The 57,671-nt window shown below is 33.3% G+C and carries 60 protein-coding genes, 5 pseudogenes and 1 other annotated feature; of the genes and pseudogenes, 41 read left to right on the top strand and 24 right to left on the bottom strand.

What is annotated here, in order from left to right:
• From AC0C45_RS17815 to AC0C45_RS17825, 3 genes are all read right to left on the bottom strand, one after another.
• Positions 1–112: cold-shock protein (locus AC0C45_RS17815; protein WP_335525278.1), on the bottom strand; the 112-nt coding region annotated here is incomplete at its 3' end.
• Between the two features lie 738 nt (positions 113–850).
• Entirely contained in the window at positions 851–1,006 is a 156-nt protein-coding gene (locus AC0C45_RS17820) for a hypothetical protein (RefSeq protein WP_160309940.1), read from the bottom strand.
• A gap of 217 nt (positions 1,007–1,223) precedes the next feature.
• Complete coding sequence (locus AC0C45_RS17825; protein WP_047934059.1) at positions 1,224–1,496, bottom strand: HU family DNA-binding protein; 273 nt, start codon at positions 1,494–1,496, stop codon at positions 1,224–1,226.
• Positions 1,497–2,418: 922 nt separating this feature from the next.
• Here AC0C45_RS17825 and AC0C45_RS17830 point away from each other — a divergent pair.
• Positions 2,419–2,643 (top strand): hypothetical protein, encoded by a 225-nt coding sequence (locus AC0C45_RS17830; protein WP_034652952.1) that lies wholly within the window; start codon positions 2,419–2,421, stop codon positions 2,641–2,643.
• 1,682 nt (positions 2,644–4,325) lie between these two features.
• Here AC0C45_RS17830 and AC0C45_RS17835 read toward each other — a convergent pair.
• Positions 4,326–4,766, bottom strand: a complete 441-nt coding sequence (locus AC0C45_RS17835; RefSeq protein ID WP_034652950.1) for a YaiI/YqxD family protein — start codon at positions 4,764–4,766, stop codon at positions 4,326–4,328.
• Between the two features lie 564 nt (positions 4,767–5,330).
• Here AC0C45_RS17835 and AC0C45_RS17840 point away from each other — a divergent pair.
• The 3 genes from AC0C45_RS17840 (at position 5,331) to AC0C45_RS17850 (ending at position 7,484) form a co-directional block, all read left to right on the top strand.
• The gene (locus tag AC0C45_RS17840) at positions 5,331–5,951 is read left to right on the top strand and encodes a DUF3231 family protein (protein ID WP_237893829.1); all 621 of its coding nucleotides are present in this window, start codon (positions 5,331–5,333) and stop codon (positions 5,949–5,951) included.
• 26 nt (positions 5,952–5,977) lie between these two features.
• Positions 5,978–6,331, top strand: a complete 354-nt coding sequence (locus tag AC0C45_RS17845; RefSeq protein WP_237893830.1) for a DUF3231 family protein — start codon at positions 5,978–5,980, stop codon at positions 6,329–6,331.
• Between the two features lie 166 nt (positions 6,332–6,497).
• The gene (locus tag AC0C45_RS17850; protein WP_233335164.1) at positions 6,498–7,484 is read left to right on the top strand and encodes a DUF3231 family protein; all 987 of its coding nucleotides are present in this window, start codon (positions 6,498–6,500) and stop codon (positions 7,482–7,484) included.
• 475 nt (positions 7,485–7,959) lie between these two features.
• Here AC0C45_RS17850 and AC0C45_RS17855 read toward each other — a convergent pair.
• Positions 7,960–8,190: pseudogene (locus AC0C45_RS17855) on the bottom strand (STAS domain-containing protein); the annotation flags it as partial.
• 116 nt (positions 8,191–8,306) lie between these two features.
• Here AC0C45_RS17855 and AC0C45_RS17860 point away from each other — a divergent pair.
• Positions 8,307–8,546, top strand: a complete 240-nt coding sequence (locus tag AC0C45_RS17860) for a hypothetical protein (protein ID WP_237893831.1) — start codon at positions 8,307–8,309, stop codon at positions 8,544–8,546.
• Between the two features lie 102 nt (positions 8,547–8,648).
• Here AC0C45_RS17860 and AC0C45_RS17865 read toward each other — a convergent pair whose 3' ends face one another.
• Together AC0C45_RS17865 and AC0C45_RS17870 are read right to left on the bottom strand one after the other, a co-directional pair.
• On the bottom strand, positions 8,649–9,170 hold the full coding sequence (locus AC0C45_RS17865) for a hypothetical protein (protein ID WP_472928432.1): 522 nt from the start codon (positions 9,168–9,170) through the stop codon (positions 8,649–8,651).
• A 353-nt stretch (positions 9,171–9,523) separates the two neighbouring features.
• Positions 9,524–9,964 (bottom strand): Spo0E family sporulation regulatory protein-aspartic acid phosphatase, encoded by a 441-nt coding sequence (locus AC0C45_RS17870; RefSeq protein ID WP_472928434.1) that lies wholly within the window; start codon positions 9,962–9,964, stop codon positions 9,524–9,526.
• A gap of 759 nt (positions 9,965–10,723) precedes the next feature.
• On the opposite strand from AC0C45_RS17870, the gene AC0C45_RS17875 reads away from it, so the two are divergent.
• The gene (locus AC0C45_RS17875) at positions 10,724–10,864 is read left to right on the top strand and encodes a hypothetical protein (protein WP_155276308.1); all 141 of its coding nucleotides are present in this window, start codon (positions 10,724–10,726) and stop codon (positions 10,862–10,864) included.
• 831 nt (positions 10,865–11,695) lie between these two features.
• Here the strand turns inward: AC0C45_RS17875 and AC0C45_RS17880 are convergent.
• A complete protein-coding gene (locus AC0C45_RS17880) occupies positions 11,696–11,878 on the bottom strand; it encodes a hypothetical protein (RefSeq protein WP_034652942.1) in 183 nt (60 codons plus the stop codon).
• A gap of 138 nt (positions 11,879–12,016) precedes the next feature.
• The gene (locus tag AC0C45_RS17885) at positions 12,017–12,157 is read right to left on the bottom strand and encodes an FbpB family small basic protein (protein WP_080743162.1); all 141 of its coding nucleotides are present in this window, start codon (positions 12,155–12,157) and stop codon (positions 12,017–12,019) included.
• Positions 12,158–12,400: 243 nt separating this feature from the next.
• On the opposite strand from AC0C45_RS17885, the gene AC0C45_RS17890 reads away from it, so the two are divergent.
• Complete coding sequence (locus tag AC0C45_RS17890) at positions 12,401–12,601, top strand: cold-shock protein (protein WP_013056497.1); 201 nt, start codon at positions 12,401–12,403, stop codon at positions 12,599–12,601.
• Between the two features lie 265 nt (positions 12,602–12,866).
• Here AC0C45_RS17890 and AC0C45_RS17895 read toward each other — a convergent pair whose 3' ends face one another.
• The gene (locus tag AC0C45_RS17895; protein ID WP_016763693.1) at positions 12,867–13,070 is read right to left on the bottom strand and encodes a cold-shock protein; all 204 of its coding nucleotides are present in this window, start codon (positions 13,068–13,070) and stop codon (positions 12,867–12,869) included.
• A 628-nt stretch (positions 13,071–13,698) separates the two neighbouring features.
• Between AC0C45_RS17895 and AC0C45_RS17900 the strand changes: the two genes are divergently transcribed.
• The 4 genes from AC0C45_RS17900 to AC0C45_RS17915 all read left to right on the top strand — a co-directional run bounded on the left by AC0C45_RS17900 (position 13,699) and on the right by AC0C45_RS17915 (position 16,928).
• Entirely contained in the window at positions 13,699–14,553 is an 855-nt protein-coding gene (locus tag AC0C45_RS17900) for a malate synthase (RefSeq protein ID WP_472928438.1), read from the top strand.
• A 506-nt stretch (positions 14,554–15,059) separates the two neighbouring features.
• Positions 15,060–15,248, top strand: coding sequence for a hypothetical protein (locus AC0C45_RS17905; protein WP_013082641.1), 189 nt, complete (start codon positions 15,060–15,062; stop codon positions 15,246–15,248).
• A gap of 500 nt (positions 15,249–15,748) precedes the next feature.
• On the top strand, positions 15,749–16,417 hold the full coding sequence (locus AC0C45_RS17910) for a DUF3885 domain-containing protein (RefSeq protein WP_047934096.1): 669 nt from the start codon (positions 15,749–15,751) through the stop codon (positions 16,415–16,417).
• Between the two features lie 175 nt (positions 16,418–16,592).
• On the top strand, positions 16,593–16,928 hold the full coding sequence (locus AC0C45_RS17915) for a hypothetical protein (protein WP_013082643.1): 336 nt from the start codon (positions 16,593–16,595) through the stop codon (positions 16,926–16,928).
• Positions 16,929–17,120: 192 nt separating this feature from the next.
• Here the strand turns inward: AC0C45_RS17915 and AC0C45_RS17920 are convergent, their stop codons facing one another.
• A complete protein-coding gene (locus tag AC0C45_RS17920) occupies positions 17,121–17,846 on the bottom strand; it encodes a ZIP family metal transporter (RefSeq protein WP_472928441.1) in 726 nt (241 codons plus the stop codon).
• Positions 17,847–18,032: 186 nt separating this feature from the next.
• On the opposite strand from AC0C45_RS17920, the gene AC0C45_RS17925 reads away from it, so the two are divergent.
• Positions 18,033–18,476 carry a hypothetical protein gene (locus tag AC0C45_RS17925; RefSeq protein ID WP_034652935.1) on the top strand — a complete coding sequence of 148 codons (444 nt, stop codon included), beginning with the start codon at positions 18,033–18,035 and terminating at the stop codon, positions 18,474–18,476.
• Between the two features lie 307 nt (positions 18,477–18,783).
• Here AC0C45_RS17925 and AC0C45_RS17930 read toward each other — a convergent pair whose 3' ends face one another.
• Positions 18,784–20,160 carry an amino acid permease gene (locus tag AC0C45_RS17930; protein WP_047934089.1) on the bottom strand — a complete coding sequence of 459 codons (1,377 nt, stop codon included), beginning with the start codon at positions 20,158–20,160 and terminating at the stop codon, positions 18,784–18,786.
• A 43-nt stretch (positions 20,161–20,203) separates the two neighbouring features.
• Positions 20,204–20,418, bottom strand: a binding site (T-box leader).
• 522 nt (positions 20,419–20,940) lie between these two features.
• Between AC0C45_RS17930 and AC0C45_RS17935 the strand changes: the two genes are divergently transcribed.
• Together AC0C45_RS17935 and AC0C45_RS17940 are read left to right on the top strand one after the other, a co-directional pair.
• Positions 20,941–21,456 carry a DinB family protein gene (locus AC0C45_RS17935; protein ID WP_472928444.1) on the top strand — a complete coding sequence of 172 codons (516 nt, stop codon included), beginning with the start codon at positions 20,941–20,943 and terminating at the stop codon, positions 21,454–21,456.
• Between the two features lie 352 nt (positions 21,457–21,808).
• Positions 21,809–22,015 carry an IS3 family transposase gene (locus AC0C45_RS17940; RefSeq protein ID WP_414058615.1) on the top strand — a complete coding sequence of 69 codons (207 nt, stop codon included), beginning with the start codon at positions 21,809–21,811 and terminating at the stop codon, positions 22,013–22,015.
• On the opposite strand, the gene AC0C45_RS17945 is transcribed toward AC0C45_RS17940, so the two are convergent.
• The 3 genes from AC0C45_RS17945 to AC0C45_RS17955 all read right to left on the bottom strand — a co-directional run bounded on the left by AC0C45_RS17945 (position 22,003) and on the right by AC0C45_RS17955 (position 25,141).
• A protein-coding gene (locus tag AC0C45_RS17945) for an IS3 family transposase (RefSeq protein ID WP_472928446.1) occupies positions 22,003–23,153 on the bottom strand; the annotation gives its coding sequence in 2 pieces (ribosomal slippage) (positions 22,003–22,901 and positions 22,901–23,153; 1,152 coding nt in all). The genes AC0C45_RS17940 and AC0C45_RS17945 overlap by 13 nt on opposite strands.
• 241 nt (positions 23,154–23,394) lie before the next feature.
• Positions 23,395–24,594: an MFS transporter gene (locus AC0C45_RS17950; RefSeq protein ID WP_472928448.1), complete on the bottom strand. Its 1,200-nt coding sequence runs from the start codon at positions 24,592–24,594 to the stop codon at positions 23,395–23,397.
• 100 nt (positions 24,595–24,694) lie between these two features.
• Positions 24,695–25,141: a MarR family transcriptional regulator gene (locus tag AC0C45_RS17955; RefSeq protein WP_013082649.1), complete on the bottom strand. Its 447-nt coding sequence runs from the start codon at positions 25,139–25,141 to the stop codon at positions 24,695–24,697.
• A 608-nt stretch (positions 25,142–25,749) separates the two neighbouring features.
• On the opposite strand from AC0C45_RS17955, the pseudogene AC0C45_RS17960 reads away from it, so the two are divergent.
• Together AC0C45_RS17960 and AC0C45_RS17965 are read left to right on the top strand one after the other, a co-directional pair.
• A pseudogene (locus AC0C45_RS17960) lies at positions 25,750–26,334 on the top strand (DUF3231 family protein).
• A gap of 139 nt (positions 26,335–26,473) precedes the next feature.
• Positions 26,474–27,250, top strand: a complete 777-nt coding sequence (locus tag AC0C45_RS17965; RefSeq protein WP_237893837.1) for a DUF4046 domain-containing protein — start codon at positions 26,474–26,476, stop codon at positions 27,248–27,250.
• An 89-nt stretch (positions 27,251–27,339) separates the two neighbouring features.
• Here the strand turns inward: AC0C45_RS17965 and AC0C45_RS17970 are convergent, their stop codons facing one another.
• Positions 27,340–27,564, bottom strand: coding sequence for a YczF family membrane protein (locus tag AC0C45_RS17970; RefSeq protein WP_016763705.1), 225 nt, complete (start codon positions 27,562–27,564; stop codon positions 27,340–27,342).
• A 132-nt stretch (positions 27,565–27,696) separates the two neighbouring features.
• Between AC0C45_RS17970 and AC0C45_RS17975 the strand changes: the two genes are divergently transcribed.
• The 8 genes from AC0C45_RS17975 to AC0C45_RS18010 all read left to right on the top strand — a co-directional run bounded on the left by AC0C45_RS17975 (position 27,697) and on the right by AC0C45_RS18010 (position 37,003).
• A complete protein-coding gene (locus AC0C45_RS17975; RefSeq protein ID WP_237893838.1) occupies positions 27,697–29,319 on the top strand; it encodes a spore germination protein in 1,623 nt (540 codons plus the stop codon).
• Positions 29,309–30,535: a Ger(x)C family spore germination protein gene (locus AC0C45_RS17980; RefSeq protein ID WP_237893839.1), complete on the top strand. Its 1,227-nt coding sequence runs from the start codon at positions 29,309–29,311 to the stop codon at positions 30,533–30,535. Before AC0C45_RS17975 ends, AC0C45_RS17980 begins: the two co-directional genes overlap by 11 nt.
• Before the next feature lie 21 nt (positions 30,536–30,556).
• Complete coding sequence (locus AC0C45_RS17985; protein WP_237893840.1) at positions 30,557–31,666, top strand: GerAB/ArcD/ProY family transporter; 1,110 nt, start codon at positions 30,557–30,559, stop codon at positions 31,664–31,666.
• 215 nt (positions 31,667–31,881) lie between these two features.
• Positions 31,882–32,976: a GerAB/ArcD/ProY family transporter gene (locus AC0C45_RS17990; RefSeq protein WP_016763709.1), complete on the top strand. Its 1,095-nt coding sequence runs from the start codon at positions 31,882–31,884 to the stop codon at positions 32,974–32,976.
• A gap of 227 nt (positions 32,977–33,203) precedes the next feature.
• A complete protein-coding gene (locus AC0C45_RS17995) occupies positions 33,204–34,304 on the top strand; it encodes a GerAB/ArcD/ProY family transporter (RefSeq protein WP_047934691.1) in 1,101 nt (366 codons plus the stop codon).
• A gap of 364 nt (positions 34,305–34,668) precedes the next feature.
• On the top strand, positions 34,669–35,787 hold the full coding sequence (locus AC0C45_RS18000) for a GerAB/ArcD/ProY family transporter (RefSeq protein ID WP_472928452.1): 1,119 nt from the start codon (positions 34,669–34,671) through the stop codon (positions 35,785–35,787).
• Between the two features lie 324 nt (positions 35,788–36,111).
• Positions 36,112–36,522 carry a thiol-disulfide oxidoreductase DCC family protein gene (locus tag AC0C45_RS18005; protein WP_047933650.1) on the top strand — a complete coding sequence of 137 codons (411 nt, stop codon included), beginning with the start codon at positions 36,112–36,114 and terminating at the stop codon, positions 36,520–36,522.
• Positions 36,515–37,003: a hypothetical protein gene (locus AC0C45_RS18010; RefSeq protein ID WP_016763712.1), complete on the top strand. Its 489-nt coding sequence runs from the start codon at positions 36,515–36,517 to the stop codon at positions 37,001–37,003. The genes AC0C45_RS18005 and AC0C45_RS18010 overlap by 8 nt, the downstream gene beginning before the upstream one ends.
• 178 nt (positions 37,004–37,181) lie before the next feature.
• Here AC0C45_RS18010 and AC0C45_RS18015 read toward each other — a convergent pair whose 3' ends face one another.
• Genes AC0C45_RS18015 through AC0C45_RS18030 form a run of 4 tightly spaced genes read right to left on the bottom strand, consistent with a single transcriptional unit; the run spans position 37,182 to position 38,666 of the window.
• Positions 37,182–37,355, bottom strand: a complete 174-nt coding sequence (locus AC0C45_RS18015; RefSeq protein ID WP_414058616.1) for a DUF6980 family protein — start codon at positions 37,353–37,355, stop codon at positions 37,182–37,184.
• Positions 37,356–37,390: 35 nt separating this feature from the next.
• Positions 37,391–37,828, bottom strand: coding sequence for an EVE domain-containing protein (locus AC0C45_RS18020; protein WP_080967592.1), 438 nt, complete (start codon positions 37,826–37,828; stop codon positions 37,391–37,393).
• Between the two features lie 5 nt (positions 37,829–37,833).
• Entirely contained in the window at positions 37,834–38,226 is a 393-nt protein-coding gene (locus AC0C45_RS18025) for a rhodanese-like domain-containing protein (RefSeq protein ID WP_047933639.1), read from the bottom strand.
• A 20-nt stretch (positions 38,227–38,246) separates the two neighbouring features.
• Positions 38,247–38,666, bottom strand: coding sequence for a MarR family winged helix-turn-helix transcriptional regulator (locus AC0C45_RS18030; RefSeq protein ID WP_047933638.1), 420 nt, complete (start codon positions 38,664–38,666; stop codon positions 38,247–38,249).
• 379 nt (positions 38,667–39,045) lie between these two features.
• Here AC0C45_RS18030 and AC0C45_RS18035 point away from each other — a divergent pair, with 379 nt between their 5' ends.
• Positions 39,046–39,189 carry a DUF3231 family protein gene (locus AC0C45_RS18035; RefSeq protein WP_257064449.1) on the top strand — a complete coding sequence of 48 codons (144 nt, stop codon included), beginning with the start codon at positions 39,046–39,048 and terminating at the stop codon, positions 39,187–39,189.
• A gap of 181 nt (positions 39,190–39,370) precedes the next feature.
• On the top strand, positions 39,371–40,387 hold the full coding sequence (locus tag AC0C45_RS18040) for a DUF3231 family protein (protein ID WP_047933636.1): 1,017 nt from the start codon (positions 39,371–39,373) through the stop codon (positions 40,385–40,387).
• A 592-nt stretch (positions 40,388–40,979) separates the two neighbouring features.
• On the opposite strand, the gene AC0C45_RS18045 is transcribed toward AC0C45_RS18040, so the two are convergent.
• A complete protein-coding gene (locus AC0C45_RS18045; RefSeq protein WP_047933632.1) occupies positions 40,980–41,168 on the bottom strand; it encodes a hypothetical protein in 189 nt (62 codons plus the stop codon).
• Positions 41,169–41,997: 829 nt separating this feature from the next.
• On the opposite strand from AC0C45_RS18045, the gene AC0C45_RS18050 reads away from it, so the two are divergent.
• Positions 41,998–42,225: a hypothetical protein gene (locus AC0C45_RS18050; RefSeq protein ID WP_047933630.1), complete on the top strand. Its 228-nt coding sequence runs from the start codon at positions 41,998–42,000 to the stop codon at positions 42,223–42,225.
• A 255-nt stretch (positions 42,226–42,480) separates the two neighbouring features.
• On the opposite strand, the pseudogene AC0C45_RS18055 reads toward AC0C45_RS18050, so the two are convergent.
• Positions 42,481–42,672 (bottom strand): annotated as a pseudogene (locus tag AC0C45_RS18055) (CBO0543 family protein); the annotation flags it as partial.
• A 554-nt stretch (positions 42,673–43,226) separates the two neighbouring features.
• Here AC0C45_RS18055 and AC0C45_RS18060 point away from each other — a divergent pair.
• From AC0C45_RS18060 to AC0C45_RS18085, 6 genes and pseudogenes are all read left to right on the top strand, one after another.
• Entirely contained in the window at positions 43,227–44,015 is a 789-nt protein-coding gene (locus tag AC0C45_RS18060) for a hypothetical protein (RefSeq protein WP_237893842.1), read from the top strand.
• Between the two features lie 3 nt (positions 44,016–44,018).
• Positions 44,019–44,488: pseudogene (locus AC0C45_RS18065) on the top strand (hypothetical protein).
• A 439-nt stretch (positions 44,489–44,927) separates the two neighbouring features.
• Positions 44,928–45,077, top strand: a complete 150-nt coding sequence (locus AC0C45_RS18070; protein ID WP_233335160.1) for a hypothetical protein — start codon at positions 44,928–44,930, stop codon at positions 45,075–45,077.
• Positions 45,078–45,086: 9 nt separating this feature from the next.
• Entirely contained in the window at positions 45,087–45,821 is a 735-nt protein-coding gene (locus AC0C45_RS18075) for an EamA family transporter (protein ID WP_414058617.1), read from the top strand.
• Between the two features lie 396 nt (positions 45,822–46,217).
• Entirely contained in the window at positions 46,218–46,592 is a 375-nt protein-coding gene (locus AC0C45_RS18080) for a UPF0715 family protein (protein ID WP_080967590.1), read from the top strand.
• Between the two features lie 239 nt (positions 46,593–46,831).
• A complete protein-coding gene (locus tag AC0C45_RS18085) occupies positions 46,832–47,665 on the top strand; it encodes an STAS domain-containing protein (RefSeq protein ID WP_047933628.1) in 834 nt (277 codons plus the stop codon).
• A 966-nt stretch (positions 47,666–48,631) separates the two neighbouring features.
• On the opposite strand, the gene AC0C45_RS18090 is transcribed toward AC0C45_RS18085, so the two are convergent.
• A complete protein-coding gene (locus AC0C45_RS18090) occupies positions 48,632–49,144 on the bottom strand; it encodes a DUF3231 family protein (RefSeq protein WP_237893843.1) in 513 nt (170 codons plus the stop codon).
• 93 nt (positions 49,145–49,237) lie between these two features.
• On the opposite strand from AC0C45_RS18090, the gene AC0C45_RS18095 reads away from it, so the two are divergent.
• From AC0C45_RS18095 to AC0C45_RS18115, 5 genes and pseudogenes are all read left to right on the top strand, one after another.
• On the top strand, positions 49,238–49,795 hold the full coding sequence (locus tag AC0C45_RS18095; RefSeq protein WP_025601614.1) for a hypothetical protein: 558 nt from the start codon (positions 49,238–49,240) through the stop codon (positions 49,793–49,795).
• Positions 49,796–49,896: 101 nt separating this feature from the next.
• Positions 49,897–50,436, top strand: a pseudogene (locus tag AC0C45_RS18100) (IS6 family transposase); the annotation flags it as partial.
• Between the two features lie 380 nt (positions 50,437–50,816).
• A complete protein-coding gene (locus AC0C45_RS18105; protein WP_237893844.1) occupies positions 50,817–52,052 on the top strand; it encodes a Bcr/CflA family multidrug efflux MFS transporter in 1,236 nt (411 codons plus the stop codon).
• Positions 52,053–52,475: 423 nt separating this feature from the next.
• Entirely contained in the window at positions 52,476–53,486 is a 1,011-nt protein-coding gene (locus tag AC0C45_RS18110; protein WP_237893845.1) for a DUF3231 family protein, read from the top strand.
• Between the two features lie 10 nt (positions 53,487–53,496).
• Entirely contained in the window at positions 53,497–53,961 is a 465-nt protein-coding gene (locus tag AC0C45_RS18115) for a hypothetical protein (protein ID WP_026106547.1), read from the top strand.
• Positions 53,962–54,428: 467 nt separating this feature from the next.
• Here the strand turns inward: AC0C45_RS18115 and AC0C45_RS18120 are convergent, their stop codons facing one another.
• The gene (locus AC0C45_RS18120; RefSeq protein ID WP_201780337.1) at positions 54,429–55,289 is read right to left on the bottom strand and encodes a LysR family transcriptional regulator; all 861 of its coding nucleotides are present in this window, start codon (positions 55,287–55,289) and stop codon (positions 54,429–54,431) included.
• 154 nt (positions 55,290–55,443) lie between these two features.
• On the opposite strand from AC0C45_RS18120, the gene AC0C45_RS18125 reads away from it, so the two are divergent.
• From AC0C45_RS18125 to AC0C45_RS18135, 3 genes are all read left to right on the top strand, one after another.
• Positions 55,444–55,956 (top strand): prolyl-tRNA synthetase associated domain-containing protein, encoded by a 513-nt coding sequence (locus tag AC0C45_RS18125; protein WP_237893846.1) that lies wholly within the window; start codon positions 55,444–55,446, stop codon positions 55,954–55,956.
• 123 nt (positions 55,957–56,079) lie between these two features.
• On the top strand, positions 56,080–56,973 hold the full coding sequence (locus AC0C45_RS18130; protein WP_237893847.1) for a DMT family transporter: 894 nt from the start codon (positions 56,080–56,082) through the stop codon (positions 56,971–56,973).
• A 555-nt stretch (positions 56,974–57,528) separates the two neighbouring features.
• A complete protein-coding gene (locus AC0C45_RS18135; protein ID WP_047933618.1) occupies positions 57,529–57,669 on the top strand; it encodes an IDEAL domain-containing protein in 141 nt (46 codons plus the stop codon).
• Positions 57,670–57,671: the final 2 nt, after the last annotated feature.

Here is a 57,671-nt window from a genome sequence, read left to right on the forward strand (position 1 = left end):
AACCTTCCCCTTGAATAGCTGAGAAATGAACAAACACATCTTCTCCACCTTCGCGCTCGATAAATCCGAAACCTTTGTCAGCATTAAACCATTTTACTTTACCGTGTTCCATTTTTGTTGCCTCCTAGAATATAGAAAATAAACCAGATTATAATTAAACCTAGCTTATTTATTATATTATCCGAATAAAGGCACTTTAAACTTAAATTAATTTGATCTTTCTAACGTTCTTTATCGTTACCCACTTCACTAAAAGATCATTAGGGTATGATTATATACATCATAATGAGGTTATCATGCAAAAACTTCAACATATTTATAAGTGACCTTCTAAACATGGAAATGATGGAAGATCGAAAATTAACCGTTGCCCACACAATGCATTATGCATTGTATTCATCAATATGAACCTAAATTAGATGAGAGAGCACAATGGGACCGATCTGTCCAAAAGAAAGGGAAGTTTACTCAAAAAAAAATTTGAATAGTGACGTAAAAATAGATTCTATTAGATAGGAATCTATATACCTTTTTCATATAAATGCAACCTACGCGCTAGAATCCGTAAACTTGTTTACAAATAAAAAATGACGCCGTTTAGGCGCCATTTTTCATTGAATGGGGAGGACACACCCTATGCACGGGCGGTACTATTAACACATCGTCTTGATTTGATAATACCCAGTGTTCAAATTTAATAAACCTTTGCTGATGACGATTTATGCAGAATATCTGCATGGAGGTAAGTCTACACATAATCTGGATTTTTGCGTGTAAATAAATAACAAAAAAACAAAGTTAAATTGTCTTTCTGTACACCTCACCTATGGTTTATGTCATTTAAAAGAGATTATTTTTTCTCATATTCTAAAGGCAAGGGGGAGAAATCATTTTTTGTAACTAATTGTTGAAAAACTAAATTCCTATGCTCTCTCTCTTCTAATAAATCCCTAATCTCTTTACATAAATGAATTCCCATATTCAATAATTCGATTTCTTGTGACATCCGATTTGCTCCCTCTTGAATAAGTTTATAAAAAATTTTACGTAAAATGAAAAAAGTCTTTGAAATGGGACAATAATTATCTTTGTGAAAGGATTTGATTGAAGAAGCAGAGTATATATGCAGAAATAAAGGCAAATGGGTGTTTAATTTATAAACTTATATTACTTTATAAAAATCAAAACAAGGCACCTTTTCTATCCATTGTAGATACACGAGGTTATTTAACAGCTTGCTTTAATTCCTTCCCTGCTTTAAAGGAAGCAATTTTTGAAGCAGGAATCTGCATTGTTTCACCTGTTTGAGGGTTTCGACCTGTTCGTGCTGCACGTTCTCGTACTTCAAATGTGCCAAAGCCAATTAGTTGGATTTTTTCTTCCTTGGCAAGTTCGGCAGCAATTGTTTCAAATACTACATTCACAGCTTTTGTAGCGTCTTTCTGTGTTAGACCTGCTTTTGTTGCAACGGCACTTATTAGTTCTATTTTATTCATAGTCAAACACCTCATTTCATTTGTTTAAGCAAGTATATTAGGAGAATAACCTAGCTTTTATGCACTTGCTCTCTTATAAGATTAGATAAAAGTAGGTAAATACCCTTTAATTAATATACAATATATAACAAGTTCTTTAATACAGTTAATTCTCTATAGCTATAATAAACGCATGTCCCACAGAAACTTAAAATAAAAAGAACTCAATCAGTTGGGGAGTTTATTGGAGCTTCTTCTCTTAGAGCCACAGGTAATCAATATTAAAACAACAAGGACCTTTACTTAGGGGTCTTCTTTTACTGATAATTCACATTACGTAAAATCATTTATAATAAATTGTACTTAATAAAAAAGAATCCTTTGCTGATAGGCAAAGGATTTTCAAATTTATCGGAATAGGGGGGAATACGTTATTAGTTTGGACAGTTTTATAGATTAATATACAGGAGAGATTAAAGAATTATATTTTTTATTTTAAAATCCATTTTGCCAATAACCCATTTTTGCTAAATGGAGAGACTTTCTCTTTCAAGAAATACACAGATGTAATCAAGTAAATATTAAACATTTCATTATTTACACTTAACCCAGGCAAAAATGAACTTTTACTTCTTATCCTATACGAATCTATCTTCTATTTCCCTTCTAAGAAATTGTTATATATATGACAAATAAACAATAAATCTATAAGTATTTAATTTTAATGTGTTTTAAATAACGTAAATTAAATCTAAAATAAAAAACTAATTTCTTTTATATAAAACAGTAAATGAATAAACTCCCTTAAATTGAAAATTAATTATTGATCACATATTAGAGGCCTTTTTTTTACCTTCAGCGTATTAATTTAGAAAATTAACATACATAATGTGATTAATTCGTACTTACTGTTGTCTCATAATGGAAGGGGCATAATAAGCGAATGACTTTGCTAGAAGTTAAAAACATGCTAAATATTTTAATGGAGTATGAAAATTGTGATATTACTCATACCATTCCAGGGCTTCTTAATTTATTTTATTCTAAAAACTCTCAAACGTTTGAAATAATCATACTCTCTACGGGTGAAGTAGTTGATTGTTGTAATTGGGATGAAGCTTGTGAGATTTTACATAAAATTATTAACTTGTCCCAAAACAAGGTTTAAAATAGAACCCTCTTTTTGAATAAAGTTTGTAAGATACACTAAATAATTTTTTTTAGTAAAGTGGATAGTATGAAATTAAAAATAGAAAAAATCCACTCAAAGAAGCCTCTTTTAGATAGGAAGAGGCTTCTTTTGATTTTGCACTATAAAATGTCTAACCATATTGGTTGATAAACCCAAGTTCTTAGCTTCTTGCATAAGAAATATCCATTTTTAGTTTTTGTCTAACACCTGGGGTACATTTCAAATGAGATAGGTTTTTAAATCAATATTTGTATGACAATTTATAATATTATAGAAGCTGTATTTACAAATTTCATTACCGTCAACAACAAAAAGCTATTTCAAAGATGATAAAATAGCTTTTTGTTGTTTTATGAGACAGAATAGGTGACCTTAAATAAGGTTATAAAGGTTATTATACGGTCTTTTGTCATACATTTCATCATGAAAATTCTAACATTTTTAAACTTTCCCTATCAAATACTCTGCTCTACAACTCTGTTATTTGATGACCATTCAGGAAATTGCTAAAAATGCACATTATAGTTTAGAGAGCTAACTTTATAATTAATTTTACCGTGTTAATAGTTAATTTATATAAACTAACCGAAGTAAATCCTTTGCAAACAACAAAGGATTCTTTTTTATTTCATTTCATACTCCTTATTATTCTCCCACCTTCGTTTTCCCATTCGTCCAGACTTATAGTGTCATTTGGATCAGGGGATATCTCGCTATTCTCTGATATGAGTAACCATTTCTTTACCATACTATGACCCCCAGTATATAAGTTAACTCAAACAGTGTTTTCCTAATTTCTATTGTAATCCTTCCATTATACATACACAGACATCCAAAAAAATTTATTCATTACTCATATAAATATGATATATTCGTAGAGGAATTGCTTATTTTTTTACAAATTTCATCTAATACTTAAAAATAAAAGGCTACATCATTTCAGAATGGTGTAGCCTTTTATTTTGTTAACTAGATCAGTTACCTTTAGGGTGAATTTTCAGCCTTCAGGCTTATATATTTTTCTAACGAAAAAATATATATAAAGGCCTCGTAATTCGATTAGTGAAGGGTTATTTAATATAAATATGTATAGATAGTCTATGGTGAGGTTTGCCTAACATACATAGACTAAAAAGGTACACCTTTTTAGACAATGAAAAAATGATTCAAAAAACGTCTATTTAAATGAAAAATATACTTTTACGGACAAAATATTTAAATCTATTATACGAGGTGAAAGTCATTATTATCGTTAACAAAATAAAAAGCAACCTCGGTATTGGCAAGCGAGGTTGCTTTTAATAGGGTTCACACGTAGGTGAATATGAAAGAAATAACTGCAAATAAACAATAGCACTTTTTTGCTGGAGATACTATATTTTTCCGTATAAGCATATATATACAAGGTGCACTTTTTATATGTTCTTGTTTCTTTCAACTATCCAAAGAATGCAGTCATATCAACGATGCATAAAAATTTGCATGATTCGGGTAAAGAATCCTTGGTGGAAGCCTACCGCCCCAAAGGTTCTTTTGCTTTCTTACCTCCGTAAATAGAGAATATTGTTAAGAAATGTACTTAAGCTAACGGAGCAGGTTAGTTTAATATTTGGACAATTTATTTTTCTAGGTTTTTCTTAACAATGGATGATTCTTTTTTAACGTGAAATCGCTCTTTTAAAAAGCCCCTTAAATTTCTCTTTATCTTCTGATGTAAATGGTTTTGGCCCCTTTGTACGCTTTCCACTTTTTCGAGCCATTGCACTCAAATAACGTGTTTGTAATAATTGGTCAATGTTTTCATTTGTATAGCTAGACCCATTATGGTGAAGTACCGCACACCCTTTTGCTAAACCTAGCGAAGCAAGACCATAATCTTGCGTAACGATTATATCTCCTTTTTCTGCTAACCTCATAATACGATAATCCGCAGCATCTGCTCCAGAATCAACATAAATGGTTTCTACTCCTGATGGTTGTTCCACATTAGAAAAATGAGAAAAGCTAGTAACAAGGATAACAGGAATTTCAGCATTCGTACCTTCAGAGATAATGATATCTTTTACCGGACAAGCATCGGCATCAACATAAATTTTCATCTTAACCTCTCCCTGTAAATAAGTTTGAGTTGATGATAATGGCAAATTTATCCTTTATCAAACGATAAAGATGGTTTACCTAAAATCATTAAAAAACAGTTGTTTTATTAAAAGGCGCGTTTGTTGAACAAGAAGTAAAATGGTGATACATATTATACATGACTAATATGTATCACTATCTATTTTTTTATAACTTTTTACGATTTGTTCTTGATAAGCTTTTGCGTCTATTTCTGAACAATCAAGATTGTTCTAATTGTGATTTATAAGAGAAAATGAGAAGCTAATTTGACCTTACGTAACCTCCTAACGTATAAAAAGATTAATTACTTTTTGTGCGTATATTAAGATGTATTTAGTAGAGTAAATAGACATTTTGTCATTAGTTTTCCTATAGTATAAAAAGGTGTACCTTCTTATCATTAGATTTTTATGTTTAGCAATAGGGGTAGTTCAATAGTATGTGGTCTTTACTATGAATGCGATTTGTTACCATAATGCATAAGTGCAAAATATTAGGATAATCTATTGTATAGCATTTATATCCTATCGGAGGTAACAAATTTGAGCAGAAACAACAATAGATTAACTTCCTCAGAAATTACAAGCCTGTGGGTACAATACATTCGGGAAACAATGGCAATTTGTATTAGCAAATACGTATTAGCAACCGTTAAAGACTCCGGAATTCGATCCCTTTTCGAATTTTGTTTAGGATTATCTGAAAAGCATCTTAAAGTGTTAACGAAGATTTTAAATAACGAGAATTTCCCTCTACCAAATGGCTTCACGGATAAAGATGTAAACCTGCAAGCTTCTTCTTTATTTACAGATTCCTTTTGGCTACAGTACATACATGATATGACAATTCATGGATTATCAGGATATGGTATGTCTTTTAGTGGCTCAGTTCGAAAAGATATACGGGATCATTACTATCAATGTAATATTGATGCGATGGACGTTTATAATAAATCAATTGATATTCTCTTATCTAAAGGAATTTATGAAAGAGATCCTTATTATTCTACGCCACAAAACAGTGAATTCATTACGGACTTAGGATATGCAATGGACATATTGGGGAAGAAAAGGCCTTTAAATACGATGGAGGCTTCAAATATATACTTTAATTTGAGAAAGAGTATTGCAGCAAAGGGGATTATTCTTGGTTTCAGCAAGTAACTAAGGACAAAAAAGCACATAAATTTATGGGTGATGCTTTAAATTTGTGCAACAAACATATTGGTATTTTTTCTTCGATATTACATGAAGCCAACCTTCATTCTCCAGGGTTATTAGACACCCAAGTTACAAATTCGAAAGTAGCTCCTTTCTCAGATAAATTAATGTTATTTCATGCCGGGTTTATGTTTAATTTAGCAATGATATATTACTCCAATGCTATGGCTACAAGTATGAGGATAGGTGTAATAACACATTGTGAAGCATCTATTCTAAGGGATTTAAAACTTACTATAAGTTGGGGAAACATTATGATTGAAAGAGGATGGATAGAGAAACCTCCTCAAGCAAATGATCGAAAGGAATTGCCTCATAATTAAAGTTTAGAATAAGACAACAGGACGTTAATCGAGCATCTTACTTTACCAATGCACAGGTTGAGATTTATTTAAATAATTTTTCTGGAAAAACTATAGTTTAGGGATTAGAAGAATAGATATTCTTTTAATGGTAAATCTAAGAAAAAATCGGTTTAGGAGATTTCATATGGAAAAATTAAATTCTGCGGAAATAGGTAAACTTTGGGCTATATATATGGGTAATAGCATGGCTACATGTATTCTAAGTTATTTTCTCCAACATGTGGAAGACCAAGATGTAAAGAAGTTATTAGAAAATGCATTAAACTTGAGTAAAGAATTTCAAAGTACTATAAAAGATACTTTCATAAAAGAGAACATTCCCATTCCAAATGGTTTCACAAAAGATGATGTTAATCTTGCTGCTCCAAGATTATTTGAAGATGAGTTCTATGTACATTATTTAAGATACGTAACTAAAGTAGGGCTTAGTCTTTACAGTGTAGGAATACCGTTAATGTATAGAGCGGATATAAGGAAATTTTCTCTTTATTGTATGGAGTCAACTATAGAATTGGGTGAACATATCAAAGATGTTTCAATAAATAAAGGGTGGGTTATTAAATCGCCTATTATTCCGGCACCACAAAAAGTAAATATAGCACATAAAAATTATTTAAAAGGTTTCATTGGAGATGTACGACCTTTACATGCGTTAGAAATTGCTCATTTATACGATAATCTAGAGACAAATGTGGCAAGCAAAGCCTTGGTAATGGCGTTTAGTCAAGTTACAAAAACGAAAAAGATTCGAAATTTATTTATAAAAGGAGAAGAACTTACTTATAAAGCGATTGAAGGTTATATAAAAAAACTTCATGATGATAACTTGCCTTCTCCAGAACTAATTGATCATTTAGTGACAACTTCAACATTTTCTCCTTTTTCCGATAAATTAATGGTTTTTCATAAGATGGATATGTTTTCAATGAGAGTAAGAAATTTTGGAAATTCAGTAGCAGTAAACGGAAGACGCGATTTAGCGCTAATGTATGCAGATTTTTTAAAGGATATAACAGGATTTGTTCATGACGCAGCCGATATCATGATAGAAAATGGGTGGATGGAAACACCGCCCGAAGCTGCTGATAGAGAAGACTTATCTTCAGAGTAAGGGCTACACAGTTGTCAATGGTAGGCGGGCCGGGAGGCATTAAGGAATCGACAATGTCTTTATACGAAGACCCTCTTAGCACTCCAACAATCGTGTTTGAGTGCCAACCGGCGAGAGAGCCCCTTCACTTTCGTTTACCATACCTATTTTCTCCTAGCAGTATTCTAGACCATGCAGCATTTCTCCTCCGTTTCCGCATTTCCTCATGCAAACGACAGGCTCGTTACCAAGCATGCCGTTTTGGACGGAGATTGCTTTTGCGTCTAGATGAGTAGCGTTTGCTATACTGTAAGAAAGCGACTTCTTGTCGCACCATTATCGGTACTATAGTAAAGCAACCCTAGAGTTATAAATCCAGGGTTATCTTAGTAATGGTTATTCAGGTAGAATAAACTTTATTTACTTTTTCAACAACACTTCTAATTGCACAAACTCATCTCTATTTCTACGTGTAGAGAAAACCTCTCTATTCATCCTATATCTGGTGGAGTTCTAGGTATTCTTTTAATGTTTGCTGTAACGTTCCTTTTGTTTCTGCCTTTTCTTCAAAGGAGATTCCTGAGTGAATCATGGTCCTAACTAGGTCAGCACGTAAACCTGTAAGAATAGCTTTACATCCCATCATTGAAATTCCAGTTAACACTTTCTGAAAATGATCAATAACATGCATCTCCATGTTAACAGCTCCAGAAAGGTCTATAATTAATAAATCTTTATTTCAATTATTGAAGGTAATAACTTATAAATATACCCTATGTTAAAATGGATTAAACCTTAATTTGTAAAATTTCTTTAAATAGTGAGAAAGGGGTTTGGTGATACATGGCAATAATAAAAATCAAAGAAATGTTAGAAACGTTATTACGATATGAAGATAGTGAAATCACTCATACCTTTTGTAGTGGAAATCATACCTTTTCTCTCAGTTATTCTAAAGAACTAAAGAATTTTCAAGTGAAGAATATTGAAACAGGCCATATTGAATATTTTCCGGATGTGGAGACTACATCTTTAGCTTTGTATAGAATAATAAGTACTGTGGAAAAAGAAGTCACTGAGTAATAATTCATTTCAAAGTTTACATAATAGGTATTCTCAGAAATACTATACGAAAGGGCTCTTTATAGAAAAACACGTAAGCACCTTGATAAAATAGAGGTGCTTTTACATGTTTATTTCTTCTTTATCATCCAGTATTTCTTTCTTTAACATTTCAAAGTCTCTTTTAGTTACTTTTTCAATCTTATCAAATAATTCATCGCCTTTGAATACTCCTTTCTCTTCTAGTACTTCTTCTAACGCTTTAAATCTTACTCTAGATAAAACAACCTCATTTACGGCATTTACCATCAATTTCTGATCTTTTGTAAGTTCTTTTTCTTTGGCTGGTTCTTGTTGTAGCTTAATTCTAAATACGACTTTTGTGTCATCTGATATCTCTGCAGCTTGATAAAAAGTACTGTGTGAAATATTTTCCATTTTGAGTTTCTCATTTGTATCAACAATAGTAAGCTCAAAATCGGGGCTCTCGAAAAAGAAGTCATATAAGTTATAATCTTTTTTTCCTATAACCGAAAATGCAAAACCAATCTTTTTTAGCTGCTCACCTGTAGGGGAATGTGTAATTGTTTTTTCTTCAAAATTTTCAACATTAAATTCAACATCATTAATAATTAATTGTGTCAACCCAATCACCTCTTTATCCCTATTAATACGACGAGCCTTAAAAGATTCCCTGTTTTCTCGAAAAAAAAAGGACACTAATGAATTAGTATCCTTAAAGGATTATTCAGAAAACCTTGTGTTTGAAAGGATAATTAGTAAAGGTTGATTGTAATGTTATATTTAAAGAAAAAAGTATACTGTTTTGTGGTTATATAACAATGGGACTTGTGAAATTGAGTTACAAGATTTATTAGGAAAAGTTAAATTAGTATCAGTTTCTGAGTTTAAAGTACTTAAAAAAACATCAGTTTTTCTAATCTGATGTTTTTTAAGTATTTATACATTTAGTTTAAAGCGTTATAAAAGATAGATTTTCACGAACGAGTTGTTAACTTCCGTAAATTTTGAAGGGCAACAAAACCTGCTTTAGTTCCATTATCAACTAGAACTAAAGCAGTACATACTCCAAATGTTGCTAGATTTGAATGAGCAATCAATTGGGCAGAACAAAAACGAATATTACTTCTTGCAAGCTCAACGGCTTTTACCTCATATTTGAAATCACTAATTTTATAATTACTATAGGAGTGTCTCATTCTAGGTAGATCCCCTCCGTAATCTAAAAACATGTTAGTTGAACTAGAATAAGATTTCATATGCAAATTTATAAGCTTGTCCAAATCTTGACTACACTTAATTGTTTTTTTATCTAAAAGTCCATAATTACTACCTAGATCAATTAATTCTTTCCTTTTTTTTGCAATGTACTTTCGTAAGTCTTTTATTTGACCTATTGAATTGATTAGCATTGACATAGCTTTTTCGCACCTCATCGAAATTTTTCAGTTTCTAGGAAATTTAGTAGGTCTATAATAAAAAGATAGAGCCAATAAAAAATATTATGAGCAATATAAGATAGAATGAAAATGGTTTCTACAAAACATATCAAAAAATTACAAGAAAACACAAAAAATATAGACATTAATGAGCTATCCCATTCGAAAAAGTATACTTTTTCGAATGGGATAGCTGTTTTTTAAGTCATTTTTCCCCAATCCAAAAAGGTGTACTTTTTGGGGCTATCTATATTGGAAAACCTTAATCATAAATTAGCTATACATAGTTAAGGGGATTCTGGTGCATAAGTGTTGAAATATTGTTATTGAGAATCTACCAGAAGAAGATATTCTTTATTTCGAGGGTCATTGTCCATTAATTGCAATTCTGAGTGTTTCTCATACTACTATTTTTAGTGAAGGAGTTGAGAAAATTGAAAAAAATCATATACTGGATTATTTTTATTTTGTTGATTTTAGCTTATGTGACTGACGTAGAAAATATTGACTTAAAGGATTTATTCTCTTCGTCACAAGAAAGTACCACATCCTATGATAGATAAAGTAATCTATTTTCCGACTGATAAATACTCTAAAACCGCAGCACATACTGAACATGCCATTAACAAGGGTAAGTCAGCTATTTGTACAATTAATCCTGATGGGGCAGAAGAGAACAGAAGCCAATCTTTAAAGAGGCTTCCTATTAAGTAAGGTTATGATAGAAGTGAATTTTCAATGACATTTTGTGGTGAAGGAGGAACAGGTGTAGAAATTGAGTATGCTAAGCCTGCTGATAATCGGAGCACAGGTTCTTTGATATCTTATCACGTCGATCAATTGCCTAGTGGAACAAAGGTTTTAATTCAGATAAAATAAAAAGAACAGGTATTGTAAGGGAATTAGACGAATTGGGACTTGTGAAAATTCGATATGAATTATGTAAAACTTTTGGGATAGAAGATAATACAACACATTTAGAGCTACTTGTTATGGGAGGGTTTGTACAGGTAAAGGAGAAGTTACATGATCAAACATTCTTATTCTCGAAGAAGAATTGAAAAGAAGGGCTCTACCCTTCATTACTAAAACAGATAGGAGTAATTAATTCAGAATTACGCTTCTATCTGTTTTTTCTTTTTTACAACCCACATTAGGAATTCCTTTTCTTGATTAGTTAGCTTTCTATTTAAGGATTGTTCAAACTGTAAAACTAACTCTATAAAGCGCTGCATGTTATCCATTTATGTTATAACTCAACTCTTTGAGTTTATCTTTAAGTATAGGATAAGGTTAAGTTTTTTATTTTGTCAAATTTTGTTGTGTCTTAATATAATTTATGAAGAAGCATAAAGAAGCCATTATAAAAATATTTCAACTAGACGATTAGCTCTTTTTTTTGGATGTCATATTGAGGTTAACTATGAGAAGGAATGGAAGAGATATAAGCGTGAATTAACCTTTGTAGATCAAGTAATCTGGACCATCAAAGATTTATTTTGGAAATGAAACACGTTGATTTAAAGTAAATAGAAACTAATGGAAGGTCATCATAAAACATACATAGATAGACAGAGCTGAATTAGACAAAAAGAGAATAAACCATCTTTGTTATTCGTTTGCTCTGGGAGAAAGTATTGATCATGGATAGGGGGGCTGAGGTAAAAGTATTAAAATGTTGAAAAAGCACCCCTGAATGGGTGCTGTGAATTAAAGTAGTTCATCATTCTGGTTTTTTAGAAACTTGCTTTCTAACTCTAATTGCTTCATTCGTCGTTGTAATCCTAAATTTTCCAAGTCTTGTTCTAACTCGGAAGATAAATCAATTTGTTCTTTAGCATTCTCCATTTGTTTTCTAGTAGTTGCCAACCTCTTTTGTTCTTTTGAATTCATATTAACAGCCCCTTTCTTGTGACTTGCTAGATTCGACATAGCAGATGAAATATCCTGTAAAAAGCCATTTACCTAGAAATGCAACAGTAGTAAAATACAAAAAAACATCCGTTTAGATAGGATGTTTTTATTCTACTCTTATTTCGTTTTCATCTTTATAGCCTGCTCCTGGCGAGCTTCAATTTTTTCTTCAATCTTTTCCATGACCTTTTTATCTTCTAGTATTTTATGTCTATTTTCATTGACTAGGTTTTGAAAAGAGGGTTTTAACTTTCTCATAATGGCACTTCTTTCTCACTGTTTAGTTTAGTCCGTAGACAAGTATGATTATAACGGTTAAATGGAATAAAGCAATTATTTGCTATCGACATCCCTATGTGTTACACTACATTTAACTTGTTTTTGTTCGGTATAAGATTGAGAGAAGAAAAAACCTTAAACAGAAGTTTTTATCTTGAAATAGTATGATTGGGCAAGAAAGGTAATACATTTGTGGAAGATTCCACAGCAGGAGGCAACATTATGACACAAGGTACAGTAAAATGGTTTAATGCAGACAAAGGTTTCGGTTTCATTGAAATCGAAGGCGGAGACGATGTATTCGTTCATTTCAGTGCTATTCAAGGTGAAGGTTTCAAATCATTAGAAGAAGGTCAAAAAGTTACTTTTGATATCGAGCAAGGTCAACGTGGAGCACAAGCTGCTAACGTTCACAAAGCATAATTAAAAGTGATAACAAAAAGGACTCCTTATGAAGGAGTCTTTTTTTATGGTCTTATAATTAGAAAACCATGATTTATCTACTATTAGTTCAATAGAAAACCCAGGCTTTAAAAAAAAGCCTGGGTTTTAGACAAGACGATCGATACAAGGTATAACTAGTTATAACATACATTAGAAATAGAAAGCAAATGCAAATAAATTAACTATATTTTCAATTAAATAATATAGTAGTAATTTTTAATCTATGCGATAGCATTGGTACAAATTATCTTCGATGGGGATTAAGGGGGATTTTATTAATAAGCCGTTCTCCAGCTTCCATGTGATTTCCACACAAAGGGCATTTTTGGTGGTTGTCGTAAGAGAAATCTTTTCTCATCCAGCCCTTACAATCTTCTACTGTACATTCCCAAACCTCTGTTTGTTCTTGAGCTAAAGGTTCTTGATTTCTTTTGCCGTAATAATACATACTAACATCACTACTCCTCATATTACATTATAGCTTATAAAAGAGTAATAATCATTTATATCAATTAGTGTTTCTTACCATTTTATTTTCATGGGATAATGCACGGAGTTTTTTATATGAGAATTTCTAAACACTTGGTAATAATGTTCATATCTTCTTCTTTTGCTTTTTAATTGTACCACTTACTGTAGTAGTACATCTCTAAACTAAGCCTCCAACGTAATGAGGGTTAGTTTAATGGTGGAATCATTTCGCTTATCACCAGTAATCAAATGGTTATTTATAGGGACTTTCCAGAAGTTTCATGACTTGTTGGAGACTTTTATTTTGAGTTATTGTAAACAACAAAACTTTATTTTACCTCAAATTAAAATATATTGTCAATGGAAAATTTGTAATATTTTCAAAAAATGTTATAATAGTTTTACAATTGTTTTTTCGATCGTATTCCGAATTCCGCTGTGTTTTTTTCAGATAGAATTATGGATACATTTTTTCAATACCCTTTTTAAAACTGAAAAAAAACTCAAACAGTTGTGTGAGCTTTAAAGGTAAGTTAGTTGAATAAAATTATTAATTTACTATCTAATAGTAACCGAGTTTTTATTCTACAAGGAGGCCTAGAATAATGAATCTAATCAATAAGAAAGTTACACACAAGCTTTTTGGGATAGGTAGTATAGTTAAATATAATGATTCTAGTATTGAAATACATTTCGCATCGGAAAATAAAAAATTTGTTTTCCCCGATGTATTTGGAAAGCATCTAAAACTGCATGATAAAAGTGTTGCTCATTCACTCGAAAAAATTATAGAAAAAAAGGAAATGGAACACAACGAGGAAGAACGGAAGAAGGAAGAGGAAAAAAAACTACAACGAAAAAACCAAGAACTTCGCTGGGGACTTGAAAAACTTATGAAAAATCATAAACTTCATTCTGAATCACAAATGGTTTTTTGGTGTGACACAGAAGAACAGAATAGTTCTTTTTTAGAGTGGAAAGTTTTTTCAGGTGTAATAAAAAGCGGTAATAACAAGGGGAAGCCAACCAAACCCATCCGTTTGCACCAAAATAGTGCTGTCTTGTTAACAGCAATAGATTCCAGTATGCCTGAAAAAGACAGACGTATCTTAGGCGTCTATATGGTGAATGAAGATTTTATCGGTAAGCTTTGTGAAGATGGATATATTCCTGCTCATTCAAAATACAGACTCCAGCTTACAGAACAGGAATCGGATCAGATGCCTTTCTGGAAATATTATGTAAATGAAAGAGCATCCCAAAAAATGACATGGAATACAGGTAAATACCGTTATTTTGATAATTTATGGATGGCTCAAATTTTACTTGATATAGCTGAGTTGAAAAGTGACCCAAAGGAAAGAGAGCTGGCACAACAATTTTTTGAACATTTTTGTAAAATGAATCTGATAACAGCTGAGGAGTTACCAAAGCCTAATGGCGCATTGATGCGTATGTAAACGTTAGCCTAAAGGTAATAGGAATGACTAAGGACTGACACATTTTTCTCACCCATCATTAATAGCGAACGTTCCTTGGCTCTGTTCGCTATTAAAAAGGTAAGAACAGAACGTAGGAGAGGTAGAAAAGTGACAGTAGGTGATTAAAATCTATATAAAATAATCCTTTACTATTTCATAACTATATACTTTTTGAGCCCATATACCAGAATGAGGAAAATCTGTACAGATTGATGTAAGCTTTTCTCAGCTCTATTATAAGAATAATACGATAACCTTATTATTTTTAATAGGAGAGAAGATGAAGGATATAACGTGAAAATATTTAGTAATGGAAAAACAGTAACTATAAGAGTATCGAATGAATTAGTAACAATCTTAAAAAGTCATTGTGTAAAAAACATGAAAAGATACTCTTATACGGTTACTAAATATCCAAGTATTTTTTTCTTTGAAGAAGAATTGATGAAACAAGAATAATAAGTAGATAATGAGGAGATACACCTATGCTTAAATTTAAAGTTATTTTCGAATTTATAAATGGCAGGACAAAGGAATTAAAATTCGAAGCCGCATCAAAGAAAGAAGTCATTAGTCATATAACAAAATATGAAAGATTCATTTCGAATGAAAAAGAGTTAGTGCACATCAATTTAAATAACGTGGTACAGTTTATGATTACAGAAGAAAAATAATAATAAAAACTAGGCATCTATTAATTGAGGTGCTTTTTATTTTAATAAATAGACTGATTTAAGAAATAAGCAGCACTATAAGATTTAGAGCCTCTTGATTCCATGAGATGTCATCATTGGCAAGCACTTACGAAGCTATTGTGATTGTATAAAATATTCATTCTGAGTTCATATAATGTGATTTTTCAACACACATGCAAAAATAGATTAAGATTCGATAGGGAAGATTAACTGCCAAAATGCATAAAAAGCTCGCGTTTTACGAATGTATTTATGAGGTAGAGAATAGTTTTTATAGAAAAAATATACTATACTTTATAATTCCATATTAAGTTTCTCTTGTAAGCTACCTTTCCTGACAATTCGAGGTGGCTTTTAAGTTTATTTTTTAAAATAAAGGGCTTTATTAATCCTACATATAAAATCGAACAATTACTTAATGTTTAAGTAAAAAAAGTTACTTATAAACTATAAAAACTAAAAAATTTGGAGAAAAATACATGAGCACTAACACTCTACTTTCATTTTTAGAAAAATACTTTGAAGGATTAACTTTAAGTCCAGCTCTGTTTTATTCGTGGAAATATAGCATTCGCTTTGAAATATCAGATCCATTAATTTCATCTCACGAAAAAGATTGTTTGAATCAAGCTTTTCATCGATCAATCACATTATTTCACAGAGTATTTGAAGAGGGAGATAAGATTCTTTTTATTACGGATGTGCATACTACGAACAAAGATCGTTTCCTTCAAAAAAGACCTTTAAACGTTTATTTAAAATACATAAAAGATAAACAGCGGCTATATCAATTAAACCATCACTGTGTGCCGAGTGTATTTCAGGATGAAGACGAAGACGATGATCAATCTTTGACTCATCGCTATGCACTTTCTTGTAAGAAAACAGAATTAAGATATGCGCAACTTTTAAAGGCTATTAATTATGAAGATTTTGCTCATCCATCTACTATTCTGAAGAGTAATTCCCAAAGTAGTTATGATATTTACTTTATTAATCTCTCTAAAAAAAAGATTTTTCATTTGTATGATGATCGCGGATGTGATGTCTTAGCCTCAAGTAAAGAATCTATACGCTTTATTTATGAAGAATATAATAATTGGATTTTGGATTATGATCGAGAAGAAATTGACCTTTTATTTAAGTGAAAAGTAGGATTCATCCACTAATTAGCACATTTTTTATATCCATAATCACCTGTCTCACAGTAACTAAAAATAAAAAAGGTATCTACAATCTTCTAGGTTAATTTTGTTATATAATCAGATTAGCATTAGGCTTATAGCTAAATGGAAATCCAAATAAGATTAAGGTGATAATACAATGATGGAAGAACTAAAAAATAATAAACCGACAGCAGCTTGGCAACAAAGAATGGAAGATGATGAGATTTTCACTGTAGAGAATATTAAAGCCACTGATGAAATCCTTGATACTTATATTAATAGACTTGAAGGTTCTGTAGATAAAATGTCAGAACAAGATATCTTAGAATATGTACAAGAGATAGTTATAGGATTAAATGAGTTAAATGAACAATTTGATTATTTCATTGAAACGTTAGAAAGAGAAGAACTTTGCGAGTTTATCATCAAAGCTGCAAATGCAGCTGGCTTAGAGACTGAAGAGGATATCACAGAAGAGTGGAGAGAGTGGTAACATACAGATGCTTATATATAAGAGAATGAAATATGGATTCTAAGCAGTTATTTCTAGTTACCATAATCATGACTCTAGGAAGTAATGTAAAAGAAGAACATTCTATGAAATGTTCTTCTTTTATAAATGATCACAGTGAGGTATAGCTGCATACAATTGTAGGTGTCTTTTTGACACTTAAATTTAATCATTCTAATGGCCATGAAATAATGAAAGAGAATATTGATAAACATAAATAATTACGAATCCTAGCGAAATTAATAGCCATACATGCAATTTCCTGAAGTGCTTGATGGCATTTCCAATTATTTCATGAAAGATAACAAAAGACAGTGTACCGATTGCTGCGCCAGTCGACAAAGCTTGTAGTTTAAGTGAGGAAACTTGTACACTTTCACCAATAAATAAACTGCCTCCTAAAGACAGCGACAGAATGGATATAATTAGTAAAAAGAAGGTGTTAGGTATTTTTGCTATAGAGAGGACTGTCATAATTGCCATCCCCTCTGGGACCTGATGTAAAAGGGTAGCTGCGAATACAGAAGCTGATTGGTGCATATCTGTTATTCCAAAGGTAACACCTGTGATGACATTATGAAAAAAAATAGCAACCGTTAATAAGATAAGTGCCTGTAAGGGTGAAATTCCGCTGTTTTGTTTATGCAAAAAGAGGTCAATGCATAGCATGATGATATATCCGACTACAATCCCTAATAAAACGCCTCTTAAATCATATAGATGCCAAGTAGACGGAAGGATATCAAAAAACAATAAGCCCAATAAGATTCCACCGCATATAGCATACATAAATTGGATTCTTCCCCTTGCCAGATGGTTTACTAATTTGAGAAGTCCTCCACCTGCTAATAAACCCAGTAAAGAACCTAAAGTAAATAAGATATTCATTTCTATATGCATAATTGCTACTTCCTTTCGGCTATATGGTTTTGTACAACTAACCTATTCAAAGGAAAGGCAATCATACCTATGTTTTATAAATGGTTAAAAAAAATAAAAGCACATGATATTAACTTGGGAGTAACTTTTAGGTAAATCACTAATAAAAAAGGACATACTAATGTTATCTAAAAAAGAGGTGTTACTATGGAATCTCCTTTTGAAATGATAACCAATGTGGACAAGGTCGAAAATGCTTATTATATAGAAGTGAAACCAGGGGAGTACAATGCAAAGTATTGGAATAAAGAATCGGTCTATTTTGCTGATGAAGCTTTTGCTTATTTCTACACCACTATTTGCAAGTATGTGCCACAGTATCAACCTACCCAAGTGACAGAAATCAAAGCAGAAACATGGCTGAGGATCAGTAATCAGCTGCAAGAACTCGCATATTTTTTGAGCACTAATCCGCCTATGATTAAACTAAAGAAATGGATTGATTTTAGCAAAGTAAAGGAAACGTACAAACAGTTTGATCATCACAAAAACAAGTACATTCGTGAGTTAATTAACATGATTAACGAATTTACAGTGTGGATAACAAAGGTATGTCAAACACAATCGTACATCACCATTTTGGGCACTTAACGGGAATCGATGTTGCTTATTTTAATCTACAAGCTATGCAGAAAATGAAAGAATTGCTCAAAACGAATATGTGGCATATTACGCTAAAGGAATAAACGACACTCACAGCGAAAAGAGCTATAAGGAGATGCAAAGAGTATCTTGCATGAAACCTTAGAGGCTTGGAATGAAGAGCAAAAATCCCAAAAACAAATCGTGAGTGAAATCACTAAAAATGCTCTCAAATGAAGCAAGTGATTCTATAAATCAAAAAAAGATACTTTATAAAGTATCTTTTTTTGATTTAAGTTTTTGAAGAATGTAAAATCTAATTGGTATCATTCGGTACTTCAAGAGAAGTAGGTTTGGTGTTCCTTTTGAAAAATGAAAGAATTACCATTACAAGAACGAATGCTACACAAACTATAGAGCTTAACCTATTCGCACTGTCTATGAGAAAGACTATGAAGCTAATAATTAATGTACATGCGGCAAAGAGCGTTAAATAAGGGAAGCCCCAAAGTTTAAAATATGGTTTTTCTTTATATTGAGGACGTAGCTTTAGCTGAGCTAAGCAAATACTAATCCATATAAGAGAAACTGTAAATCCAGGAATAGCTAATAAATAAGAAAAAGCTTTTTCAGGATATAAGTATACGAGGTACGTTCCCAATAATAAAAATAGGACACTGAAAGCTAAACTGTAAACAGGTACGCCTTGTTTATTTACATAGGACAAACTTTTAGGAGCATCTCCTGACTGAGATAAAGAATGAAGCATCCTTGTACAGCCATAAATACCTGAATTGGCTGCTGAAAGGACAGCTGTTAATAAAATAAAGTTCATAACATGAGAAGCACCTTGAAGCCCGGCTGTTTCAAATACCTGCACAAAAGGGCTAGCATTTGCATCAATTTTATCCCATGGTATCAAGCCACAGATAATAAAAATAGGCAAAGTATAAAACAGAACTACTCTCCACATAACGCCTTTAACTACCCCTGGTAATACTTTTTCAGCATCTTTCGTTTCTGTAATAGTTAAACCAATGAGTTCTGATCCTCCATACGAGAAAATGACTACAAGTAATGTAGAGAAAACGGCTTTCCAGCCATTTGGTATAAAATCACTATAATTATGAAGATAATGAGAAGATGAATTATTGCTTGGCATAATTCCAAATAGTATCGCTATACCTAATAAAATAAAAACAATAATAACAAAGATTTTAATACCAGCAAACCAAAACTCAATTTCTCCAAAAGACTTTACGCTTGTAGCATTAATTAAAATAAGTACAATTGAACAAATAAGACAAAGAATCCATAAAGGGATAGAAGAAAACCAATATTGCAGAAAACTACCTGCAGCGATGACTTCAATAACACACACAGTAAGCCACATAAAGCAATAAGTAGCTCCCGTTACAAAAGAAAAACGGCTTCCAAAAGCTTTTTGAATTAGATCTTTCATATTGTGCGATGGGTATACAATAGCCATTTCAGCCAAAGCCCCCATTACAATGAGAAGCAATAGTCCAGCAAATAGATACGAAAAGATAACCGAAGGTCCTGCTAATCCAATTGTATCAGCACTCCCTTTGAAAATCCCTGTTCCAATCATTCCTCCAATAGCAATCATTCGAATGTGTCGCGGTAATAATTGCTTTTTTAACGTATTCTTTGATGCAGTATTTTCTTTCATGATGCCCTCCTTTTAACATAAAAAAGTCCCTGCTGAATTATTCAGCAGGGACGAAAATTTCGCGGTACCACCCTATATTGTAAAAACATCTTACCTCTTAATTAGCATAACGGTTTTATCCGTCCTCTCTAAAATACCATTAGAAGAGGAAGCTCTAGGAGTGAATTTCATCTCTAATCTTTGTACTGACTTCCACCAATTATCAGCTCTCTATAACAGGGAGATTAGGATTACTTAAGATCCTATCTTAGCTTTTGTTTATTAAATTAAAGTGTATGTAATGTATATCATCATAGTTAGTTTGAAATTAAATGTCAATATGTTTTTATCTATTTACAGCTATAAGAAGAGTTATTAGATTTTACACAAAGATAACAATTACCATTATTCAGTATTTAATCATTCCTTTTCCCATCTTTTGTACGGTGATTGAATTGTACGCTTTTCTATAATAGAAAACCTACTGTGCAAACAAGAGTACAGTAGGTTTTTAAATCAGAATAAAAATGGTGAGAAAATATCTCAGTATTGTATTTTATCCTAAAGAATATAACAAGGCAGGAGTTATTCTTTTCTTTTACAACATTTGAATTATGAATATACAAAACCTTTAATAATAGGAATTTTAAAAGTTTGTTACTTCTTATAATTCATATTAAGTGAACAAAAAACTCCTATAAATAAAAGGTCTGGAGGATATTTTTATAGAAGTATAGTTAAGTTGACTACTGATACCTTGTGTAATGTCGATAATGAATTGGGAAATAGGGGGAGTTTCAAATGTCACATCACTCATTAAAATTGTACGATTACCATGTATGGGCAAACCAAAAAAATTTCGACCGATTAAAAGAACTTTCTGAGGACATTTACGAAAAGGAAATTCAGAGCGTTTTTTCTTCTATATCAAAGGTGATGGCGCACATTTATGTCTCTGACAACATATGGTTAAATTGTATTTCTGGTGAAAAGTTTGATGAAGCATCTGCGTCGGCTAATCAATTGAGAGAACAGATTGAAACGAAAAGGATCGAGGAAGTAGAAACGATGTTTTTCGATTTATCTGACAGGTACAAAGCATTTCTCAATCGTCAAGAAGATATAGAAACTGCCTTTGTGCTGGAAACTTCAATTGCTGGACGACTCGAAACCCGTTTATCTGATGTAGTACAACATGTTGTCAATCATGGAACATATCATCGTGGCAATATTACAGCTATGCTACGGCAATTGGGCCATCCCGGTGTTATGACTGATTATATTTTATATTTATATGAAAGGGATACAAAAGAGTAGTTTCTCCTCTATCTAAAAGGGGTAGCGTCAGGAAATGCGGATTTACAATGTTAAGGGAATTCTAATATTAAAAGGTCCAATTCCTAAGTATTAAACTAGAGAAATTGGGCTTTTTTTCGTTCCTCCATTTTTATATTTTTATAAGAAACGAAAAAGCACCTCCCGTACAAATAGAAAGTTGCTTTCTCGTCACAGTCATTTATAAATAAAAACCTAGTTAATCAAAGACTTTAAAATGCAGAGAAATGCTCGCTGACAAAATTAACTTTTGTTTTTCATATAACTCCTGATTCAACGCAAACTTCGGCATTATAGAAACCTTTATTTTCCTGTTATCAATTTATTTTTCAAACTGAAGCCAGAGCTCTTATATCTTCAACAATTTAAAGATATGAACCATTTTGAGAGAGAACTAGAAGGATATATACACTATTACAATAACACTCGAATTAAGAGAGGATTGAAAGGCATGAGTCCAGTCGAATACCGTACTCATGCCAACTACGTTTGGACTTGTCAATATTTATTGGACACTAAGTTAAGATACTATGATGAATAGGCTTTTTCGTAGTCAATAGGGGAAAGATAATGCAGAGAAGAATGCATTCTTTTGGTATTGTAATAGAGCTCTATATATTTAAATACTTCTTTTCGAGCTTGTTCTGGTGTTGTAAATTTGGCACCATGAATGAGCTCTCTTTTTATGGTCTTATAAAAAGATTCCATTAATGCATTATCGTAGGGGTTTCCTTTTCTGCTGACACTTGAAACAGCACCATACTTTTTCAGTATGGCTTGAAAATTACTACCCGTATATTGGGATCCCTGGTCTGTATGGATAATTAATCCTGTTGGAGGATGTTCTTTGTTATATCCTTGTAAAAAAGCGTCTATCACAAGAGAATCTTTCATCCGTGTACTCATAGACCAGCCACTCACTTTTCTCGAGTACATATCCACAAATACCGCAAGGTATAAAGTACCCTTTTGAGTAGGGATATAGGTAATGTCACCGACCCATATTTTATTTCGTCCGTCTGTGTGAAAAACTTGATTTAGGAGGTTGGGTCTTTCTATAGAAGGTGATTTTTTATTATAACGTTTATAGCGATACCTGCTTCCTTTCGCATATAGGTTCATTTGACGCATCAGTTTTCCTACTCTTTTTCTGTTTACCTTGATTCCCTTCTTCTCAAGAACCTTTGTAACTCTTAAAGATCCGTATCGACCCTTATGTTCCTTAAATATCTCCTGTATTTCTGCACGTAACACTTCATTTTCTAAAGCTCTTTTAGAAGGTTTTCTCTGTAAATATTCATAGTAACCTGATCGTGAGATGTTTAACGTTTTACAAGCCTTCTTGATGTTATAGTTGTGTTTATTTTCTTTTAAGAATTGAAACCTTACACATTCTTTTTCTTCAAGAAGACCCGGAACTTTTTTAGTAGATCAAGCTCTTTTCTAAGTTCTTCATTCTCACGTTTAAGCTTTTTCATTTCATACTGAGAATTATAAAGTGCGCTCCCACAGCCTGGAAACGCACTTTCCCCATATTCTTCGTATTCACTTACCCAACGATATAGCGTATTAGGATGAATAGATAATTCTTTCGCAACCTCTTTTACAAATAGGTTCTCTTCCAGTACCAACTGAACTGCAGCCATTTTAAATTGACGATCATAAACTTTTCTACCCATAAACCGAATCACCTTTTTCTCTTAATTTAGTGTCCAGTTTATCGTACCATCTCCAAGTTGCTTAAATATAAATTGTCTAACTTTTTGGGTTCAGTTCATTTCTAAGGGTTCTCTTTTTGCGTGTGTTCCGGAAGAGTGTTTATGTTAACTAAATGCCTGTAAGGTATACAGTTATAAAACAGAAAAAACTCCCATCGGTGAAGAGGCAGTTCTTCTATTCTTGTTTAATGGTTGTTTTTTATTAAATATAACGATGCTTTTTTGATAAAACGAGAGTAGAGATACCAATCAATACCACACCCATGATGGCTGGAGTAGTGTGGCTAACTACTGAATACAACTGACCGCCAATAATTGGTCCAATTAACCGAGCTAGAGATTGAATGCTCTGAGCTCCCCCTAGTATATGCCCTTGCTCACTGTCACTAAGGGATTTTGAAAGCATACCATTAAATGATGGCCCAAAGACCGAATCACCCAGGCCGAAGAAAATCATCCCAACAATAAAGACGAAATAAAAAGCTGTAAGGGCTGAAATTGAAATAAGGATAAAACCAATAATTTGACTTATCATGCCTAAAAGAGCAATTTTTTTATCTGTCAAAAATTTGAGTAATCGCGGCATAATGATTGTTTGTGAAAAGATATCAAGTACGCCTATTATAGAAAATGTCAGACCAATAAATATAGGCTGCCATGCAAAGGCATCTATTGAAAACTGAGAGAAGATAGCTTGTAATGATCCGTTAGGAATCCAAACTAGGAACCCAGCAATGAACAGCCATTTAACAGATTTAAAGGAAAAAACCTTGGATAATTGTATAAATGGATTAAGCTCTCTAACAGAAATACTGGAAGAGCGTCTGGACTTCTCAAGACTCTCAGGCATAAAAAAATAGCCATATATGGCATTAAGCAATGTGACAACCGTACCAGCATACATAGGAACACTGTTTCCGAAAGTCGCAAGTTCACCTCCAATTATAGGGCCAAGAGCAGTGCCAACCCCAACAACAGCACTAATCCAACCAAAGTACTTAGTGCGTTCATTTGAAGAGGTAATATCTGCAAAGTAAGCAAAAATCGCTGAAATTTCGCCACCTGTCAAACCTTCAATGGTACGGCCAAGGAAGAGAATCCAAAGTGCACCTCCAAGTCCAAAGATAAAATAACCAAAGGCAGAGCCGATAAGACTAATAATTAATACTGGACGACGACCATACCTATCGCTTAACGCACCTAAAACTGGTGCAGCCAAAAAGACAGAAAGAGCGTATATAGACGTAAGTAATGTTACTGCAGTAGCCTGACCGCTGGGACTACTAGTATAAGTCTTTACCAAAAAAGGTAAAACGGGGCTAACTATAGTCAATCCAAGACCAGTTAAGAAGACAGTGATAAGCCCAAACGTTAGGGCATGTTTATTTATTGAAGTATCCATGATAATTCTCCTTTGAAGTTATTGTTTCTCAAGAAACAAACATAAGTTTACCGCTTTATTGTTTCCTCGTCAACAATAAAGCAACATAAAAAAATACCACTTACTCAGTGATATTTTTCAGATGATGTCTATATCGACCAATGAAACGAAAAATGGTGTCAAATTCTTCATCGGTCATGTGCTTAAATACTTCTTTATCACGTTCAAGAAAAGATTGGTGTAATTTTTGATGGATATCATTTATTTTTTGTCCATTGGTTGTTAGTCGAAAATATATTTCCTTTTTATTTGCGACACTTTGATAACTCTCTATAATATTTTTAGCTATCAGCTTCTTGGTAAGCTTGCTTATAGCACCTCGAGTCATGTAGCTTGCAGCTGCAAGTTTTGTTACATTTGCATTTGGGATTAGAGAGATATTTTCAATTAATTCTATTTCACTCAACGTATAGTCCTTTAAGGCCAATTCTACTTCAGGTTTATTACGCCAAATTATTTCATTACACAAATCCATAAGTTCACTCATTAACTGCTGTCGTTTATCCATAATAACTCCTCCCTAATTTGTATACAGTATAACGAGTTTTTGTTTCTTTCGCAACAAAACGACCAAATCACTTTAATGTTTATTAAGAATACGTAATAAACGTTATTATTAATGAGAAGTAAATGATCAAACTCTTTTATTAAAACTAAATTTTTATCATTTACTTAAAGTAACAGCAAATATATTGTTTTTCTGATTGTTATATACAAATCTTATAGTTTTATAAAAAATGATGTAAATCTAAAATATATAATAATTTTGATATAAAAATAATTTAATCTTATTAAGAAAAGTAAAATTTAACATATTGCATTGAAAATAGTGCTAAATTTTACACATCCTGGAGAAAAAGAACTAATTTGTCGTCACTAAGTATAAATATTAAAACATAAATAATATAAAAAACACTTTAGCATTTACCTAAATAACAACAGAACTTAAATAAAGTTATATTCTAAGATAATGTTTAATCATAACATTCATTTTTAAAAATATATGTATATGAATCTCCAAATCTGGCCAGACTAATAACTTATTCCCCCTATTCCGATAAATTTAAAAAACCCTTTACCTATATAGGCAAAGGGTTCTTTGTTCGAGCCTCTTATATTTCTTACCCCACCCAACCGAATACTGTAGACAGCAAAAGCTATCTTAGTGGCTTTTCATTTTTTAGTAAAGAGCCTTCTTTGGATGCCATTGAAATATCGCATTTATATATGAACATCCAAACCCATATCAGTGGCAGTAAGCTAGCTCTTAGTTTTGCTCAAACATCTCAAAGAGAAAAGATTCAAAATTGGATGTTAAGGGAGACTGAAATCTCGGAAAAACATGCGCAGATATTTGGAAAAGCACTTTTAGAAAATCATATTCGGCTACCGGTTCCCCATGATATTGCGATTAGTGACTTAACGACATCTATCTTCTCGGATCGACTAGTGATGTTTCAAATGAATTTTTTGAGCGCAGCAGGAACAGGTAACTACGCAACCGCAGCAGCTACAAGTTAACGAAGTGATCTCGTTGTCAATCATGAAAGGCGATCAATTGAGATCGGTCGATATGCGAAAGATGGAGCTGATATTATGATCCATCATAAATGGCTTAAACAACCACCTCGAACACAAGACAAAGAACAACTCGCTAAGAAAAAGGATAATCTCCAACCCCAATTATTAGTTCTTATCTAACAATTGGGGTGTAGTTCATTTTTTAATAGCTTTTTGTCTTTTTAATATATACCTTATACAGATTTAGCTCCACTTGTATACAAATTCCATTATTATACATAATAATAAAAAATCACTTTCTCAAAAGGGGCTTTCGATAGTGAATAGAGAACAAGTCATTGAAATTTATCAAGATGTTCTAGACAAGAGAAGAAAAAGATTTCCTAATTATTTCTTTGCAGGTAATGAAGGAAAAAAATACATGCGTTATATGACATGCTATTTACTTGAGCAACACTTATCAATTCCGATCGATGAAATTCCTTTTCAAGTAGGCGCCAATACATTGTGGTCTCATCGTCTCAGACCCCCTGCTATGCTATATGGATGGAATTATTATGAAGTCATTGATAATGCCTATCCAGGAAAATTTAAACCTTGGCAATTCCAACAAACTCCTGATAAATATTGGGAGGGAGAAGAAGGAAAGAGAAGAGCTATTGAGGCAGTAAGATATGTAATAGAGGAAAAAATGAAGATCCCTATGGAAGAAATACCCTTTCAAGTTAATTTTAATTTTTTTAGACAACATGGTTTAGGTGGCGCCTTTACGCTTTTAGGTTATTCCCCTTTTCAAATAGTTGAAGCTATTTATCCTAGCGTCTTTAGGCCTTGGCAATTTGCTCATGTTCCCATGAATTGTTGGAAAAATGAAGAATATATTCGAGAGGCAATGGATGATTTCTTATTCAAACAGCTTCATTTCTCTTCTTATCACGAGGCTTTTCTCCAATTAAAGAGAAGTCATTTTACCGATTTTCAGTTAACCGGTCTCTTTCAAATGGTCTTTGATTCCAGAATGAATAATGTAAGGAAATGGATAAATGAACAACTAAATAACACAGATGATGAATTATTTTATATGAATCTTGATTAACGAAAGAACTGATTGAAACGGGTAGCCTGAACTAAATTACCATTATGTCCATTTCCTATTTTTAAAAATGATAATGGGTGAGTATATGGTTACTTGCTTTGATTTTTCTTCTTCATAAAAAGATATAAAGATTCAGCAAAAAAAAGAAAAAGAAGAAAAAAGAGTACAAATAATTCAGCGACTTCCATTACCCTAAATGGACTCACAGCGTTGTACAACGCCTGAGAAACATCAAATCCTTGAACCATATCAATACCTAAAGAAAAGCCCATTAAACATCCCAACATTAAAAGGCTAATACCTATGATTTTCATATCTATCACGCTCCATATAATAGGTTCTTCCCTTTCTTCTATGATGATACATAAATATTTATTGTTAATTTTTACATAAAAAACTCTTATATGGTTAAAGTAATAAAAACTGAAAGAAGGGTGCTTAAATCTATGCCTTCGTTTTTTAAAGATCGCAAACCAAAAAAGAAATGGCCACAGGGTGACGAGAATCAACCTACTGATCATCAAATAGAACGGATACAGATTTCGTTATCAGGCAACCTTAACATAATTAAGCAGAAAACGGGAAATAGTTCAGATGTTGTTATTCGTGAGATAAAAATGGGGGGGGATTCTGACATTAAAACGGCGATTGTCTATGTAGAAGGAATTGTAGACAATCAGTCAATTCAAGAGTATCTACTGCAATCTATGATGAAGGATGATCATAAAGAAGTAATAAATCAGCAAAATGCGATAGACCTGCTTTCTAAAGATATAATGACAATTGGAAACATATCTTTCATCACTAACTTGGATGATTTATTTGCATCTTTAATGGCAGGAGATACTCTTATTTTAGTGGATGGAGTAGATCAGGCACTGAGTGCTAGTACCCAAGGTGGAGAGAAGCGTTCCATTGCGGAATCTACTACCCAAATGGTAGTACGAGGACCAAAAGGAGCATTTACAGAGTCTCTTGGGACCAACACAGCTATGGTACGCCGCATCATTAAGACCCCAGATTTATGGATGGAGTCTTTAAAAGTTGGACGTGTAACAAAGACGGATGTGACGCTTATGTACATACATGGCATTGCCAATGATAAAGTCGTCAAAGAAATTCGTCAGCGATTACATCGAATTGATATCGACAGCATTTTAGAATCAGGATATATTGAACAACTAATAGAGGATCAAACATTGACTCCTTTTCCAACTATGTACAACACGGAAAGACCTGACGTTGTAGCAGGGAACCTGTTAGAAGGGCGAATTGCTATATTTGTGGATGGAACCCCCTTTGTGCTGATTGCGCCTGCTGTGTTCATGCAATTCTTCCAATCGGCTGAAGATTATTATGCTCGTTTTGACATTGCAACCTCAATTCGTCTTTTGCGTATTTTTATGTTTATGATTTCGTTAATCGCGCCAGCTACCTATGTCGCCGTTACAACCTTCCATCAAGAAATGGTTCCGACCATGCTCATTGTAGCTATTGCGGCACAGAGGGAATCCGTTCCTTTTCCCGCGTTTGTGGAAGCCGTGCTTATGGAAATAACCTTCGAAATCTTACGCGAAGCAGGGATACGCTTACCTAAAGCTATTGGTTCGGCAGTATCCATTGTCGGGGCCCTTGTAATTGGTCAAGCAGCCGTTCAAGCAAGTATTGTTTCACCAGCAATGGTTATTATTGTATCAATCACAGCCATTGCTAGTTTTGCCACCCCATCTTTTGATATGGCGATTTCGGCCCGTTTAATTCGTTTTTTGTTTATGATTGGTGCAGCAACATTTGGTTTCTATGGCATCATTTTGTGCCTTTTAATGATGGTTGTCCATCTATGCGGCTTACGATCATTTGGAGTACCCTATATGGCTCCATTTGCTCCCTTCATCCCCGTAAACAATGGAGATACCGTTGTGAGATTACCATGGTGGACACTGAGACAAAGACCGAGATTAATTACTGCTAATACGATTCGAGAAGGGACAAATCAACACCCACACCCTCCTGCATCTCGAGGTATGGTGAATCGCGATTTTGAAGAGGATAACAACAATGAAGCGTAAAGGGGTTTTTCTTTTATTAATGATAGCAATGACGCTCTTGCTTACAAGTTGCTGGAGTAAAAAAGAATTAACGGACCTTGCTATTGTATCAGCCATGGGTATCGACAAAACGAAAGATGGAAGATTTCACTTAACACTTCAAATTATTAATCCAGGAAACGTGGCAGGAGGTATGCAAGGAGGAGGAGGCAGTCAAAGTCCTCCTATTACCATCTATTCGGCTTCAGGGGATAATATAGTAGAAGCAAGCAGACGGGCTTCAGGCAGAATCTCTCGACGATTGTATTATGCTCATACAAACTTAGTCGTAGTTGGGGAAAGACTGGCCAGAAAAGAAGGGCTTAATACGTTAATCGATGCTTTAGATCGGGATCCGGAATTTCGAAATACTTCCACTCTTGTGATTGCGAAAAACTCGACGGCAGCTGACCTTGTCAAAACATTAACGCCAGTTGATAAAATTCCAGCGAATAAAGTGCTAAAAACCTTAGAATTTACGGAAAGAAAATGGGGAGAGAATGTAAAAACATCACTCCAAGAAGTGATGAAGAGCATTGAGTCCCCTGGAAGAGGAACTGTCGTATCAGGATTTCGTCTAGTTGGTAATGCCCAGCAAGCACAAAAGCTAGATAACCTTCAGGAAAGTGCACCCGCGGCAACGCTTCGTGCTTCCGGAATTGCTGTCTTAAAACAGGGGAAGCTAGTGGACTGGCTGTATGGAAAACCAGCAAGAGGGACGGTATGGATTCTCGATAAAATTCAAGGAACGGATATCAATATTGATTGGGCAGGAAAGAAAGAGGCTATTGCTTATCAAAGTATACGACAAAAAACAAGTGTATCTGCGCAAGTGAAGAATGGGAAACCTCATATTTCTATTCATACACGTGTTGAAGGAGATATCGGCGACATGGAGGTACCTGTTGATATTACCAATCCGAAGGTTATTACAAAAATCGAACAATCTGTGAGGAAAGAAATTAAAAAAGAGCTAAGGGTAGCTATTGAACGTGCACAAAAAAACAAAACGGATATTTTGGGATTTGGCGAAGTAGTTCACCGTACTAGACCGAATCAATTTAAAAAATTAAAAACAGAATGGAATGATGTCTACTTTCCAAAGTTAGATGTAGATATCGCAGTAGAAGCCTATGTACGTCGAGCTGGCTTACGAAATAAATCGTTTCTTTCAGGAGTAAAGGAGAATCAAAAGTAAGGAAAAGGAGGTGCCAGTTAAATGGAGAAAGCAAAAATTAGTGCCAGTCAGCTCTTTATTTTAATGGTCCTGTTTGAGCTGGGGAGTGCTTTACTGGTACCTCTCGCCATCAGGGCTAAACAGGATGCATGGCTTGGAATTCTGCTGGGTATGTTAGGAAGTTTTGTTTTATTTTTAGTTTATCATAAACTTTATACCTATTATCCTAACCTCTTACCCACAGAATATATGCAAAAGATCTTAGGGAAAGTGATGGGTACTGTACTTGCCTTTGTTTACATTCTTTACTTTATGTACGATGCCTCAAGGGTTCTACGGGATTTTGGTGAAATGTTGTTAACTTTTGCCTATCCTGACACACCTTTATTCATTGCCAATGCATTATTAATGCTTGTCATTATTTATACAATCAGAAAAGGAATTGAGGTCATAGCTCGATCCGGAGAACTGCTTTTTATTTTTATGTATGTCCTTGCAGTTGCTGGCTTTATCTTAATTATATCTTCTGGATTAATCGAGATTAAAAATTTACAACCTGTTTTGGAAGAAGGGTTATTACCATCGGTAAAGGTTGCATTGTCTGAAACGTTATATTTTCCGTTTACTGAAGCTATTGTGTTTACAATGATTTTGCCGTACTTAAATGATTCTAAGAAAGCAAAGGTAACTATGCTTTGTGCAACAGGATTAAGTGGCATCAATTTAACTATCACCATGCTTATTAATATTAGTGTACTAGGAGTTGATTTGACTGCACGTTCACAGTTTCCTCTTCTTAGTACGGTACAAAGCATTCAGGTAGCTGATTTTTTAGAACGGCTTGATGTATTTTTTATGCTTGCTATGGTGATTGGGATTTTTTTTAAGGTTACCATATTATTTTATGCAGCCACCATAGGAACAGCTAACTTATTCAAAATTACATCACCTTCAATGTTAGCGTATCCTTTAGGTATTGTTGTTCTATTTTTATCTGTCACAATCGCGAGTAATTTCCAAGAACATCTCCATGAAGGATTATATATAGCCAAGTTTATTCTGCATATTCCTCTATTCACCATAATTCCTCCTATCCTTCTTTTTATAGCTTTCTTACAAAAAAGGAAGGATCATGGAGGCAAACATGTTTGACTAGACAGTTTTCATATAGAATATTGTCTTTATAGTGACATTTGCTAATAAAGCAATTACCTATAGAAAGATTTTTTCTACACTCGAGTTACCTTTAAAGCAAATATCATATCTACTACATAACGTTCAGAAGATCATAAGTGATGGAAAGGTTAAATAAAAATTTAAAAAAGTAGAAGGATGCTTTTTTAAACCAAAAAGGAGGTCTTAATTGAATGGAAAAAGCAAAGATTAGTTCTAGTCAGCTCTTTATCTTAATGGTTCTGTTTGAGTTGGGGAGTGCTTTACTGGTACCTCTTGCGATAGATGCAAAACAAGACGCTTGGCTTGCAATTCTACTTGGAATGGTATTCAGTTTCATTCTCTTACTAGTCTACCACAAGCTTTATACCTATTATCCTGACTTTTTGCCAACAGAATACATGCAAAAAATCTTAGGGAAAGTCCTAGGAACCGTACTGGCTTTTGTTTACATTCTTTACTTTATGTATGACGCCTCAAGGGTTCTACGTGATTTTGGTGAAGTGCTGTTAACTTTTGCCTATCCTGACACACCTTTATTCATTGCCAATGCATTATTAATGCTTGTTATTATTTACACCATTAGAAAAGGAATTGAGGTCATAGCTCGATCCGGAGAACTACTTTTTATTTTCATGTATGTCCTTGCGGTTGCTGGATTTATCTTAATTGTATCTTCAGGATTAATTGATATAAAAAATTTACAACCGGTTTTAGATGAAGGTGTGTTCCCTGTCTTAAAAGTGGTATTTACTCAAACGTTGTATTTCCCATTTACAGAAGTTATTGTACTTACCATGATTTTGCCGTATTTAAATAATCCTAAGAAGGCAAAGGTGACCATGCTATGCGCAAGTGGATTAAGTGGAATCAATTTAATTATTACAATGCTCATTAATGTTTGTGTACTGGGAGTTGATTTAACTGCCCGTTCACAATACCCACTTCTTAGCACAATTCAGAGCATACAAGTAGCCAATTTTTTAGAACGGCTTGATGTGTTTTTTATGCTTGCTTTAATTATCACCATCTTCTTTAAAATCTGCTTATTATTTTATGCAGCTGTCATAGGTACGGCCAATTTATTCAAGGTTAAATCACCTTCAAGGTTATCGTATCCTTTAGGGCTAATCATTCTCTTTTTGTCTATTACCATTGCGAGCAATGTTCAAGAACATAACCATGAAGGGCTGAAGGTAGCAATGCTTGTTATACATATTCCTCTCCTTGGAATTGTTCCTCCTTTTCTTCTTCTTGTAGCTTTCTTTAAAAATAGGAAGAAGTATTAGAAAAACACATTGAACTAGCTAATTTTTATATGGAACATTGTTATTTCCTTTGAAACTCCTATAAAATCCCTACCCGCGCAAAGATACTTTTAGTCTAGAATGAATTTTAAAACAAATTTTATTTCTACTACATAATGTTCAAAGAATTTCGAGTGATGAAAAGGTTAAAGAACAATTTAAAAGAAATAGGAGATCGCTTTAATAAAATCCAAAAGGAGACAGGTTAAATGGAAAAAGCCAAAATTAGTGCTAGTCAGCTCTTTATCCTAATGGTTCTGTTTGAGCTAGGTACTTCCTTACTGTTACCTGTCGCAATGGAAGCAAAACAGGACGCATGGTTGGCTATCTTACTTGGGATGCTTGGTAGCTTGGTTCTATTTGTAATTTATCATAAACTTTATTCGTATTATCCAGATCTTTTACCTACAGAATATATGCAAAAAATCTTAGGTAAAGCAATAGGAAGCGTACTGGCCTTTCTTTACATCTGTTATTTCATCTATGATATAGCAAGGGTTTTACGTGACATTGGAGAGATGTTGTTGACATTTGCCTATTCTGATACTCCTTTATTTATTGCTAATGCTTTACTAATTCTAGTTATTATTTATACGGTTCGAAAAGGGATTGAAATAGTAGCTCGATCAGGCGAGATATTTTTTATATTTATGTATGTACTTGCTGTCACAGGGTTTCTACTAATTGTGTGTTCAGGATTAATTGATTTTAAAAACTTACAACCAGTACTTGAAGAAGGGATTTTACCCGTTTTAAAAGTCGTTTTTATTCAAACCTTGTATTTTCCTTTTGGTGAAGCAATTGTGTTTACCATGATTTTACCTTATTTAAACAATCCTAAGAAGGCAAAAGCGACTATGTTATGTGCAACAGGATTAAGTGGGATTAATTTAGCTATCACCATGCTTATTAATATCAGTGTACTAGGAGTTGATTTGACTGCACGTTCACAGTTTCCTCTTCTTAGTACGGTGCAAAGCATTCAGGTAGCAGATTTTTTAGAACGGCTTGATGTGTTTTTTATGCTTGCTTTAGTCATTGGTGGCTTCTCTAAAATCAGTGTACTGTTCTATGCTTCTATGATAGGAACAGCCAACTTATTTAAAATTAAATCACCTTCATGGCTTTCTTACCCTATTGGGTTAATCGTGCTTTTTATGTCTCTGACGATTTCTAGCAATTTTCAAGAGCACCTTCATGAAGGAATAGGGGTAGAGATGTTTTTCTTGCAAATTCCCTTCCTCGCGGTTATTCCTATTCTGCTTTTCCTTGTTGCATTCTTGAAAAATAGAAGGAAGCAGAAAGCATGACAGGTTTGTTTGCTGACTCTTTGAATAATATAAATATTCCAGCCCCTTGAACCATTATAAGCTACTAGTACATATCAAAATGGATGTAAATTATGTGAGGTGATTTTTTTGTATACTTGGTTTTATGATCATTTTATCAACACAATTCTATTTCCTCTTACTTGTATAGTGATGGTAGCTATCATGTTAAGCGCATATGCGTACTTTAAATTAAAAAAATAAATAATTAATAGTCCCTAGGGCTTATTGATTTCAAATATGGATATTTCTCCTTTGAAACTTGATTATTTATACAAAATATAGTCATCACTTATATTAATGATTTTAAAAGAGATCGTAGCTATCAACAGGAGGTAATAGTCTAGTGGAAAAAGCAAAGATTAGTGGAAGTCAACTATTTACCTTAATGATATTGTTTGAATTCGGAAGTGCTTTTATTCTTCCTATTGCTATAGAAGCGAAGCAAGATGCTTGGCTTTCTATTATGTTTGGAATGTTAGGCGGTTTCCTTCTATTTTTAGTCTACTATCAACTCTACCGTTACTACCCTGACTTATTACTTGTCGAATTTACACAAAAGATCATGGGGAAGTGGATTGGTCGTTTTATTTCATTTCTTTATATTTTTTACTTTGCAAACATTGCTTCCAGAGTAATCCGAGATTTTGGAGACATGTTATTGACATTTGCCTATCCAGATACGCCTTTATTTATTGTAAATGCCTTACTGGTGCTTGTTGTTATCTATACCGTAAGCAAAGGAATCGAAGTTTTGGCAAGATCCAGTCAACTTCTGTTTATTCTGTTCTACCTATCTGCTATTTCTGGACTCATTCTTATTGTATGTGCTGGTATAATTGATTTTACAAATTTACAACCTGTATTAGAAGAAGGTATCTGGCTTCCTTTAAAATCTGCTCTGACTCAAAATATATACTTTCCATTTGGAGAAACGGTTGTATTTTTGATGATTTTACCGTATGTAAAAAACATGAGCAAAGGAATTGGATTAAGCGCTATTGGATTAACAGGTATCAATTTAATGATTACCATGATTATAAATGTCAGTGTATTGGGAGTAAGTCTTACTGCTCGCTCACAGTTTCCTCTTCTAAGTACAGTAGAAAGTATTCAGGTGGCTGATTTTTTAGAGCGTCTTGACGTGTTTTTCATGCTTACAGCAGTTATTGGGGGATTTTTTAAAATAAGTGTGTTTTTCTACGCTACTGTAATAGGTGCTGCAAGTTTATTTAAAATTAAATCTCCATCTAAGATATGCTTTCCCTTAGGGCTTGTTATTCTACTTTATTCTCTAAGCTTAGCAAATAATTATGAAGAACTTATACAAGAAGCGCTTAAAATACTACCATTTTCTTTAAATATACATTTTCAAGTCATACTTCCTCTTTTGCTCCTTATTGTAGCTTTCTTCAAAAATAGAGCAAAGCTTAAGAAATCTGATGTTACTCTACATCAACTTTAAGTTTAAAAAATAGAAAGTAAGAAATATAAAATACACTAAGGAACTATCGGCCTGATCTTTCCTTAAGAGAAAACAATCCAACTCCCACGGATCGTTTTTTCTCTTTTTAAGCTGTTATGATATACATCTTTAGTTACATAATGTGCCTTCTAGGCACTCTTAACAAAAAAATGAAGCTCACCTAACAAAATTGTAAGCCCGTCTTACATTATTGTTAGGTGAGCTTTATTAAATCTCGTATTATAATTAATTGTAGAAAATATTTACAATTAACTAAAGGGATGAAATATATTGAAGGTAAAAAAAGATAATCAACCTATTATTATGTTTGATGGTATATGTAACGTATGTAATCATTGGGTCCAATTTGTGATAAAAAGAGATCCTAAAGGCATATTTAAATTTTTGTCTCTTCAATCAGATTTAGCACGTTCGTTGATAATAAATCACAATCCGAATAATATGCAATTGAATTCCATTATCTTAATTGATAAAGGTCAAATATATACGGAATCTACAGCAATCTTACATATCATAAATAAGCTTACCGGACCTATAAGGTTTTTCATTCTCTTTTGGATAATACCTAAAAAAATCCGAGATAGAGCGTACCGTTTTATTGCAAAAAACCGATATCGATTCTTTGGAAAAAAAGAAAGTTGTCTCGTCCCTAGCAAAGAAATACAAAATAGGTTTATTAAAACGAAAATAGAAAGTGGGAAAATCAATGAATAGAAGTACATTTCTAAAAAAGCTCAGAATGACAATTATCACTACATTTAGATGGTCTTTAGCATTAACTTTCTTGATTTATGGCTTTGCCAAAATCTATCCAGGCCAGTTTTCTACTGGCGACTTTATATATGACTCGACAAAGGACTCAGCGATGCAATTGGCTTGGCACTTCTTTGGATACTCGGATACCTATAATCTTTTTATTGCTTTTGGAGAAATAACAGCAGCCTTATTATTAGTAATTCCAAAGACAGCAACTTTAGGAAACATTATTTATTTACCTATCACAGTAAATATTACTATTCTTGATTTTTGTTTTGAGATACCAGCTCGTTCTGTTACCATATTGTTAACCTTTATGAGTATAGCTTTACTTTTCTTTGAATATAAAAAATTAAAAAGAGTATTTTTTGACTCTCCAGTAACAGCTGAAACGTCTATCCAAACAGGCATTATGAAAAAGAAGGTGAACATACAATGATTGTGCTACCTATTATATTGATCAGTTTGGGAATTTCTTCTTTTTACTATTTTATTCTTAAAAAAGAAGCTTGAAATGAATACAATATACAGATCCGGTTAACATAATCAGCATTACAGGAAGGAAAAAAGCAAGTTCAGTTAATAATAACGAACTTGCTCTCTTCTATTTAGATATATCACCCCATACTAGAGTTATTATGTATAGTAATTTTATAATTTTTTACCACACCATGAAAAAAAGACATTTCAATAGTGGAGGAACCACCATCATGAACAATTAATCTATAGTCATTATGCTTGTCATCAAATAATATAAGATGATCAGGACACTCAAATGGCGTTTTATGAATGTATTCCCCAAAAGTTAAAAGAAGATTAGAATCGTCTAATCTCCTTCCATCTCTGTCATTTCTTCTTTAACGACTTTAAAATCATCTTCACTTATTCCTAAATGACCAAATCGAAACGAATAACCCCAATACTTCTTATTTTTAATGAAAGAGAGCTGTGGAATTAAAGGATGAATAGATGTTTCTGTACACTCCATAAAATCTATCTTTCTTCGAAAGGGTATAAAATCATTTCCCATATCAAATTGAAAGATATGATCATCAACCACACGTCCTAAAGCCGTAAATTTTTGATACGGAGTGCTTTCATTAAGCTGTACCTTTGGAGAATAATAAATGATCCAATCGCCCGTTCTCATCTTTTTTAAAGGAGCTTCCTTACCATGACAAAGTTGAGCAAAACCACCTTGAATGCCCTTCATTACATGGTCGCGAGAAGCCACTCCAATCCAATATCTTATATTCTTTTTCACGTAAATCAACACCCACAATGATTGGATAGAGGATTATCTGAAGTGACTGTTGAAACTGGAAAGTTCATTTCCTGCCATGCGGCAATTCCTCCCGTTAACTCTTTTACATCATACCCTTGTTCCAATAAAGATTTAGCAACTTTAGCAGCTGTATTGCACCAAACATCCCAACAATAAAGAATAATCTTTTTGTCCTTGGGTATCTCATCTAAACGATTGGCTAATTCTTGTTCGGGTATAACATGGGCATCCTTAATCGTTATACTTCTTACATGAGCAGGACCATTCCTAACATCAATTAAAAAGTATTGTTCTGGATTCATTTTCTTTGCTTTTATGTAATCCATGGGGCTTATAGTCGCTTGAAGACGTGCATTAAAATAATCAAGTGCGTTCATTTGGTATAACCTCCAATTTTTTATAGTGACTTCCAAATTCTAATCAAAAAATCTTTCAGCAATTGTCTTTCTTGTGGGTTTAAAGGGGTTAAAACTTCTGATTCCACATCGGTCAGGAATTCCCAACGTGAATTCAGTACTTCCTTGCCTTTTTCCGTAATTAAAAGACTATAAGATCTTCGATCATTAGGGTTCTTGGTTCTCTCCACAAATCTTAACATTTCCAAATGATCAATATGACTGACCATAGTCGTTCGATCAATTTGTAGGTTGTCGGATATGTCTTTTTGAGAAGAGTATGGGTTTTCCTCAATAAATAAAAGAACGCCATATTGTCTTGAATTGATATTAAAAGGGGCCAGTCCTTCAGCAAATTTTTGTTCCATTTGTTGAAGAGCCTTTCCAAGTAAAAAACCATAAGATTGATTCCATTTATTCACCTAAGTCCTTACCTCCTTATATTAATCAGTAAAATATATAATCAGTATAACTGACTATATTTTAAAAAACAAGTAAATACTTATAGTGATTTGCTATCATAGCAATAATGGACTTTTTTGAATAATTTTAACATAAGTTTGATTAGAGGAAATTAAAAATAGAAAACTGATTAATTAATAATAATTTGGAACTTTTTTTATTAGGAACGAGCATAACTTTATCATACATAAATTACCTTTTTCCTCTATAGAAAGTAAAAAGGACGTCCGTAAAAGTATACGTTTATAGTTAACATAAAACACATTAAAGCAAATATTAGAGAAAAGCTAACTTGTATGAAAGCTTAAAAGGAGAGGAAGCTAAGAAAAATTAGTTTTTATACGGAGGAACGGAAAATTACAAAAAAAGAATAAATTAACATCTCCTGAAATGGCAAATTTATGGGCGCACTATATCCGTGAAACATTGTCTATATGTGTTAATAGATATATGCTTCAAGCTGTATATCATATACAGGTTTAGTTAACATAATCACTCTTATTATGGGAAGCTAGAGAAGTGAAAAAACATACTCGTTTCAATATATTGGATCAATGACAAGTAACTTCAATCAGATTGTATATACTCATAAAAGGCATAAAAATAGCAGTTTTCTGCAAATGATATAGTGACAACCTAAAATATCAAGTGGAGGAAACTGCTCATGACTGAACATAACACAAAGCTTACGTCAGCTGAAATAGCCTGCACATGGACTGGCTATATGAATGATAGTATGTCCAAATGTATACTTGGTTATTTCTTAAAACATATCGAAGATAAAGAAATTAAATTAATTGTTCAAATGGCTTATGACCTTTCAGCTGTTCATGTAGAAAAACTTCGTGCTTTATTTCAAAGGGAAGGAATTCCTCTTCCTATAGGATTTACAAATGAACATGATGTGAATAAGGATACAGGTCGTTTGTACACCGATACCTTCATTCTTACTTACGTTAATCACATGGCAAAAGTAGGGATGCTAGCATTTAGTGGGTTTCTATCCATGAGTGCTCGAAAAGATATACGATTATATTTTAAAGAGGGGCTTCAAGAGGCCTCCAATTTATATGATGAAAGTTCGGATATTGCTCTTTCGAAAGGGCTATTTGTTCGAGCACCTTATATTGCTTATCCTACTCAACCAGATACTGTAGACAGCAAAAGCTATCTTAGTGGCTTTTCATTTTTTAGTAAAGAGCGCCCTTTGAATGCCATCGAAATATCGCATTTATATATGAACATCCAAACCAATATCATCGGCAGTAAGCTAGCTCTTAGCTTTGCCCAAACATCTCAACGCGAAAAAATTCAAAAATGGATGTTAAGAGGGGCTGAAATCTCGGAAAAGCATGTGCAGATTTTTGGCAAAGCACTGTTAGAAAATCATATTCAGCCACCGGTTCCACACGATATTGCGATTAGTGACTTAACGACACCTGTCTTCTCTGATCGACTAGCGATGTTTCAGATGAGTTTTTTGAGCGCAGCAGGAACAGGTAACTATGCAACTGCAGCAGCTGCAAGTCAACGAAGTGACCTCGTTATCAATTATGAAAGGCTATCACTTGAGATTGGTCAATATGCGAAAGATGGAGCTGATATCATGATCCATCATAAATGGCTTGAACAACCACCTGGAACACAAGACAAAGAACAACTCGCTACAAAAAAAGAATAATCTTATATATTTAGAACAAACTATTGAGAAGCTCATTAGCTTTCTACCCAAAAGTTTCACGAGAGAAAGAACTACTGATACCTGATGAGTCAGTAGTTCTTTCTTGTTTTAGATTGTATGTAGTATTCATTCATAGCTACTAAAATAATGATTAGAAGAAGTAAAAAGCCTTTAAAACTAATTGTTTTAAAGGCTTTTTATACTTTTGATATTGAATATTACACAAAAAGATCTCCCACAAACATAATACATCCGTTAACTATAATTAATGCTACGCTAAGTACAACAGTCAAGACACTTCTCAAAGCTGATGTCCAATTATGTATTCCATAGAAGCCCACTATGCTCATCAAAAATATAACAACTGTTCCATAAAAATCTAAACTTAATAATAGGGGATGTTGAAGGGTTACAAAAAATAAAGCAGTACATAACAATGAGAAGATAAATGACCAAAGGTTTATGACTCTTACCATCTAAACCAATCTCCTTTATCTATAAAACTCACCATATTATCTCATATCCTGAACTGATAACTCTAGTTACCATAACAAGTATTATAAGAATCCATAAAAAAGAGAAGATCCTATTCTTAATCTTCTCTTTTTCTATATTTCAATTGTTCCTCTTTATAAATAAAATTCATTATTAAACAAAATACTGCTACAAGCCAACCAATAATAGGAGAATAAATAAAAACATTTGTTAAGAACAATCCTCCACAAATGGAGATCACCGAAAACATTAATAAAAAAACGTTAGTACCTTCATTTTCATTCATATAAAACACCTCTCTAATTAATCAACTAAGTGAAAAAATAAAAACTTTGAAAGAATTCCATAATATTTCCTAAGCAAAAAAGGACATTTCTTTTATGCCCTGTTCCCTCGTATCAGCCCCACCTACGCTAAATACTATGACAGCCACTCATGCCATCCAACCTACACTCAGTATAAATGAAAGCGTTTACAAAGTAAAGTAATTAATAAAATATTCTGTCTATTTTTTACTGTATTTAACTTGTCTATTACAAATAATACTAAATATGATGAGCAAATTAAATAAGATGTCGCCAAACATTGACACATACAACTAAATTCTTTAACAGAAAAAGCTTACCTCTTTTGACTGGGAAGAGGTAGGTTTTTTCTATTTTTTTAAATATGCTCTCAAATAGATATATTTAATGTCTGGAGATTAACTCACTCATTAACCTGTTTAAAGCAATGTGTACGATATCATGCTCTGTATACTCTTGTGAAAAAGGTAGATGTCTTCTTTCTTTTTTTCTTAACAATTTTCTAATCTCATCACACAAGTGAACTTGAGAATCTAAAAGTTTTATTTCATTTATATCTTTCGTTTGTTTAGAGATAAAATCAGCCCCTTTATAATTCTTTAAAGAACTATTCTATTCTAAAAGTGAAAATCCTTTTGCTCTTATATCTGGTTACCATAATGTAGTTCTAATGTAGGAATAAAGATAACAATTTCAATAGAAAGGTATTTTTTTCTATATTAGTATGTTAGTGTGGGGGAAAGAACAAATAAATTATTTGGTCTCTTTGTACCTGAAGTTTCCTCATAATAGGAAGAGGTACATCTATTTATGAGTATAACCGAAATTAAAAAAATGCTTAGTACGCTAATTCAATATGAAGATAGCACGATTACCCATGTTATACCTGGATTAATTGAATTAGTTTATTCTAAAGGATCTCAAAGCTTTCAATTAACTACACTTGTTGATGGAAATGTCTCACCGTATGGCGATATCGATAGTGCTTCAGAAGCTTTATATACAACCTTAAATCCCATAAAAGAAGAAGGCCTTTAATAAGGTCTTCTTCTTTTATGGGATTTACAAACTTAATTAACATAATGGGATGCATCAAAAATGTTTTGAAGAACATAAAATGCCTTACATTAATTTCTCGGAGGTAATATTCTTTCAATAAGCCATTTACCTATTAATGCTACTAAGAAAAAACCAATAAGAGAAAGCCAATGATGAAAGTTGTATTTTTGCCCAGGCAAAAAAGGTTTCAATTACATAAGCAAATAAAAAGGAAATAATTATACTATATACAGTTTATCTTCTCCACGTTTTTCCATAATGGTAAGCTAAACTAAATACGACTGGAATAATAGTTAAATCTGCAGGAAATAAAGGAGGCACCATAAAAAATAATTTTATAGGGTATCCCCATAATAGAATATCTGCACCAATTACATCTAATATACTTGAAACAATACCTATAAACATGGCAAATGCAAATACATGTAGACGGTCTTTTTTCTTAACAAGATAGCCCTATATAATCCAAGGTAAAATAGTAGCTACCAGTAGAATCCACCATTGCCATGTAAATAAATTGTTATGAAGCCAGTGTTCGTATCCAGCTGCCTTTAGTTCATAACGGATTTGCTGTACGTCATTATAAGAAGGGTGTGCCCCAAAAAATGTTCTCTCCTCTCTGTATACATGTGAAAAATATCCCTACTTTTATCTTTCCAAAGTCTCTAAATATTATAAATGAATACCTTTTTATAATTTGAGCAAACTATCCAAGATGTAATAGAGCATCAGTTTAACATCTATATTTAAACGACTAGGAAAACTACTGAAACAGGATCAGTAGTTTTTTCGTTTTTAGGCTTTATACGTTATTTATTTTTAGTTCATGTAATGAATGCCCTTAAAAATAACAAAGGATTAGATGTATATCAGGTGATTGAATCAGCATAAATAAATAAGAGCATATTAAATATGGATAATGGGTACAACAAGTATATTTTTTTCGAATCTATAGAAGATAAATCCATAGGAGATTGTAAATGAATAATTATAAAAACGACAATACTGCAAGACGCTATATTGCTTATGTCAGTATATTTGGAACGACTCAAATCCATTTAAGAAACCCCTATATTATTGCTTGGTGGTCAGCAGCTTTCCCTGGTTTTGGACATTTATTACTGTCTAAATACCTTCGCGGCTTTGTGTTATTTATATGGGAAGTCGTCATAAATATTAAATCTCATGTGAATTTGGCGATGATTTATTCTTTTCAAGGAAATATTGATATGGCCAAAGAAGTGCTTAATACAAGATGGCTTCTTATTTATATTCCCGTGTATATTTTTGCTATATGGGACAGTTACCGAACAACGGTTGATTTAAATAAAATATACGTATTAGCTGAACGAGAAAATCATAACTTCAACTCCTTCAGTATAGGCGCTATGGAAATAAACTATTTAGACAAACGGAATCCCATCTTATCAGTCGTCTGGTCCTTGTTGATGCCAGGTCTAGGACAACTCTATATTCATCGGATCATTGCTGCTTTCTTTGTTATTATCTGGGCAGTTGTTTTCTTTTATTATTCTCACTTGCTTGAAGGAATTTCTCTTCTATTTTTAGGAGAAATAAAACAGGCTAATGCCGTTTTAAATAAAGAATGGCTGTTATTTTTCCCTTCCCTATATGGTTTTGCTACCTTTGACTCTTATATAAATACGGTGGAGAATAATAAACTTGTCGAAAGAGAACAGAAAAACTTCTTCGAGAAAACGTATCAACATCCAAGCTTTTGTATTGTGAAAGGAAAAAAGGTGGAGTGAAATATGCAGGTTTTTTCTACATTTGAATACTCCAGTTACATAGAATTAGCTGTTTCAGAGCTAGAAAAAAAGGCATAAAGAAAGAAGATATATTTATTGTTTCTCTTAATAGCCGTACAGAAAATCGCCGGCTTTTTGATAGTCTTCATCGAGCAGATGGGGTTTCTCTTATTGATTTAGGAATGGCTCTAGCCACAGCCTTTTCAGTTATTGGTACAAGTATTGGTTTTAAACTAAGCTGGGGCCCTATTTATTGGGGAATTATTAGTGCTTTTATCGGATTTATCTTAGGATTAGGAATTAAGTTATTTATGTTTAAAGTAATCAGGAAAAACCAACGGCTTTTACGCGGCAAACATTCGGAAGTTAAACTCATTGTTGATTGTCATACGTTGGACGCCGAAGTCGTTGAACAAACTTTGTGGAAAAATCTTGCCTTGGGTGTCTCTAAAGTTAAACCAGATGGCTTATAAAGCCACGGCATGATCGTACAATATACTAACGAAAGATAAAATAATGAAAATTTTCTAAGTGAAGATTGCATATCTATTGCAACGTTTGAGCAAACTACTCAGGATACTGAAAAGTATCTCCAATCTAGAATCTCATTAGCCTATAGAAAAACTCCCTATATGAACAGGGAGTTTTTCTATTTTCCTACTAGATATGATAACAACCTTAGTTAACGTAAAACAGATTACCGGAAATTATCATTCTTCCATCGTCTCCTCTAAATTTCAGCTTGATACTTAGGAGTGGGAATTCTATAATATAAGTTATTAAAATAACTAAAAGCTGTAAAAGTCTGTTTACAGCAGGTGGATTTTTCGTTTGAATTTATTCTTTTACTTTTCGCCACCCATCTCATATTTGAGATGGGTGGCTTTATTGTATTTTAGGGAGGATTTAACAATGAAAATTTCGAACTATGCTTTACTTGTTTTTCTGGGTGGTTGTTCTTATGGAGTCGTATCAACGTTTGTTAAATTAGGGTACAGTGAGGGATTTAGACTAAGTGAAGTAACAGGAAGTCAATATTTCTTTGGTGCTATCATGTTGTAGGCTATTGCAATCTTTGTTCCAAAGGACCGTTTAAAATGTAAACATTGGCTTACTTTGGCCATAGGAGGCATAACGATGGGACTAACGGGTATTTTTTACAATCAAGCACTTGGTTATATTAATGCCTCATTTGCTATCATTCTACTACTGCAATTTACATGGATAAGTATTGTTTTGGAATATGTCTTTACTAAGGAAGCACCAAGTCGAAAAAGCTTCATCTCAACGATAATTATTCTTCTCGGTTCTGTCCTTGCTTCTGGCTTTTTGCAAACGGGTATCATTTTTTCTTTTGCTGGAATCAGCTGGGGGATGCTTGCTGCTGTCTCCTTTGCTTTCTTTATTTATATAAGTGGGAACACAACTATACCTGTGCATCCTATTTATAAAAGCGCTATTATGACAACCGGAGCGTCATTGCTTATATTTATTTCGTTACCACCAGTATTTCTTATAAACGATGCACTTACAGATGGGCTATTCATGTATGGTCTTCTTACTGGATTCTTTGGTTCACTTGTTCCACCTATTTTATTTAATATTGGCATGCCTAAAATAGGGGGAAGCTTAGGCACGATTCTAAGTACATCAGAGTTACCAACGGCCGTAATTATGTCTACACTTGTTCTCCACGAAACCGTCACCTTCCTTCAATGGATCGGTGTGATCATCATTCTAGGTGGAATTGCGTATCCAAACGTTCAGATTCATAAGAACACTCGTTTAATAAAGAAAAACGTGTAACATTTATACTTATTATTTCTATAATTGAAAAGTTAGTTTTCCAAACAATCTATTTTGGCAGGCTAACTTTTCTCCTTAATGATATATAATATTCCATTCTAGCTCATATTGGGTAGGAGCTTTATTTTCTTCGCGATTATATACACGGCATAATAATGATGGAATATGCACAAATTAATCAATAAAACTAATTTAAAGTTTGCTATAAGTGCCTATTTGTTCGTTATTGTTTTAATCGCACCGTCCTATGCATTTATTCCATTTTGTAAGGTAGCAGGTGCTAGATCAGTTTGTTTTTATTTATCAAAAAAACTCAATAAAAAAACTAAAGTTAATTAGCTTTAACCTTTATATAATATACATCCGTAGAATAGACAAGAAGGATGTGTTTACTCATTGACATTTAAAGAGCTTTTACCATATCATGCGTTAACAGTTATTAGCTCTAGCGTCTCTTATTCCATATTTCTTATCATCATTGAGCCTAGTTATAGAGCTGTTATTGCATTTTTTATGATCTCACTTATTACAATCATTCCTTATTCTGTTGCAGCCGTACCACTGCAGCTATTTCTAAATAAATGGCCTAAGAAGTTCAGTATTCTCTACTTATTTACCTATTGTGTCGTAGCAACCCTATTCCTTTATACCTCTTATAAGCTTCAAGGAAATTGGTCTGATCCAATATGGAATTATTGTAAGGTGCTTATATTTGCAGTAGGGGTAGCCATCATATACTGGTTTTGGGATTCCATCATCATGAACAAGTAGGCGTTTTTTCTGAACGTAAACATAATGTAAAAAAGTTTAATTTTATACATATGTTGTAACTTGTCTGACATAGTCCTGTCATAAAGATATGTTATGATTTAAGGGCATTATACAACTAAATAAAAAATATAAGTAACTTACCATTTCATCATTATCAATACACTTTTCAATATGCTTAGTCCTCTAATCCTCATCTATTAGAGGACTATTTGTTTTTTAAGATAAAAGGAGGGACACCGTTGCACTATATACATCAAGAAAAATTATATGATATTAGAGAGACCATTCTAGAAAGGAAAGAAGAGTTAGCTGAAAATAAAAGACAAGATCTTGCAAAGTCTCATAATACCTATACGGAGTTGACTACTTTTCGCTTTGACCTTCTTACCACTTATGCCGATTCTCTTTTGATGGAAAAAGGGGAAGCAAATGAGGTCATGGAACAGTGGGGAAACAATATGGCTAATTTATTAGTTGATCACGGACTTCCTTTAAACCTGGCCTTAGAGGAGATTAGTCATTATCGACATGTTATTGGAGAAATAATAAAAGAAGAAGCAAAGAGTAATGATTTTTCTTTTGATGCTTTTTATCAAATCATTTCTCACTTTAATAGCATTGTAGACAATGCTATCCAATTCGTAAGTAAATCATACGTGAAAGATTACAGTGAAAAAATAAATTATGCTCAATATGCCATTGATGAGTTATCTGTTCCCGTTGTTCGTATGACAGAAGAAATAGGTATCCTTCCTCTAGTAGGTGATTTAGATACTAAACGAGCACAATATTTGATGGAGAGTGCCTTAGAAAAGGGAAGTCAGTATAAATTAAAGTGGCTTATTTTAGATCTATCAGCTGTTCCAATTATTGATACAATGGTAGCCGATCAACTTTTTAAAGTAATAGCTGGGCTACAGTTATTGGGAATTGAAGTCGTTATTAGTGGCATACGTCCAGAGATTGCCCAAACCATGGTTAGTTTAGGAATAAAAATCGAAGAAATTAGAAGCTTTTCTAGTTTACATCAAGCTGTGCAATATACAAATTCATTTACAAGATCTTTAATTTGAATATTCACCTATATTTTGAGAAAACTACTTATGATGTGAAGTACTATCTATACTAACTTCTAATTACGTTATCAAAAAAGTTACTGATTTAGGCACCAGTAGCTTTTTGGGGGTAAGTATTACCAAAACGAAAACACCCTAACTATGTTCTAAATAGTTAGGGTGTTTTCTCTCCACTTCTGAAGGTTGAGTTCCAAAAGAAGATTAGCTTTCCGGGCTCTATAGTATATGAAAATCATTATTTTTAAGAACCAATATAGATAATACAACATGTATTTGTGCAACCTATTCAGGATGCTATAATGCATTAAATAAATACACCTCGTATAAAGCCAGTGAAAGAATCATCCTTTCCACTGGTTTTATATGTGAGTACAGGTTATAAGAAGAGTGTATGTACATATTATTATAATAAGCAATAAAATTAACTTCGAGGTTTTATAATTGAACGAAAAGAAAGTCTACTGAGGGTCTCAGTAGGCTTTCTTTTTTATTATGTATAGTTATTGACTATATTAAGCAAACTATTCTAGACGCCGTGAGGCATCACATAAGTAATTCTCCTATTTCCATTTCCTTACGAGGACGGAAAAAGCCACTAATACGCTAGTGGTTTTTTCTGATTTTAAGGCTCTATATGCATAAAATAATAGTATTTTGAGCAAACTACTCACATGTAGATTTTCTAAAAGACAAACCTACCTTTGACAAATCAGGTGGGCTTGTCTTTTAATACATAAGTTATTCATAACTTGAGCAAACTACTCATGATATCGTAAGATATCATCCCGACGTGATACATGTATATGACAGAAAAACTCCTGAACAGGTCACAGGAGTTTTTCTGTTTTTAAGCTGTATATCGTATGCATATGTAGTTACCATACTGGAATTTGTAGAAAATAAAAAAGATGTTTCTTAGCAAATAGAAACATCTTTTTGTTGATAGACAGTTAGATCTAATGGTTAACAATCCGTGTGTTTAGATTTATGAAGTGGTGGAGGAACTAACCAGCCTTTTTCTTTATTAAGTCGTAAAAACTTTCCACCAAGAGCTACTTTTTGCGCGTGAATTTGAGCAAACATAGCTGCAATATCTTCACGAATGGATTGGCCGATCAATTGGCTACAAGCAACTAGACCAGCAGCTATATCCGTTGAGATAGCTGCAGCGACTTCTGGATCTTGAACACGTGCTCCTACTGGAATATCATCTAAACATGCTTCTGGGCGTTCAGGCGGAGTTGGGGGTAAAGCCACACCATTCTCTTTTAGCAGTGTCTCCACACCTTTCATTTCTTGCTGGCATTGTTCAATTGTTTCTTGTACTAACTTATGTAGATCCTTGTCTCCTACATGATTTAGAGACGTTTGATAACCAGCTACTAATCCCTTTGAAGCAGAAAGAAACGACCATGTTCCAAATACTTCACCGTAATGCATCGGTTCATCTGTAGGATTTCCACTTAAAATACCCATTGTTATCCTCCTTAACATATCTAAGAACTTATTTTATCTTTATATGTTAAAATATGGTTATAACTTAATGGCATGGTAAAGGGGGAAACAAATATGACTTTATCTCGTAATCTGAAATTAGTTTTACTAAGTTTATTAATCATAATAGGGATTAGTAGTTATTTTTTATATAGCAGTAACAATTATAAGGTACTATCTAAAAGAGAAATTAATGATTTCATAGAGGATAAAAGAAAGTCTAACTTATCTATTCTTAAAGAAGAGAATGTTAAATCTAAGGCTGATCCTCATGCCCTTATCTTATATAAAAATGACACTAAATTGGGCACTTACATACTTACAAAAAACAGACAAGGAATTGAAGAATACAAGGGAGTGGAAGTGCCCATAGATAAAACTCTACCAATACAGGTTACAGGTGCCTTATCAGGGGTTCCATATCTCGGTATATATATTACAAATAATAAATTAATTCAAGAAGGAAAATATATAGAAATGGAATTTCAAGACGGAACAAAAGTAAGAAAAAACATATCATTAAATCAAAAAGGATATATTCTTTCAGAAAAAACAACTCCTGAAGTACCTAGAGAATCTGTCCAGGTCTCAGTCATAAAAGATAGTCAAGTTCTATATACAAATGAGTATTAAATAGCTGTTAACCTATATACTACATAAAATTTTAGTTACCATAATTCAGATTCGCGGAACCAAATAAAAAAAGGAACCCATGTAGTAGGGATCAGTAGATGGTGATGGAAGAACGCGGATTATCGATTTCTCACACCACGATTATGCGTTGAGTTCATCAGTATGGTCCTGAACTAGATGAACGAGTACGGCGTCACCTTAAGCTAATCAATGATTCTTGGAGAGTGGATGAAACGTATATTAAGTTAAAAGGTCAATGGATGTACCTATATCGTGCCGTTGATCCAAAAGAAAATACGATTGATTTTTATTTAAGCAAAACAAGAGATTATAAGGCTGCAAAACGCTTTTTCAAGAAAGCTTTGCACTCTTTTCATGTTTCAATGACCCTTGTCATAACAGTCGATAAGAATCCGGCCTATCCTGTGGCTATTGAAGAGTTGAAGAAAGAGAAAAAGATGCCCGTAGGCATCCAAATAAGGCAGATAAAATATCTAAATAACACCGTGGAACAAGATCACCGTTTTATTAAGAAGCGTGTTCGTTCGATGTTAGGGTTGAAATTATTTCGTACAGCCACTTACATACTGAGTGGCATAGAAATCATGCATATGCTGAAAAAGAAGCAAGTTTACCAATAGGTGAAGTCCGCCCAAGGTAGAAAAGTGTTCATCCATCAACTATTTGGTTTAGCCTCATAAGCTAGTAATTCAAGGGAACCTAACGCTTTATTTTTCTAGCGAATGTTTTTTGCATCACAACCAGTATGTCCAAGTTTTAGAGAGTAGTTTCAAGTCGGCTGAAATTTTGCATCAGAACCAAAATATTTAACCTTCATCTGCAAGCTGAATTTTTAATTGTTTACCCCGAAATGATAAAAGGTTATAATCAGAACTATGTATTTCGGGTATCGAATTAAATCTACATTTTGGTCCCTTTGTGCCTAATGTAGGATGGGAGCTTGTAGCCTACATTTCTGTAGTGAAATGAAATACAAACTATATAGAAAGGCGAGGAAAAATTGAATACACTTAGTGGAAAAAAAAGAATTCAACTTGCGATACTTTTGGGATCCCTTGGACTCTTAGGCCCTTTTACAATTGATACGTATTTACCTTCCTTCCCCAAAATCGTAAAAGATTTTCATACTACGGCATCACTCGTACAAATTAGTTTGACAGCATGCTTATTAGGATTGGGAGCAGGACAATTATTTATTGGCCCATTGAGTGATGTGAAAGGCCGTCGTAAACCTTTACTATTATTTCTTTGCTTATACTTATTAGCTTCTTTAACTTGCTCGTTTTCACCAAATATCTATTTCCTTATTGTGGCTCGTTTTGTCCAGGGTTTTTCGGCAGCAGGCGGGCTTGTGGTTTCAAGAGCTATTGTCAGGGACCTTTTCAGTGGAAAGGAACTGACCAAATTTTTTACTTTAATTGTATTAGTCGGTAACCTCGGCCCAATCGTTGCACCAATTGCTGGGGGAGCCATTCTTTCGTTTACCAAGTGGAATGGAGTTTTTATTGTTTTAGCTTGTATTGGAGCTATATTAATCTTCATGGTTTCTCTAAAACTACCAGAAACGCTACCACCTGAAAAACGTGTGCCTAGTAATCTGCCACAGCTCATGAGCAATTTTGGTTCCTTATTTAAGGAGCGAGAATTCATGGGATACGCATTCACACAAGGATTCACGACAGCTGGAATATTTGCTTATGTATCTGGTATTCCGTTTGTCTATCAAAATATTTACCATGTTTCTCCGCAACAGTTCAGTCTACTCTTTGGAGTTAATGGTTTAGGCTTGATTATTGGAAGTCAGTTGGTTGGACGCTTGGCCGATCACATTTCGGAGCGAACATTCTTAAAGATAGGACTAGGAATTTCTATTGCGGCAGGAGCAATCCTACTCATCGCTCTTCTTTTAAAAGCTCCATTAATTGCCGTGGCGATCCCGATTTTCTTTTTTGTCTCATCAATCAGTATTATTGGTACGACGTCCTTTGCATTAGCCATTGAATCACAAGGACATATTGCGGGCAGCGCCTCCGCATTATTAGGCTTATTGCCATTTGTACTCGGATCGCTATCAGCACCTCTTGTTGGAATAGCAGGATCGTATACGGGTGTTCCAATGGGCGTTACGATCTTTGGTGCTAGCTTGTTGGCGTTTCTTTCCTATTTTGTTTTAGTTCGAAAGCGTTCGGTTAAGATGCAGAGGCCCAATGATGCTGAACAAGGTTCTAAGCTATAATGTGGATACGTATGTTATTTAAGTCAATTAGACAGTTGACACCTAAGAAGAAAAAACATTAATGTTATTAACAACACGCCCCAAGTGATGAGCCATCGCTTAGGGCTGTTTTCGTTTTGATGCATTGTTTCTATAACAAACAGTATTTTTTTCTGTTTTTAAGCTATATATCATATACAAAGATAGTTAACATAAAACGTATTTATAGGAAATTGTATGCTAAAAAGCTTTTTTATCAGGGGCTTTTTGCAGCTTATAAATTGTAACTTTCTGAATGAGCATAAAAAAATCAATAATAAAGCTTACAGGTAAGATTCTTTTTATAGTGTTTAATTTGTTTAAAAAAAGAGTCTGTTCTACCCTTATCATAAAAAATTTTTATTAGGAGAAACTATTTTAGATAAATTTACAGGAGGGAATTAAATGGAAGATATTACACATAGTGGAAGGATGAGTTCTTCGGAACTTGCAAACCTTTGGTCACAGTATCTTAATGATAGCTTATCACGTTGTATGCTTCGCTATTTTATTGAGAATGTTCAAGATAAAGACATAAGTAAGGTACTTCAATTTGCTCTTGAATTGTCGGAACGCCACCTTCAAAAGATAGAAGAATTTTTGACAAAAGAAAGTTATCCACTACCCAAGGGGTTTACAGATGAGGATGTCACACTAGAGGCACCTGCTTTATTTACAGATACATATATTATTGTTTTTATTCAAATAATGTCTATTCACGGCATGACTAGATATGCTGGAGCGACAGGCTGTACTATTAAAGAAGATCAAAGAAAATACTTTAAGCAAGTTATTTCTGAAACAGTGGAATTGTATGATCTAGCCACTGGTGTTCTTGTAAGTAAAGGGATTATTAGCAAACCCCCTACTTTTAATAATCACCAGAAAGTCGAGTTTATTAAAAAACAAAATTACTTAACAGGTTGGCTTGGAAAACGTAGACCTATTAGTGCAGTTGAAGTTAGTGGTACTTATCTTAATATGCAAAAGACAATGACAAAAGTAGTACTAGAATTAGGGTTCAGTCAGGTAGCTCAATCTAAAGATGTTCGAAAATATATGGAAAGGGCTAGAAAGGTCTGTAAAAGTCACTTCGAAATCCTAACTTCGATGTTAAAAGAAGATAATTTACATATTCCACGGACTTTTGATTCAGAAGTAACGGATTCAACAACCCCACCTTTTTCTGATAAACTTATGATGTTTTTAATATCTACGCTAATTTCTTCAGCCATTGGGTATTATGGAGAAGCAATGGCAATATCCCAACGAAGGGATTTGGTAGCTAATTACGCAAAAATGATTACCGATATTGGATTGTTGGCAGAAGATGGAATGAATCTTCTAATAGAAAATGAGTGGATGGAACAGCCTCCACTAGCTACAAACCATGAAGATTTGGCAAAAAACAAATGATGTAAGTGAGATGGAAAAGAAAGATAAAATAACAGAGAGTATTTTGTGGAGTATAGCTTTACCTGGTTTTCCCCAAATATTAAACGGTCAACTTCTTAAAGGAATTTTATTTATTATATTAGAGCTTATAATAAACGTAATGGCAAACTTTAATGAAGCCATCCGTTTGAGTTTTATTGGAAATATAGAAGGTGCGGTTTCACAAGCAAATTATCAGTGGCTTATGTTCTATCCCTGTTTATACTTCTTTGCAATGTGGGATGCCTTTAAAGATGCAGGAGGAGGAAAACAGCCTTATTCCTATCTGCCCTTCGTTAGCTCAGCATTTTTTGTTACTGTCGGAACTATATATTCAGCCCAAACAAAAGTTTTTGGGGTATTGTTGGGGGCGGTCTGGTTTCCAATATTGTGGGTTATTCCTGGATTAATAATTGGTTTCTCTATAAAATTAATATTAAACCTAAAAGAAGGATAAACGTCTATTAAAAGTAATAAAAATGAAATATCAAAAATTACTTTTTCATATACAACACCTCTCTAACTGAATTTCACCATAATATGGAATTGTATAAATTATACATAAGTTATTGGTAACTTGAACAAACTACTCAAGACGCCGTGAGGCTTCAGTCCTTTGGTTAAATAAATGTAGCAGAAAAACTCCTGAACAGGTCACAGGAGTTTTTCTGTTTTTAACCTGTATACGCTATTCATTCTTAGTTAACGTAATCACTCTTTTCCGGAACACGCATCAAAAAAGAACCCTTGTGGCAGTAAGGGTTCCAATTAGAGTGTGTTTCTCTTTTATGCTGCTTTTTATACATCCTTGATATGACGGCATTTATTCGATACCCAAGTGGGAGGCGGATGTATAAAAAGTACACGTTTTATTCATATGCTAGTATTTTAAAATATAGTATCTTTAGGGAAGAAATGAGTGTTTTATCTATACTCTAAATAATTTAAAAATTGGTTGCTAGCAAGAGATAAAGTTTGATTTTCCCTGTATGCTAACCCGATTTTTCGGTAAGCAGGTACTTCCAATTCTTTTGTGATAACGTCGTAAGAAATGCGTTGTAAAACCAATTGCGGTAAAATACTAATACCTAAACCACTCTCTACCATAGCCATAATGGCATAGTCATCCCATGTCGTAAAATTGATTTTGGGACAAATATTCCACTTTTTCAGCAGTTTAGCCACATCAGAATTCCCTTCTTTTTCTAACAAGATAAAAGATGACTCAGAAAGTTCAGCAATTGGAATTTTTTCGAGATCTGCAAGAGGATGGCTTTTAGGCAATACAACAATTAGGTTATCTTGTTCTATAAGTGTTGTTTCCAATTCTGGAAGAGTAGGAAGTCGTAAAAAACCAAAATCCACACGTCCTTCTAAAATCCACTTTTCTATTTCGTGGTAATCACCTAAAAGTAATTCAAAATCAATATTAGGATAATCAGTTTTAAATTGCTTTATTATTTTTGGAAGCCAATGCGTGGCTACGCTAGAGAAAGTGCCAATCCGAACCACTCCCGATTGTAACCCGTTAATTTCTTCTATCTGATGCTGTAAGTTTTGATATTCTTCAAATAGTCTTTTAGCAGCTGGAAATAAATTTAATCCTTCTGAAGTTAACCGCAAACCAGATCGGCCTCGTTCAAGTAGAGTTACTCCCCATTCTTTTTCTAAATCGTTAATCATCCTACTTATGCCAGACTGAGAATAATTTAAATACTTTGCTGCTTTTGTGAAGCTTCCCAATTCCACTGTTTTAACAAAAGCAATATATTTTTGTATATTCATGTCCATAGTATCACAACCTTTGCATCTGTTTTTGTCATGCTTATCATGACAAATATTCGCTTTTGTAATGCTTTTTCCCATGATAATCTACATTTATTAAATATACAAAGCAAAGGAATGAAAAAATATGTTTTTTATTAGCGAGGTTTATACCATGGCTCGAAGAAAAGGCTCCACATCTTTACAAGAAAGTACGTATCTTGCTTTACAACAATTAAATATTCCTTTTCAACGTGTTGATACAAATGAAGCTATTACAATGGAAGACTGTACTCTTATTAATAAAAAGTTGAACATGAAAATGGTTAAAACCTTGTTTTTATGTAATCGACAGCAAACTTCTTTCTATCTATTTATCACTAAAGGAGACAAGCCTTTTTGCTCAAAAGACTTCAGTAGTGCTCTAAATATAGCTAGAGTCTCGTTTGCTCCTGAGGAATTGATGAAAGATATGTTAGGAACAAAAATTGGAGCAGCAACTGTTTTTAGCGCACTGTTTGATAAGGGTAATAATGTACAAATTGTTTTTGATAAAGATGTAACTAATGAAGAATGGTATGGATGCAGTGATGGAACAACAACCGGATATATAAAAGTACGAACGGAGCAAATTATTAATAATTTTTTACCTTATACAAACCATAAGGTATCGATTATAGAGGTGTGATATGTGTCTATATAAAAATAGAATAGCCATAAAAGTTAGAATTTCTACGCTGACAAATGAAATAGAGCAAAATAATCTAAAATCGTTTGATCAAATTGCCTGTGTATTAAGTGGGTGAAGGCAGTGAAATATAAGATACAGTTTGTTTTATCTATGATTATTTTCGGTACAATGGGTTTAATTGTAAGATACATTGATTTATCTTCTAGTGAAACGGCCTTATTAAGTAGTTCAATTGGGTGTTTGTTTTTAATAGTTGTTCTTTTTATGAGAAAGAGAACCATTACATGGAAATTGGTAAAAGCTAATGGTTATATCTTATTTTTTTCGGGTATTGCATTAGGGGGAAATTGGATGTTTCTTTACCAAGCATATGATCACACAACGCTCACTAATGCTACGCTAGGCTATTATTTTGCACCTGTATTCGTCATAATCCTCTCACCATTTATCCTTAAAGAACAATTACCTGTCAAAAAAATCATTTGTATCGGTATAGCGATAATAGGTATGTTAATGATTGTTGGAAATGGTGTAAGTGCCTCTGGAACAGAAGATTTACTTGGAATCTTTTTTGGATTACTAGCAGCTGCATGTTATGCTGCATTGATGTTACTCAATAAATTTATTCGCCTCATGGGTAGGCTAGAGATTACAATTATCCAACTTGGAATAACAGCTTTACTGCTCTTGCCATATGTATTTTTGACGGAAGGATTCGATGTCTTTGAAGTATTTAAATCGTCCGTTCCCTTTATAATAATTCTGGGGATTGTGAACACTGGTATTGGATTTTGGTTGTTTTTCTCTGGTATGGAGAAATTAAAAGGCCAAAGTATCGCTATGCTAAGCTATGTAGATCCATTCGTAGCCATATTGATTTCTGCAGTTATCTTGCGAGAACATATGACAATTGTTCAAATAATAGGTGGCGCGCTTCTTTTAGGATCAACATTTATAAGTGAGAATAAGGCGATTATTTTTTCCAAAAGAGGTAAGAGTGTATCGACCCTATAATATGGGAAACAGTAGGAAGTATTAGTTTCCTGCTGCTTTATATATATTTAAAAACTTTTCATGTTAATACTGAGGGATTTTCCGATAATTAAGTCCATAAAAGTATATATTTACGAACTTTTCTCTTATATAGAAAACCTGTCATTTTCATTGTTCGATTAAGTTTGAAAATAAATTACGAACGTCTTCTAAAAACTATGTACTTTTACGAACGTTTCTGAAAGGAAAGTAGATTAAGCTAGTGGTTTGCCGTCATTAAACATGACTGTCAGAACCTATATTCTTAAAGGTTAGTTTGTAGATCTCCTTCAACAAATGAATAAAACAGTTTTGTGCTCACTTTAGGGTTTATAAGTATAAAATAACAATCAGAATAACAAGAGGATTATTAATACATGGGGTAAAAAATATATTCATTATTTCACTTTATCTATTAATCTCGTATAAACAACGTCAGAAAGGAGAATAATGTTTAAAAAGGAGAAAAGATAAAGGGGTTGATTTTTAATGTGAAATAATGGAATTAACAACATCGATCCAGGTTTACGCGATCAAATGCTGGCTGAATTATTTTTGGATCAAACGATGAACGACTTCAAAAGAAATAAGATCCTTAAGGAAATAGACCAGTCTTTAAAGAATAAAGATAAACAAGCTTTTTTACGTTTAACAGAGGAACTTAAATCTGTATCTTAATA

The organism is Priestia sp. VA7, assembly GCF_055710015.1.

What these genes read in the sequence shown, in the direction of transcription:
- AC0C45_RS17820 (WP_160309940.1), bottom strand. Translation starts at nt 1,006, where the DNA reads ATGTCACAAGAAATCGAATTATTGAATATGGGAATTCATTTATGTAAA.
- AC0C45_RS17825 (WP_047934059.1), bottom strand. Translation starts at nt 1,496, where the DNA reads ATGAATAAAATAGAACTAATAAGTGCCGTTGCAACAAAAGCAGGTCTA.
- AC0C45_RS17830 (WP_034652952.1), top strand. Translation starts at nt 2,419, where the DNA reads ATGACTTTGCTAGAAGTTAAAAACATGCTAAATATTTTAATGGAGTAT.
- AC0C45_RS17835 (WP_034652950.1), bottom strand. Translation starts at nt 4,766, where the DNA reads ATGAAAATTTATGTTGATGCCGATGCTTGTCCGGTAAAAGATATCATT.
- AC0C45_RS17845 (WP_237893830.1), top strand. Translation starts at nt 5,978, where the DNA reads ATGGGTGATGCTTTAAATTTGTGCAACAAACATATTGGTATTTTTTCT.
- AC0C45_RS17850 (WP_233335164.1), top strand. Translation starts at nt 6,498, where the DNA reads ATGGAAAAATTAAATTCTGCGGAAATAGGTAAACTTTGGGCTATATAT.
- AC0C45_RS17860 (WP_237893831.1), top strand. Translation starts at nt 8,307, where the DNA reads ATGGCAATAATAAAAATCAAAGAAATGTTAGAAACGTTATTACGATAT.
- AC0C45_RS17870 (WP_472928434.1), bottom strand. Translation starts at nt 9,964, where the DNA reads ATGTCAATGCTAATCAATTCAATAGGTCAAATAAAAGACTTACGAAAG.
- AC0C45_RS17875 (WP_155276308.1), top strand. Translation starts at nt 10,724, where the DNA reads ATGACATTTTGTGGTGAAGGAGGAACAGGTGTAGAAATTGAGTATGCT.
- AC0C45_RS17880 (WP_034652942.1), bottom strand. Translation starts at nt 11,878, where the DNA reads ATGAATTCAAAAGAACAAAAGAGGTTGGCAACTACTAGAAAACAAATG.
- AC0C45_RS17885 (WP_080743162.1), bottom strand. Translation starts at nt 12,157, where the DNA reads ATGAGAAAGTTAAAACCCTCTTTTCAAAACCTAGTCAATGAAAATAGA.
- AC0C45_RS17890 (WP_013056497.1), top strand. Translation starts at nt 12,401, where the DNA reads ATGACACAAGGTACAGTAAAATGGTTTAATGCAGACAAAGGTTTCGGT.
- AC0C45_RS17895 (WP_016763693.1), bottom strand. Translation starts at nt 13,070, where the DNA reads ATGTATTATTACGGCAAAAGAAATCAAGAACCTTTAGCTCAAGAACAA.
- AC0C45_RS17900 (WP_472928438.1), top strand. Translation starts at nt 13,699, where the DNA reads ATGAATCTAATCAATAAGAAAGTTACACACAAGCTTTTTGGGATAGGT.
- AC0C45_RS17905 (WP_013082641.1), top strand. Translation starts at nt 15,060, where the DNA reads ATGCTTAAATTTAAAGTTATTTTCGAATTTATAAATGGCAGGACAAAG.
- AC0C45_RS17910 (WP_047934096.1), top strand. Translation starts at nt 15,749, where the DNA reads ATGAGCACTAACACTCTACTTTCATTTTTAGAAAAATACTTTGAAGGA.
- AC0C45_RS17915 (WP_013082643.1), top strand. Translation starts at nt 16,593, where the DNA reads ATGATGGAAGAACTAAAAAATAATAAACCGACAGCAGCTTGGCAACAA.
- AC0C45_RS17920 (WP_472928441.1), bottom strand. Translation starts at nt 17,846, where the DNA reads ATGCATATAGAAATGAATATCTTATTTACTTTAGGTTCTTTACTGGGT.
- AC0C45_RS17925 (WP_034652935.1), top strand. Translation starts at nt 18,033, where the DNA reads ATGGAATCTCCTTTTGAAATGATAACCAATGTGGACAAGGTCGAAAAT.
- AC0C45_RS17930 (WP_047934089.1), bottom strand. Translation starts at nt 20,160, where the DNA reads ATGAAAGAAAATACTGCATCAAAGAATACGTTAAAAAAGCAATTATTA.
- AC0C45_RS17935 (WP_472928444.1), top strand. Translation starts at nt 20,941, where the DNA reads ATGTCACATCACTCATTAAAATTGTACGATTACCATGTATGGGCAAAC.
- AC0C45_RS17950 (WP_472928448.1), bottom strand. Translation starts at nt 24,594, where the DNA reads ATGGATACTTCAATAAATAAACATGCCCTAACGTTTGGGCTTATCACT.
- AC0C45_RS17955 (WP_013082649.1), bottom strand. Translation starts at nt 25,141, where the DNA reads ATGGATAAACGACAGCAGTTAATGAGTGAACTTATGGATTTGTGTAAT.
- AC0C45_RS17970 (WP_016763705.1), bottom strand. Translation starts at nt 27,564, where the DNA reads ATGAAAATCATAGGTATTAGCCTTTTAATGTTGGGATGTTTAATGGGC.
- AC0C45_RS17975 (WP_237893838.1), top strand. Translation starts at nt 27,697, where the DNA reads ATGCCTTCGTTTTTTAAAGATCGCAAACCAAAAAAGAAATGGCCACAG.
- AC0C45_RS17980 (WP_237893839.1), top strand. Translation starts at nt 29,309, where the DNA reads ATGAAGCGTAAAGGGGTTTTTCTTTTATTAATGATAGCAATGACGCTC.
- AC0C45_RS17985 (WP_237893840.1), top strand. Translation starts at nt 30,557, where the DNA reads ATGGAGAAAGCAAAAATTAGTGCCAGTCAGCTCTTTATTTTAATGGTC.
- AC0C45_RS17990 (WP_016763709.1), top strand. Translation starts at nt 31,882, where the DNA reads ATGGAAAAAGCAAAGATTAGTTCTAGTCAGCTCTTTATCTTAATGGTT.
- AC0C45_RS17995 (WP_047934691.1), top strand. Translation starts at nt 33,204, where the DNA reads ATGGAAAAAGCCAAAATTAGTGCTAGTCAGCTCTTTATCCTAATGGTT.
- AC0C45_RS18005 (WP_047933650.1), top strand. Translation starts at nt 36,112, where the DNA reads ATGTTTGATGGTATATGTAACGTATGTAATCATTGGGTCCAATTTGTG.
- AC0C45_RS18010 (WP_016763712.1), top strand. Translation starts at nt 36,515, where the DNA reads ATGAATAGAAGTACATTTCTAAAAAAGCTCAGAATGACAATTATCACT.
- AC0C45_RS18025 (WP_047933639.1), bottom strand. Translation starts at nt 38,226, where the DNA reads ATGAACGCACTTGATTATTTTAATGCACGTCTTCAAGCGACTATAAGC.
- AC0C45_RS18040 (WP_047933636.1), top strand. Translation starts at nt 39,371, where the DNA reads ATGACTGAACATAACACAAAGCTTACGTCAGCTGAAATAGCCTGCACA.
- AC0C45_RS18045 (WP_047933632.1), bottom strand. Translation starts at nt 41,168, where the DNA reads ATGAATGAAAATGAAGGTACTAACGTTTTTTTATTAATGTTTTCGGTG.
- AC0C45_RS18050 (WP_047933630.1), top strand. Translation starts at nt 41,998, where the DNA reads ATGAGTATAACCGAAATTAAAAAAATGCTTAGTACGCTAATTCAATAT.
- AC0C45_RS18060 (WP_237893842.1), top strand. Translation starts at nt 43,227, where the DNA reads ATGAATAATTATAAAAACGACAATACTGCAAGACGCTATATTGCTTAT.
- AC0C45_RS18070 (WP_233335160.1), top strand. Translation starts at nt 44,928, where the DNA reads ATGAAAATTTCGAACTATGCTTTACTTGTTTTTCTGGGTGGTTGTTCT.
- AC0C45_RS18090 (WP_237893843.1), bottom strand. Translation starts at nt 49,144, where the DNA reads ATGGGTATTTTAAGTGGAAATCCTACAGATGAACCGATGCATTACGGT.
- AC0C45_RS18095 (WP_025601614.1), top strand. Translation starts at nt 49,238, where the DNA reads ATGACTTTATCTCGTAATCTGAAATTAGTTTTACTAAGTTTATTAATC.
- AC0C45_RS18110 (WP_237893845.1), top strand. Translation starts at nt 52,476, where the DNA reads ATGGAAGATATTACACATAGTGGAAGGATGAGTTCTTCGGAACTTGCA.
- AC0C45_RS18115 (WP_026106547.1), top strand. Translation starts at nt 53,497, where the DNA reads ATGGAAAAGAAAGATAAAATAACAGAGAGTATTTTGTGGAGTATAGCT.
- AC0C45_RS18120 (WP_201780337.1), bottom strand. Translation starts at nt 55,289, where the DNA reads ATGAATATACAAAAATATATTGCTTTTGTTAAAACAGTGGAATTGGGA.
- AC0C45_RS18125 (WP_237893846.1), top strand. Translation starts at nt 55,444, where the DNA reads ATGGCTCGAAGAAAAGGCTCCACATCTTTACAAGAAAGTACGTATCTT.
- AC0C45_RS18135 (WP_047933618.1), top strand. Translation starts at nt 57,529, where the DNA reads ATGCTGGCTGAATTATTTTTGGATCAAACGATGAACGACTTCAAAAGA.